The organism is Bradyrhizobium sp. USDA 4516 (assembly GCF_054055915.1).
The window spans coordinates 6384482-6442152 of record NZ_JBSRXT010000001.1 but is presented as its reverse complement, the minus strand read 5'-3'; the positions used below and the strand labels follow the sequence as shown (position 1 = coordinate 6442152).

The following is a 57671-nucleotide window of genomic DNA, read 5'->3' as shown; positions in this document are numbered from 1 at the left end:
CTTGTCGGAGCCGGTGCCATTTGCCGAGTACCAGAGCTCATGGGTCGTATTGTTGAAGAAGAACTTGTTCGTGCTTGCGCTTTCGTTCCAGGCGCTCGCGTTGTTCTCGGTCCCGCCGGTGACTGCCGATGACGTGAATTGACCAGCCGTAAGGGCGTTTGAAACGCCCGTCGGCAGGCTCAGACCGGCCACGTCGAGAAGGAGCGTATCACCGCTGTTGAAATCACTGATGATATCGTGGGCGCTGAGATTGAGAACAAACTTGTCGTCCCCACCATTGCCAGTGAGCGTCTCGTTGGTTGGTCCGGCGACAATGACATCATTGCCGGCCGTGCCCAGCAGGGTCGCGGTGCCATTGATGTTGATACTGATAGTGCTCGACGCAGTGTCGCCGTCACCGTCAATCGTCGACACGTTGAAGCTCAGATCCTCGGAGACGTTCGTGGTGGACGAAACTCCGACGCCAACCAGGTCGACCTTGCCGCTGCCTGTCACGTCCGTGAACTGGACAGTGTAGAGCTGCAGGCCGGCCGGCGCTGTGGGCGTCGACCATTCGGTGGCGACCGTGGTGTGGGTGGAAGGATCGAAATCACCGGAGACCGATGTGATCGAGGCGGCGTGCACTCCGTCCCAATAGGAGACGACGTAGTGAATGTCGTCGCCGGCTTTGTAACCGCTGAACGTGTAGTTCGCGACCGATTCGTGTGCTGGAGGATGGAACCCCGCGTTGCCGCCGGGGCTGGCGCTTGCGCCGTCCGTGAAGTCAAACAGCAGCTTTTCGTTGGGATCGAAGTTGTTGTTGCCGACGCCCCAACCATTGGTCGATCCGTTCACGCTGCCTTGAGCACCGCCGGAGGCCGTGCCCGAAATAACCGCCAGCTGATCGGTGCTCGAGGAAAGAATCTGCTCTTGCGAGGGTCCCGAGCCGAAGGCGGATGAACTGCCGACATTCTGGATCGTTGTCTCCGTGAATGGCTGAAGCAATGTGAACAGGTAGTGACCGGTTGTGTCATCCAGAGTCAGCGTGAAGATATTATTCGCTGCCGATGGGGCCGCACCGATATAGGCCGTCAAATTCTGTCCAAATGCGTCGATGGAATAGTGCACGGCCTGGCCATTGAACGTCAGGCCGGCCGGCGCCGTGTTTCCAGTCAAGGTGAAGTCATATGCGCCAAAACCATCGGCGCCGGAGAACACGGGTAGGTTACCTAGCACGGACATTCCCGCGTAATCGGCAATGATTCCATGCTCGATCGTGCCGAAACTCGGGCCGTCGTCGAGGAAGCTGATATGAGTGCTGATGTCGGCGGTGGCCGTCACATGATCGCCATCGGCGTCCGTCAACGTGACCGTCGCGCCGATCTTGCCGGCCGTCATCGTCAGCAGATCGTTCGGACTGGCGGTGCTGTTGTGGTGGAGCGAGAGATAGTCCGCCACATAGAGCTGACCGGTGATCGGATCGATGGCGATCGCGAACGCCGTTTGGCCCGTCAGGCTGGGGTTGGCGGCATCGTTGCCCACAGTACCGATGATCCGGCCGCTGGCATCCAGCGACAGCGCGATCCCTGTGCCATCCGTCAATGTCAGGCCTGACGCAGCGCTGAGGACGCTCAACGCATAGGTCGTAGACCCCGCGCCGTCAGAGCCGAAGCTGCCCCCGGCCACCGTCAGGATGCTGCTCGCGCCCGTCGAGGCAAAGCTGAGCGCACCGTTGTCAAGTGACGCTCCCGGCACATCGGTGTCGACGCCCTTGTTCGCAACCGTGCTGAACAGCGCGGCGACAGTGCTGGCGGCACCGTTGAACGTGATCGCGGTGGAGCCCAGCACGTCGCTCGCGCCGCCGGTGGTCTGCACGCCGGGCGTCTCGTCCACGCCGATCGTAGCTGCGCTGACCGTCGCTGTCGGCGCCGTCGGGCCGCTGTCCTGGATCGTGAACACGCCGGTGCCGAGGTCGAGCGGCGTCAACACGCTGTCGCCGTCGGCATCGACGATGGTCTGCACCACCTGCAGCAGGTTGGCGCTCGAGAGCGTCAGCGTCGCGGCATCGTCCGGATTGTTCGGATCGGAGTGCCAGATGTTGTTGACCTGGGTGAAGGTCACGATTCCGGTTGCGGGATCAATGGCGATCGTAAAGTAGGTCGTGCCGTTCGCCGAACCGGTGATCGTGTTGCCGGACTGGTTGAGCACGATTTGTGCGCCCTGTCCGATACCATCGCCGTCGCCGGCAGTCTTGTCGGTCGCATCGAGCGCATAGAGGCCGGAGGCCACGTTCGAGCCCGTCAGCTTCAGCGTGTAGGTCGTCGAACCAGCACCGTCGCTGCCATAGCTACCGCCGGTGAAGTTGTCGGAGAAGTTCGCCGTCACGGAAACAACCCCGTTCGGCGCCGTGCCGCCCGCGGTGTCGGTGCCAACAGGACGCGTCTCGTCGAGCACGAGCGTGTCGGTCGGGCCGGTCACCGTGCCGGCGGTCGGACCGCTGTCCTGGATCGTGAACACGCCGGTGCCGAGGTTCAGCGACGTCGAAACGCTGTCGCCGTCCGCATCGGTGATGGTCTGCACCACCTGCAGCAGATTGGCAGCCGACAGCGTCAGCGTCGCCGCATCGTCCGGGTTGGTCGGATCGGAGTGCCAGATATTGTTAAGCTGAGCAAAGGTCACGATGCCGGTCGAAGGATCGATCGTGATCGTGAAGTAGTTGGTGCCGCCAACCGAGCCGGTGATGGTGTTGCCGACCTGGTTCAGCAGAATCTGCGCACCCTGTCCGATACCATCGCCGTCGCCGGCGGTCTTGTCGGTCGGATCGAGCGCATAGAGGCCGGAGGCCACGTTCGCACCGGTGAGCTTCAGCGTATACGTCGTGCTGCCAGCACCGTCGCTGCCGTAGCCGCCGCCGGTGAAGTTGTTGGAGAAATCCGCCGTCACGGTGTCGAGCCCGGTCGGCGCTGTGCCGCCCGCGGTGTCACTGCCGACAGGACGCGTCTCGTCCAGCACGAGCGTATCGGTCGGACCGGTCACCGTACCTGCCGTCGGGCCGCTGTCCTGGATCGTGAACACGCCGGTGCCGAGGTTGAGCGGTGTCGTCACGCTGTCGCCGTCCGCATCCGTGATGGTCTGCACCACCTGCAGCAACTCAGGGCGCGTCAGCGTCAGCGTCGCCGCATCGTCCGGGTTGTTCGGATCGGAGTGCCAGATGTTGTTGACCTGCGTGAACGTCACGATCCCGGTCGTCTCATTGATCGTGATCGTGAAGTAGGTCGTGCCGTTCGCCGAGCCGGTGATGGTGTCACCGACCTGGTTGAGCACGATCTGCGTACCCTGTCCGATGCCGTCACCGTCACCGGCGGTCTTGTCAGTCGGATCGAGCGCATAGAGGCCGGAGGCCACGTTCAAGCCCGTCAGCTTCAGCGTGTAGGTCGTCGACCCAGCACCATCGCTGCCGTAGCTGCCGGCGGTGAAGTTATTGGAGAAGTCCGCCGTCACGGTGTCGAGCCCGGTCGGCGCCGTGCCGCCGGCGGTATCCGTTCCTGTGGGACGCGTCTCGTCCAGCACGAGGGTGTCGGTCGGGCCAGTCACCGTGCCGGCGGTCGGACCGCTGTCCTGGATCGTGAACACGCCGGTGCCGACGTTGATCGGCGTCGTCACGCTGTCGCCGTCCGCATCGGTGATGGTCTGCACCACCTGAAGCAGGTTCGCGGCCGACAGGGTCAGCGTCGCGGCATCGTCCGGATTGGTCGGATCGGAGTGCCAGATATTGTTGACCTGGGTAAACGTCACGATCCCGGTCGTCTCGTTGATGGTGATCGTGAAGTAGGTCGTGCCGTTTGCCGAGCCGGTGATGGTGTCACCGACCTGGTTGAGCACGATCTGCGTACCTTGGCCGAAATGGGTTGGGTCGGTGTCGGTCGGATCCAGCGCGTAGAGGCCGGAGGCGACGTTGGCGCCGGTCAGCTTCAGCGTGTAGGTCGTGTTGCCCGGGCCGTCGCTGCCATAGCTGCCGGGCGTAAAGTTGTTGGAGAAGTCCGCCGTCACGGTGTCGAGCCCGGTCGGCGCCGTGCCGCCGGCAGTATCCGTTCCGGTGGGACGGGTCTCGTCCAGCACCAAGGTGTCGGTCGGGCCGGTCACCGTGCCCGCGGTCGGACCGCTGTCCTGGATCGTGAACACACCGGTGCCGACGTCGAGCGGCGTCGTCACGCTGTCGCCGTCCGCATCGGTGATGGTCTGCACCACCTGCAGCAGATTGGCCGCCGACAGCGTCAGCGTCGCAGAATCGTCCGGATTGGTCGGATCGGAGTGCCAGATATTGTTGACCTGGGTGAACGTCACGATCCCGGTCGTCTCGTTGATCGTGATCGTGAAGTAGGTCGTGCCGTTCGCCGAGCCGGTGATGGTGTCACCGACCTGGTTGAGCACGATCTGCGTACCCTGCCCGAAATGGGTCGGGTCGGTGTCGGTCGGATCGAGCGCATAGAGGCCGGAGGCCACGTTCACGCCGGTCAGCTTCAGCGTGTAGGACGTGTTGCCCGCACCATCGCTGCCGTAGTTGCCGCCGGTGAAGTTGTTGGAGAAGTCCGCCGTCACGGTATCGAGCCCGGTCGGCGCCGTGCCGCCTGCGGTGTCGCTGCCAACAGGACGGGTCTCGTCCAGCACCAAAGTGTCGGTCGGACCTGTCACCGTGCCCGCCGTCGGGCCGCTATCCTGGATCGTGAACACGCCGGTGCCGACGTCGAGCGGCGTTGTCACGCTGTCGCCGTCCGCATCGGTGATGGTCTGCACCACCTGCAGCAGGTTCGCGGCCGACAGGGTCAGCGTCGCGGCATCGTCCGGATTGGTCGGATCGGAATGCCAGATGTTGTTGAGCTGGGTGAAGGTGACGATACCGGTCGAGGGGTCGATCGTGATCGTGAAGTAATTGGTTCCACCAACCGAGCCGGTGATCGTGTTGCCGACCTGGTTCAGCAGAATCTGCGCGCCCTGCCCGATGCCATCGCCGTCGGCGGTGGTCGTGTCGGTCGCTTCGAGCGCAAAGAGGCCGGACGCCACGTTGGCGCCGGTAAGCTTCAGCGTGTAGGTCGTGTTGCCCGCACCGTCGCTGCCATAGCTGCCGGCTGAGAAGTTGTTCGAGAAGTCTGCCGTCACGGTGTCGAGGCCGGTCGGCGTCGTGCCGCCCGCCGTATCCGTGCCGACGGGACGGGTCTCGTCCAGAACCAACGTATCCGCCGCCGCGATCACTGTGCCCGCGGTCGGACCGCTATCCTGGATTGTGAACACACCGGAGCCGAGGTTGAGCGACGTCGTCACGCTGTCGCCGTCGGCATCGGTGATGGTCTGCACCAATTGCAGGATTTCCGGACGCGACAGCGTCAGCGTCGCGGCGTCATCCGGGTTGGTCGGATCGGAGTGCCAGATATTGTTGAGCTGGGTGAAGGTCACGATCCCGGTCGAGGGATCGATCGCGATCGTGAAGTAATCGGTGCCGCCGGCCGAGCCGGTGATCGTGTTGCCGACCTGGTTCAGCAGAATCTGCGCACCCTGCCCGAAATGGGTCGGGTCGGTGTCGGTCGGATCGAGCGCATAGAGGCCGGACGCCACGTTGGCGCCGGTGAGCTTCAGCGTGTAGGCCGAATTGCCCGGACCATCGCTGCCATAGCTGCCGCCGGCGAAGCCGTTCGAGAAATCCGCCGTGACGCTGGCAAGGCCGGTCGGCGCCGTGCCGCCCGCGGTGTCGGTGCCGACAGGCCGCGTCTCGTCGAGCACGAGCGTGTCCGTTGCGCCAGACAGCGCGCTCGCCGTCGGGCCGCTGTCCTGGATCGTGAACACACCGGTGCCGAGATCGAGCGGCGTCGACACGTGGTCGCCGTCCGCATCGGTGATGGTCTGCACCACCTGCAGCAGGTTGGCCGCCGAGAGCGTCAGCGTCGCGGCATCGTCCGGGTTGGTCGGATCAGAATGCCAGATGTTGTTGAGCTGGGTGAACGTGACGATGCCGGTCGTCTCGTCGATCGTGATCGTGAAGTAGTTGGTGCCGCCAGCCGAGCCGGTGATGGTGTCACCGACCTGGTTCAGCAGAATCTGCGCACCCTGCCCGAAATGGGTCGGATCGGTGTCGGTCGGATCCAGCGCATAAAGGCCGGAGGCGACGTTGGCGCCGGTCAGCTTCAGCGTGTAGGCGGTGTTGCCCGCACCGTCGCTGCCATAATTGCCGCCGGTGAAGTTGTTGGAGAAGTCCGCCGTCACGGTATCGAGGCCGGTCGGCGCCGTGCCGCCTGCGGTGTCGCTGCCAACGGGACGGGTCTCGTCCAGCACAAGGGTGTCGGTCGGACCTGTCACCGTGCCCGCCGTCGGGCCGCTGTCCTGGATCGTGAACACACCGGTGCCGACGTCGAGCGGCGTCGACACGCTGTCGCCGTCCGCATCGGTGATGGTCTGCACCACCTGCAGCAGGTTCGCGGCCGACAGGGTCAGCGTCGCGGCGTCATCCGGGTTGGTCGAATCGGCGTGCCAGATGTTGTTGAGCTGGGTGAACGTCACGATCCCGGTCGTCTCGTCGATCGTGATCGTGAAGTAGGTGGTGCCGCCTACCGAACCGGTGATCGTGTCACCGGATTGGTTCAGCACGATCTGCGCACCTTGGCCGAAGTGGGTCGGGTCGGTGTCGGTCGGATCCAGCGCATAGAGACCGGAGGCCACATTCACGCCGGTTAGCTTCAGCGTGTAGGCCGTGTTGCCCGCGCCGTCGCTGCCGTAGCTGCCGGCCGAGAAGTTGTTGGAGAAGTCCGCCGTGACGGTGTCGAGGCCGGTCGGCGTGGCGCCGCCCGCAGTGTCGGTGCCGACAGGACGGGTTTCGTCCAGAACCAACGTATCCGCCGCCGCGATCACCGTACCGGCGCTCGGGCCGCTGTCCTGGATCGTGAACACGCCGGTGCCGACATCGAGCGGCGTCGTCACGCTGTCGCCGTCGGCATCGACGATGGTCTGCACCACCTGCAGCAGATTGGCGCCAGACAGCGTCAGCGTCGCGGCGTCATCCGGGTTGGTCGGATCGGAGTGCCAGATGTTGTTGAGTTGGGTGAACGTCACGATCCCGGTCGAGGGATCGATCGTGATCGTGAAGTAATTGGTGCCGCCAGCCGAGCCGGTGATCGTGTTGCCGACCTGGTTCAGCAGAATCTGCGCACCCTGCCCGATGCCGTCGCCGTCGGCGGTGGTCGTATCGGTCGCATCAAGTGCGTAGAGACCGGACGCCACATTCGCGCCGGCGAGGTTCAGCGTGTAGGTCGTGTGGCCCGGGCCGTCGCTGCCATAGCTGCCGGGCGTGAAGTTGTTGGAGAAGTCTGCGGTCACGGAATCGAGGCCGGTCGGCATCGTGCCGCCCGCGGTGTCCGTGCCAACCGGACGGGTCTCGTCCAGCACCAGGGTATCGGTCGCGCCGGTCACCGTGCCGGCGGTCGGGCCGCTGTCCTGGATCGTGAACACACGGGTGCCGACATCGAGCGGCGTCGACACGCTGTCGCCGTCCGCGTCGGTGATGGTCTGCACCACCTGCAGCAGGCTCGGGCTCGACAGCGTCAGCGTTGCCGGATCGTCCGGATTCTTCGGGTCAGAATGCCAGATATTGTTCGACTGCGTGAAGGTGACGATCCCGGTCGACGGATCAATCGTGATGGTGAAATACGTCGTCCCGCCGGCCGAGCCGGTGATCGTGTTGCCGGACTGGTTGAGGACGATCTGCGCACCCTGTCCGATGCCGTCGCCGTCTGCAGTGGTCGTGTCGGTCGGATCCAGCGCGTAGAGACCCGAGGCCACGTTCGAGCCGGTGAGCTTCAGCGCGTAGGCCGTATGGCCGGGTCCGTCGCTGCCGTAGCTGCCGGACGTGAAGTCGTGGGAGAAGTCCGCCGTCACGCTGGCAAGCCCGCTCGGCGCAAAGCCGCCCGGCGTGTCGCTGCCGACCGGGCGCGACTCGTCCAGCACCAGCGTTTCCGCCGGCCCTTCCTTCTCGATCACCGTGCCGGCCGTCGGACCGCTGTCCTGAATTGTGAACACGCCGCCACCGAGGTTGATCGGCGTTGCCACGCTGTCGCCGTCCACGTCAGTGATGGTCTGCACCACCTGCAGCAGGCTGGCGCTGGAGAGGGTCAACGTCGCCGCGTCATCCGGGTTGGTCGGATCGGCATGCCAGATGTTGTTGACCTGGGTGAAGGTCACGATCCCGGTCGTCTCGTTGATCGTGATTGTGAAGTAGGTCGTGCCGTTCGCCGAGCCGGTGATGGTGTCACCGGACTGGTTCAGCACGATCTGCGCACCCTGCCCGAAATGGGCCGGGTTGGTGTCGGTCGGATCCAGCGCATAGAGGCCCGAGGCCACGTTCGTGCCGGTGAGATGCAGCGTGTAGGCAGTGCTGCCGGCGCCGTCGGCGCCGTAGCTGCCGCCGGTGAAGTTGTTGGAGAAGTCAGCCGTCACGCTGGCGAGGCCGGTCGGCGTCGTGCCGCCCGCGGTGTCGCTGCCGACAGGACGCGTTTCGTCCAGCACCAGCGTGTCGGTCGCGCCGGTCACCGTGCCCGCCGCCGGACCATCGTCAAGGATCGTCAGATGCGAGCCGACATCGACGCTCGCACTTGCCGACTGATTGTTGTTGTCAGTCACGGTGGCGGTCAGCGTGATCAGACCCGATGCCAGCGTGATCCCTTCATTGAAGTTGCCCGGTGTTGCCTCATGAACCGCGCGCAGATCGGTCAGCGTCACATGACCCGCGGCGTCAACCGAGACCGTGAGGACCAGATCGCCACTGATCGCCGTGCGCCCTTCCACGACGCCGGCCGCGTTGACCGTCAGCAGAACGTGCTGACCGGTCGCCGAATCGATCAGACCGGAATCCTCGTTCGGGGTCGTGACCGACAGCGCATAGGTCAGCGACTGCTGGCCGCCCGGTACCGTGACGTTGAACGACACCTGCACAGACGCGACCGTTGCCCCTGCGGGTCCGAGCCCCGAACCGGCGACACCATGGTTGGTGGCCGCGGTCAGGAAGCTCTCGTCGACAATCAGCGCCGACAGGGGGTTGCCGGAAATGGTCGGAGGCGGAGCAATGCCCAGCACGAAGCCGGTCGGCGGCACAGGGGTCACGAGGTTCGGCAACTCTTCCTGCGGCGCCAACACGTTGGTCGGCACAGGAGCTAACGGATCAATCGCGAACGGACTGAAATTCGCGCCGCTCGCCTGGGCGTTGCCGTTCGAGTTGCCGCCATTGTCGGCCGCCGGCAACACGGAGGCGTCCGTGCTGATCGGAAAAAGGGTCGCGAACTCCTGGACCGAGACCTCGCGCCCCGGCGCCATCTCGATCGTGACATTCTTCAGTCCATCCGCACGGGAGTCGAAGAACGGCTCAACCGTGACGGTCGACTGGTTGTCGAACAGGATGATCAGCTTTTCGCCGACGTGAACCAGCGTGATCTTTTCATTGGCGATCGACGAAAAGTCGACCTTCACCTTCTGGTCGTATCCAAGATTGACGACCACCGCCTGATCGGTCAGCGGCTTGGTCAGCTTGTAAATTCGTACGGGAGCCGAATTGGTGGAATTGCCGGTGCCGGTTGCCTGAGCGACCTGAAACGAACCCTGCATTATCAACTCCGCAAAATGCGATTAGAGGAAAAGTTGTAGAAAAATTTAGTTTTAGGCTATTGTTAACCCTCCCCGCGGTCAAGAAATGTATTTGGTTAATCAATGCTTTCCGTGGAAGTGTGGTAAAGATCGGACAGGTCGAAGCTGAAAGAACAACGGCTTAGCCGGATTAACTTGGCCAAAGGCAGTATTTCCCCGGCCCCGTTCGTCCTTCCCGGCGATTTGGAGCAGCAGTCGATGCGGGTGATTCTTCAGGCGTGTGCCGCTGTCCTGATTTGGGGATGTTTCGGCGCGGCGGCCGCGCAAGCCCCCGCACAACCTGTCCCCCAGGAGACCACGGTCGAGCGCCAGGTTCGCGCCCTGGCCAACCGGGACACCCAGATTGGCCTCTATCTCAACGTGTTACCTGATTGCACGTCGGGCCCGCTGCCGACCATCCGCCTAGTCGCCGCGCCGGCTGCCGGAAAGGTTGTGGTGAAGTCGGCGAAGGCGAAGGCCACCAATTACAAGGCCTGCCTGGCGCTCGAGGTGCCGGCCTATGTCGCCTTCTACAAGGCGCCGCCGGAATTTCTCGGCGATGACGCGCTGACCATCGAGGTCAAGTACCAGGGCGGTCGAACCGAAATTCAGAAGATCACCGTCAAGGTGAGTGCACCAGGCGGGCAGCAGAAGATCTGATGGGTGTTGCCGGCGATCTGAGGCCCGCGCGCCGACCAATCGCCTTACAGCGGCTCGCCCTCGGCTTCGTCCAGCTGCAACGACACCTCGCTCGGTGCGGAGGCCGGCTGCCTGAGCGAAGCTCTATCCTCGTGGCAATCGCTGATTCGGCGGGCAACCACCCGGTCGGTCCGCGGCGCCTGACCAACATTGGTCTTGTTGACCTCGGTATAGGCCTCGTCGCTGAGAACCGTGATGACGGTGCTGACCGGCCCGAGATAGTCGCAGCGGTTGGAGAAGACGTATTTGTTGTTGATCTTCTCCGGCCGCGAAGAGTGGCAATTTCCAACGGACGGAGATGAGAAGGTCGCCTTCATCGCCTGGGTTGGATCGACACAGCGCGTCATTTCGCGCTCGAGCAGCGTTTGCCGGACGTTCGAGGACGTGGCGATTTCCAGCGTCCGCACGAAGCGCCACATTCCCTTTCGGAAGGTCGGCCCGCTGAATCCCTCCTCCGCCATGGCGCTCGGGGAGGCGAGCACGAACACGGAAAGCGCGGTCACGACGCCAAGCGCGGATGCGAAGATCTTCGACGGGGCGAAGCCCTCACGCGATGTCATTTATTGAATCCCTAACCGGCCGATTGACGCGGATCGCGTGACTTCGCTTGAAGCACGTCCAACCTCACATCATTCAGGAGCATTTCGTGTTAAGACCCCGTAAATGCTTGGCCTTTCCTCGAAGCTCTCACGAGCTCTTGCGTCAAACACGGTGAATGCCCGGTTGCTTCAAGGCCGGGGCAGCTTCGGCGCGAAAGGAAGCGCAGCGTCTGCGTCGTCGGGGACAAATGGACGCCTCGTCCGCCGCCACTGCCGTTTGATTGCCAGCTAGTGCTGCAAAGCCGCCGCAGCGGACTTGTCAGTCTTGGCCTCAGACTTGGCCTCAATCTTGGCCGCGCTACCGTCGTCGCAGTCGCCGATCCTTGTCGCGACGACCGTGTCGGTCCGGGGATGCTCTCCGGTGCTGATCTCGTTCAGCTCGGTATAGGCCTCGTCGCTGCGCACGGTGATGACGGTGCTGACCGTCCCCATGTAATCGCAGCGGTGTCCGAAGGTGTATTGATTACCGACCTTCTCCGGCTTGTCCGAGACGCAGCTTCCGATCGATCCCGAGGCAAAGGTCGCCTTCATGGCGTGGGTCGGGTCGACGCAGCGCGTCGTCTCCGCGTTGACCACCCGATACTTGAAGTTCTTGTTGGCCGTCCTGACCACATCGAGCGTTCGCACGAAGCGCCACAGACCTTTGCGGAAGCTCGGGCCAGAAAAGGCTTGATCGCCCTGAGCCGGCTGCGCCGCCGCTGCCCGGCCGTTCGCCGGTTGAGGAGCCTGAGTCTGTGCATGAGCTGCCAGCGCAGGCAATGAGACAATCATCAGGGTCAGTAGCGAACGTGCAATGCCACCACGGAAGTCCATTCCCACCCCCGATGTCCGTCCGAATGCGTTCGTGATGCGATCCGGTCAGCGCATTGAAGCAATCTCCGGAACACGACTCAATACATCACACCACTTGCAGGGCGAATTGTGGCCAGTAAAGGCGCATTAACGCTACCGGGCAGCTTGCAGCCGAATTCAGACTTACTGCAGCAAACTTGCAACACCTGACACGCCATTCGCGATGGCGCCGGCCGATCTCCCCCGCACCGCATTGGGCAGAGAGGTTTGACCTCAGAGGTTTTTTTTGCTCATTTAGCGCGAGATATTTTCTTCAATTACTTAGCCTATCGCTGGACGAGGGGGCACTGATGCGTATTCGGTTTGGCTACACGGTCGCAGGCATTTTGGCGTTGGGTGCAACGTTGTTCGGCAACTCCGGGCCGGCGGCGGCAGCGGACCTTGGCCTGGTCACAAAAGCACCGGTCGGCACCTGCACCGAGATCGTCTTCACCTGCGAGAACGGCCATCAATATCCGCTGTGCCCGCGCGCTGTGTCGGTCGAGGGCGAAGTGGTCACGGCCTCCCTGCTCACCGGCCGTGGCGGCATCCATGTGCGGCACGTTCCGATGGGCGTCGGCTATCGCTATGCGGGCCGCGGCGTCTGGCTGGACGGCTTCCGGGAAAACGCGCTGCTCAACTTCGGCAAGCGCCACCAGGTGGCGTGCACCATCGCGCATTCATGAGTGCGCGCTCTGCGTCGCTGCAACGGGCGCGACGCAGAGCACCTCAAGCAGCCGAACTCTCCTCACCCCTTGGTGCGGAGCACGGCGCGCGACGAGCGCGAGAACATATACGCCTTCGGATTGACGTAGACCGGGCAGTAGTCCTGCCACTGGTACAGCTGCCAATTCCATTTCCAGCAGCCCGATACGATCTGGGGCTCTTGCACGTAGTCCAGCCGGTACGGCGGATCGCCAAACGGATAGTAGTCGCCGCATCGCGCCGCCGTCGAAGACAGAACGACGATTGAAGCGGCCGCGGCAATGATCACGGAAAATGACTTGTTCATAACGCCCCTCGATCGAATGACGTGACCGCACGAGAGTGCCAAATCCGCCGGTCGTTATCAAGGTGCCGGCCGCCTGCCCGAGACGCCAACCGGCCGCCTACACCGCGCGATTCTGCGTCGGCGCGCGGCCGCCGCCGTCGGCGACCAGCACCGCGCCGGTCACGAAGGACGCCTCGTCGGAGGCCAGAAACAGGCAGCACGCGGCGATCTCGGCGGACTCGGCCATCCGTCCCAGGGCAATGCGTCGTTCGACGCCGCGAATCTCGGCATTGACCGTGGTGCCGTTCTGGTCCGCGAGCAGCTGCATTTCATGGGCGCTCATCGGCGTGCGCACCCAGCCCGGCGCCACCGCATTGGCGCGGATGCCGTCGGCGCCGTGCGCATAGGCCAGCGAGCGCGTATAGGCGACGACGGCCGCCTTGCTGGCGGCGTAGCTTGCGCTGTCCGGGCTGGCATTGAACGCGGCAACCGAGGCGACGTTCACGATCGCGCCGCCGCGCTGCCGGAGCAGCGGCAGCGATGCCCGGCAGACCCGCATGGTCCCCGTGAGGTTGACATCGAGCGTCCTGACCCAGACCTCGTCGGAGACGCTGGCGGGCTGATCCGGCACGATCAGACCTGCGGCGTTGACCACGATGTCGAGCCACGCCCCGCAGGCGGCGACGGCGTTGGCGATGTCGTCCGGACGCGTGACGTCGCCATGGACCGCCTGCCCTCCGCACTCCGCCGCGGCGGTCTGGAGCTCTGCCTCACCGAGCCCGAACAGCACGACGCGCGCGCCGCTCAACGCCAGCAGCGCCGCCGTCGCCCGGCCGATCCCCGTGGCTGCGCCGGTCACCAGCGCCGTCTTTCCGTCGAGCCGCGGCATCAGAGCATGATCCGGAAAAGTGGAAACCGATTTTCCGAGAAGATCATGCTCATCTAGACTCCCCACTGCCGCTCGACGGCGAATCCGGTCTCCGGCAGCGTCGAGCCGCCGTCGACGACGATGGTCTGCCCGGTGACGTATTTGGCCTCGGTGGAGGCGAGATAGAGCATCGCGCAGGCGATGTCGTCGGCGCTACCCATGTGCCCCATCGGAATGAAGCGCTCGAGCTTCGCCTTGTTCTCCGGCGCGCTCATGGTGCCGCGGCCCGGCTTTTCGATGAAGCCGGCCTCGACGCCGTTGACCGTGATGCCGTCGCGCGCGAGCTCAAAGGCGGCGCCGCGGATGAATGCGTTGACGCCGGCCTTCGCCGCCGAGTAATGCGCGCCGCCGCCCATCGCGACGCGCGCGGAGACCGAGGATGTCACGAGGATGCGCCCGAACCTGACGGCACGCATGTGCGGAATTGCGGCCTGCGCGAGCCAGATGCTGGCGTTGAGGTTAAGCGCCAGCGTGTCCTCAAGTTTGGCTTCGTCAAGCTCTTCAAGCGATGACCACGGACAGCCGCCGGCATTGTGCACGACGATATCGAGCCGGCCATATTGAGCAGCGACGCGATCGACCATCGCGCGCAAGCTACTGCGGTCCAGCCGGTCGAACGGGACGCAATAGGCCGCCCGTCCATCGGCCGTCAATTCGCGCGCCAACGCCTCGGCCACATCAAGCGTCCGGTTGGCGATCACCACGGTCGCGCCGGCCTCCGCGAGCCGTCTCACGATGGCGGCGCCGATCCCCCTGCCCCCGCCGGTGACGATGGCGATGCGGCCGTCAAGATTGAACGGAGGCACCTGCATCAGATCGCTCCTGCGCCGCGCAGCAAGTCGATGAACCGCGCCAACACCGCCGTGTGTGTGTCGACGTCGCGCGCGGACGTCGCCGGACACATCAGCAGCATGGTGTGGAACGGGGTCACCAGAATGCCCTCGTTGATGTAGAACGCATGCAGCAGGGTCTCGAGATCGGGTTGCCGGCCGGCAATGACGTCGGCGCCGCTGCATGGCGGCTGCGGCATGAACATGATCTCGGCGCGCGCGCCGATCTGCGTGACGTGCCAGGGCAGACCGGCCGCCGCGATCAGCCGGCGCGCTTCCTGCGCAAGCCAGGTCGCGGTTCCGATCATCCGCTCGTAATTCGCAGAGGTCAGCACCTTCTCCAGCACCGCGCGCATGGTCGCGACCGTCAGCGCGTTGCCGGCAAGCGTGCCGCCGAATCCAAGATGCGCCGACTGCCGCTCGCGCGGATTGACGTGGGGAACGAGTTTCCAGAGCCGCTCGGCGATCTCCTGGCTGAGACCGAATACGCCGGCAGGGATGCCGCCCGCGATCGCCTTGCCCGCGACGAAGATGTCGGGCTCGAGTCCATGGCTCTTCGTGTAGCCACCCGGCCCGCAGGACAGCGTGTGGGTCTCGTCGATAATGAGGACGGTGCCGGCGCGGCGCGTCAGCTCCCGCAACGCTTGGTGAAAACCAGGATCGACCGGGATCATGCCGAAATTTGTCATCAGCGGCTCGGTCAGCACGCAGGCGACGTCGCCATGGGCAAGTGCCGCCTCGAGGCCCGCGACATCGTTGAATTCGACGACCCTGCTCACCGCATCATGATCGATGCCGTTGGGATGGATCATGTTGCGCAGGCCGACCCGGCCGTCGCGGATCTCGACATGCGCCTCCTCCACGCCGCCATGATAGCAGCCGGAGAACACCAGCACCTTGCGCCGGCCGGTGATCATGCGCGAGATACGGATCGCCGCGCGGTTGGCGTCGGTCGCCGACGTCGTCAGCGTCCAGTATTTCGGACCGAAGCGGCGCGACAGTTCGGCACCGACCCAGATACTGTCTTCCGTCGGCAGCATCATGGTCGCGCCACGCTTGAGCTGAGCGAGCGCCGCCTCGGTCACCGCCTCGGGCGCGTGCCCACACATGCCGCCGGTGTCGCCAAGGCAGAAATCGATGTAGTCGCGTCCGTCGATATCCCTGATATGCGCGCCCTGCGCCTCCTCGGCATAGACAGGGAAGCCGCCGGCCCAGCGCCGCATCCAGTGCGACGGGCCGCCATAAAGATAATGCTGCCTTCCCTCCTGCCAGGCCGCGGCCGAGCGCGGGTGCAGCGCGCGAAAGCGCTCCTGCTCGGCATCGAGCAATCGGTTCAGAACGCCGGCGCGTTCGGCAGCCAAAGATGTCATAGCGCGATCCAGGCGGTCTTGAGGTCGGTATAGGCGTCGAGGGCGTGCAGCGACTTGTCGCGTCCGAAGCCGGATTGCTTGAAGCCGCCGAGCGGCACCGTGATGTCGGCGCCGCCATAGGCGTTGACGTGCACGACGCCGGCCTTGATGGCGCGCACCATACGATGCGCCGTCGACAGACTTGCGGTCCACACCGCCGACGCAAGTCCATAGGGGGTCGCATTGGCGAGCGCTGTGGCATCTTCCTCGCCCTCGAACCGCGTCACTGCCAGCACCGGGCCGAACACCTCATCGCGCCAGACCTGCATCGACGGCGTCACGTCGGTGAGGATCGCGGGCGCCATGAAATTGCCGCCGCTCTCGACGCGGATCTGCTCGCCGCCGATCAGCCGCGTCGCGCCCTGCGCTTCCGCGCCGGCAACGGCATCCAGGTTCTTGCGCAACTGCGGCTTGCTCGCGATGGCGCCGATATCCGAGGTCAGTTCGAGGGGATCGCCGACGCGGAGCTTCGCGGTGGCGTCGCGCAGTTCGGCCATGAAGCGATCATAGATCGAGGATTGCACCAAGAGCCGCGATCCGGCCACGCAGACCTGGCCGGAGTTTCGGAAGATCCCGCTCGCAGACACCTTGGCCGCATGCTTGATGTCGGGCACATCGGCGAACACGATGTTGGGCGACTTGCCGCCAAGCTCGGGATGGACGCGTTTCAGGTTGGATCGCGCCGAGCATTCCAGGAGACGCCGGCCCACCGCACCCGAGCCGGTGAAGGCAAGCACATCGACATCCATGTGCAGCGCGAGCGCTTCGCCGGCCGTTGCGCCGCGGCCGGTGACGACGTTGAGCACGCCGTCCGGCAACCCCGCCTCGGTCGCGAGTTCGGCAAGCCGCAACAGCGTCAGCGACGCCAGCTCCGGCGGCTTGACCACGACCGAATTTCCGGCGGCGAGCGCCGGGCCGATCTTCCACGCTCCGATCATCAGCGGGAAATTCCACGGCACGATCACGCCGACGACACCAAGCGGCTCGCGATGCACGAGCCCGAGCACATCGCCTGAGGTCGGCGCGATCTCGCCATAGACCTTGTCGATCGCCTCGGCGTAGTACCGGATGGTGCCGGCGGCCGAGAGCGGCTCGGCCTTGTAGGCCATGCTGATCTCGGTGCCGTTGTCGCGCACGCCGAGCACCGCAATCTCGAGCGCGTGCCGCTCGATGAGATCGGCGAACCGCAGCAACACCTTCTTGCGCTGCGCCGGCGCCGCACGCGACCAGCTGCCCTGCTCGAAGGCCTGCCGCGCATGTCTGACCGCGGCGTCGACATCGGCCACGTCGCCGTCAGCTATGCTGGTCAATACCTTGCCGTCGATCGGCGACACGACATCAAGCCGCGCCTCGCTGATCGCCGGCGCCGGCCGGCCGCCGATGAAGAGCTGCTGAGCCGGAATGACGGCCACGCGTAGTCGATCGATCTGGGCTTGCTGCATGCGAGACAATTATGACGATGACGAAGGCGGCTTCCGAGCGAGACCGCTGGCACCGCGCAATCCTCGCCAAATCAAGGCTTTGGCAGCAATCAACCGATAGGTGGATGTCACGGCAAGGCGCGCCCCCATAGCGTGATCGCACGATGGCCGAGCGCTCCGCCTGCGTTATCCAAACCGGTTGTCACCATCCCTTACGCCTGCCGGCGAGCCGAAGGTCATGCCTGAGATGACGCAGCCCCGCATTCTCCTGATCGGAACGGGAGACACCAAGGCCGACGAACTGCTGTTCATGAGCGAGTGCATCGCGCGCGCCGGTGGCCGAACCGTCATGATGGACATCAGCGTGCTCGGCGATCCGCCGTACCAGGCGGCACATGACAAGCACGCGGTGGCGGCCGCCGCACAGACCACGATCGAGGCGATCGCATCGAGCGGCGACGAGAATTCCGCGATGTCACTGATGGCGGTCGGCGCCGCCAATCTGGCGCGCGCGCTCGCGGAGCGCGATGCCATCGACGGCGTGATCGCGATCGGCGGCACGATGGGCACCGACCTTGCGCTCGACGTCGCGCAGGCGCTGCCGCTCGGCCTGCCGAAGCTGATCGTCTCAACCGTCGCCTTCTCGCATCTGATCCCGCCCGAGCGCGTCGCCGCCGATCTGATGATGATCCTATGGGCCGGCGGTCTCTACGGCCTCAACGGCACCTGCACCGCCGTGCTGTCGCAAGCCTGCGGCGCGATCGTCGGCGCCGCCAGAAGCGCAATCAGGCCGCGCAAAGACCGGCCGGTCGTTGCGATCACCTCGCTCGGCAAGAGCTGCCTACGCTATATGGTCGAGCTCAAGCCGCAGCTCGAGCGGCGCGGCTACGAGGTGGTCGTCTTCCACACCACCGGCATGGGCGGCCGCGCGATGGAATCGATCGCCGCGCAAGGCGGCTTTGCCGCGGTGCTGGACCTCAGCCTGCAGGAGGTCGCCAACCAGCTCACCGGCTCGGTGGTCAATTCCGGCGCTGACAGGCTTGAGAATGCAGGCAGAGCCGGCATTCCACAGATCGTCGCGCCGGGGGCGATCGACATGGTCGACTTCCCGGCATGGCTTGGGGTTCCGAGCGAGCTGTCGGATCGTCCATTCCACGCGCATAACCGGCTGCTTGCGTCGGCAACGTCGGGATCCACCGATCGCCAACGGATCGCCCGCGCGATTGCCGGGAAACTGTCCCAGGCCAACGCTCCCGTTGCCTTCGTGCTGCCCGCCGGCGGCATCCAGCAATGGGATCGCGAAGGCGAAGCGTTGCACGATCCTGACGCTCTCGCCGCCTTCGTCGACGCCATGCGATCGGCGATCAAGGCGCCGGTCGAGCTGCACGAGATCACCGATCACATCAACAGCGCCGCATTCAACGAAACGGTGCTCGGCGTCTTCGACCGATGGGTCGCTGCCGGCATTGTCCCTCGCGGCCGCACCACGGTTGCCGCATGAGGAGGCCGCTTGCCCAGGCGCTGGTGCTCGACTTCGGCGGGGTAATCTCGAAGACATTGTTCGAGACCCACGACCTGACCGAGCGCACGCTCGGACTCGCCCCCTGCACACTGAAATGGCTCGGACCGTTCGCGCCCGACAGCGATCCGCTCTGGACGAGCATGCAGCTCGGCGAGATTTCGGAACGCGACTACTGGCTGACCCGCAGCCGCGAGGTCGGGCGCTTGGTCGGCGAGGACTGGCGCGACATGGAGACCTTCGTGAAACGCGCGCGCGGCGCCGATCCCGACACCGTGATCCGCCCTGAGGCAGCGCGCGCGATCACCCTCGCCGCCGATGCCGGGTTCCGGCTCGCCATCCTCTCGAACGAGCTCGACCTGTTCTACGGCACCGATTTCTGCAGCCGCCTCTCCATCCTCAAGCGCTTCGATACCATCGTCGATGCCACGCATACCGGCATCCTGAAGCCCGACCCCCGCGCCTATCAAAGCGTGCTGGACGAACTGGCGCTGGAGGCAGACAATTGCGTCTTCGTCGACGACCAGCGCCGCAACATCGCAGGCGCCGCCGCATGCAACATGCGCACGGTGCTGTTCGATGTGCGCAATCCTGCCGCGTCCTACAGCGAGGCGCTGCGGCATTTCGGGCTGCAGTTCGACTAAAGCGCTTTCGAGCGAAGCGGGTACCGGTTCGCGTGAAGAAAACGCGTCAAGACCAGAATCTGGAGCTCGGTCCCGATTCCATCGGAACGAAAAAGGCTCCAACCGGACAGGGAACGATCATGCGCGACAGAAACTTCCTGGTTGAGAACAACGCCAAGCCGATCTGGCACCCGATGGCTCATCCCGCCGAGATGCGGGCGCAGCCGCCGCGGATCGTGATGAAGGGCGAAGGCGTCGAAGTCACCGATATCGACGGCAAGACCGTGATCGATGCGGTCGGTGGATTGTGGAATGTCAATCTCGGCTACAGCTGCGATCCGATCAAGCAGGCGATCGCGGACCAGCTCAGCGCGCTGCCGTATTATTCGGGCTTCCGCGGCACCTCATCCGGCCCCTCGATCGAGCTCGCCTACGAGCTCACCGAATGGTTCAAGCCGGAAGGCATGGTGCGCGCTTTCTTCACCTCGGGCGGATCGGACTCGGTCGAGACCGCGCTACGGCTCGCGCGGCAATACTGGAAGATCAAGGGCCAGGCCGACCGCACCAAGTTCCTGGCGCTGAAGAAGGGCTACCACGGCACCCATTTCGGCGGCGCCTCCGTCAACGGCAACGCCAATTTCCGCCGCAACTACGAGCCGATGCTGCCCGGCGTGTTCCATATCCCCGCGCCGTCGACCTATCGCAATCCCTTCAACGAGACCGATCCCGCAAAACTCGCGCAGCTGTGCGCGGCGACGATGGAAGAGGAGATCGCGTTCCAGGGCGCCGACACCATCGCGGCCGTCATCATGGAGCCGGTGCTCGGGGCCGGCGGCGTGATCGTGCCGCCGGACAGCTTCATGAAGCTGGCCCGTGAGATCTGCAACCGTCACGGCATCCTGATGATCGCGGACGAGGTCGTCACCGGTTTCGGGCGCACCGGCGCATGGTCGGGTTCGCGGCTCTGGGGCGTGAAACCCGACATGATGACGATGGCCAAGGCGATCACCTCGGGCTATTTCCCACTCGGCGCGACGCTGATCGGCGAGCAGGTTGCGGAAGCTTTCGAGGCCGACACGACCACGTTCGGCTCGATCGGCCACGGCTACACCTATTCCGGCCATCCGGTCGGCTGCGCCGCGGGCCTTGCGGCGCTCGCCGAGACCCGCCGCCTCAAGCTGGACGAGAATGCCGCCGCACGCGGCGAGGACCTTGCGCGGGCACTTGCCGCGCTCAAGGCGAAGCACACGCTGGTCGGCGACGTCAGAGGCAAGGGTTTGATGGCCGCACTCGAGCTGGTCGCCGATCGCGACAGCAAGAAGGCCGCCGACAAGAAGACGATGGCGAAGGTCGCCGATGCGGCCTACGAGGCCGGGGTGATGCTGCGCGTCTCCGGCAACAACCTGATCCTGTCCCCGCCCCTGATCCTGACGTCGGCCGACGTTCGGCGGATCGCCGAAGGAATCGACGCCGGCCTCTCAGCGGCCGGTTGACAGCACGCTGACGCAAGCCATGGCGCGCTCGAACAGCGCGCCATCCGCCTTGTCGCGGTCGAGGCAATCGGCCAGCGACGCGGCCGACATACTCTGGTCGGTGCAGAAGATGCGCATGAAATCGGCCGCCAGCGCGACCTTGCGCGGCGCGGATTGGCGCTCCCAGTCGCGGCTGCTCAGATAGAGCAAGGACGCATCGTCAATGCTGATTTCAGCCGCTGCGCCAGCAGCGGCCGGCCCTGTCGCGAGCAAAGCCAGCAGCGCGCCGGCCACCGCTCCGATGCAACGCGCGCGGCCGCTCATTTCGTCTCCCTGGCATTCACCATCGGCGGCACGTCGAGCGCGGGATTGCGATCGAAGAAGTTGAACGGACGCAGCCGGAAGCCATGCCACAGGCCGGGCATAACCGGCCAATCCTCGGCGCGCGGCACGTGGCGGAAGCCGACCGTGTACCACAGCACGAGGTCGCGGTCCTCGATCGGCCGCTTCGCCGCCGTCCATTTCGGCAGGCCGTCGACCTCGGGGTTTCCGTTCGGATACATGCCCGCGGCGTAGCGCTCGTCCTTGGCGTAGGCCGAGGTCCATAGCGTGTAGGCGCTGAAACCCGCGCGCAGCTGGATCGGATCGTCCTTGGCGAGCAGCGAGACGTCGGAGTGACCGGGCATCAGCTGATAGCTCGTGCGATAGCCGCGGCTGTTGGTCTTGCCTGTGCTCTCGATCCTGAACTGTGCCGCGTTCAGCGGCATGGTGATCGGCCCTTCGGTCGCAACCGGCCTGGTGTCGACCTGCCAGAGGCTCTTGCGCTGACCCTGCTCCAGCCGGCGGACATTGAAGCGATCCTCGACCAGCCGGTTCGAGGTGCCGTCGACGTCCATGTCGATCCGGAACGTCATGTAGTGATCGTGATTGACCGCGAGCAGCCGTTCGTCGACCAGCGTCCCAAAGGCGGTATCTTGCGCCGCCGTCGGGTCGCTCAGTGTCTTGCTCGCGACGCCCTTGGTCGCATCGATGCCGTAGGCGCCGAGCCGCACATCGATATTGCCGGCACGGTCGAACACGTAGTCCACCAGATAGTCGTAATTGCCGACCACCGGCGCCATCCGCACCACCAGCTCGTTGTTCGGCCGCACCTCGGCGGTGTTGTTGATCAGCTCGCTGTGGCGCCAGATCGGATCGCCGGTCGGGCGCTCGAAGATGCAGACCGCGCCCTTGGAAACGACCGGCGCACCCTTGGTATCCGAGATCGTCAGGTCGAGATAATGCGCGCCTTCGGGACAATCCGCGCCGCGCTGCAATTCGCTGGAGAGCACGCCAAAGCCATACTCACCGATGTCCATATAGGCGCGGAACGACCAGGTCGGCGCCGGATCCATATAGGGCACGAACATCTCGCTCGCCGAAATCTGGTAGGCGATGTCGCGAAGCGTGCCGTGGTCGTCGTAGCGGATCAGCGACAGCACGGCGCCGACACGCGGCTCGAGACGGACATGGAACGACCAGTTGTCCCAGTGGACCTGGCCGCCCTCCACCTTCACGTTGCTGCCTTCAGGCGCGGTGATTTCGATCGGCTTCGGTGGCTTGCGATATGTTCCGGAGTCGGCATAGGCGTGCGAGGGCGTCTGCGGCGGTGGCGGCACCACGCCGAGATCGGTCACCGACAGCACCGTTTTGCTCTTGAGATCGACCTGAGCGAACAGGTTCTCGATCGGCTTGCCCCAGAGATTGTTGGCGGCGCCCGTGGTGTCGACACAGGGAACGTTGAGCAGGCGGCGGCCTTTCAGGACCGGGTCGCTCACCGGACCGACCGTCAGCGGCAGACACATGACGTTGCGGAAATCGGTGATGCCGCGCTTGGCCATCGCGGCGATCCAGCGCGGGTCCTGCTTCGGCAGGTCGCCGGCGGAGATCAGCTCATCGATGGTCAGCGCAGCCTCGTGATCCCTGACTTCCTGCCAGCCGAGCAGGCTGCGCGCGGCGAGATCGACATGGGCCTCGTAGAGATGCGCGCCGCTCAGCAGCGTCGCGCTGGCCCGGCGCGTGAAGGGCTGTCCGGGCTTCCACGCCCGCACCTCGTCCTTGGGATCCTCCTCGACCGACATCGAGACGACCCGCGCCGAATCGTCGAGCTTGCCGGCGCCGCGCAGGATATCGGAGACCGAGCGGATTTCGTCGGTGGTGAGCCCGTCCATCGGGTGCGTTGCGGCCGCTTGCGGCCATATCCGCCGCTCGGCCTGCGCCGGCAGCGGCGCCGCCAATGTCGCGACCATCAGACCGGCCACTGCCCACACGCCATGCCGGGATATCAGAGCCATTCCGCCCTCCACTCAAAGCCAGAACTGTCAGAATACAAGCAACGGTGGCGACGTGAAGGCCCGCTTCTTCATCCGGTAACCTGTTCCGACGCCGCCGGCAGGATCGCGGCGGCGGCCGGGCGTGGCGCGGCGCGGTGTACATCGAGCAGCCGCACGCCGAAGCGATCGCGCAAGGCCGGCCAGAGGCCGCGCGGCGCCACGATCATCACCACGACGGCGATGATGCCGAGCCCGACCAGATACCAGCCGCCGGACAGGTCGAGTGGGCCGGTCATCAGCTCGCGCAGGCCGAAGAAGATGATGACGCCGAGGATAGGGCCTTCCAGGGTTCCGATACCGCCGATGATCACGATGAACATCATGTAGACGGACCAGTTGACGTCGAAGGCCGCCAGCGGCGCGATGAACAGATTGCCCATGAAGCTGAGCGCGCCGGCTAGCCCGCATCCCGCCGCAGAGAGCACGAAGGCGACGAAACGATTGTGCCGGACGTCGACGCCGACGCTCATCGCGGCAAGATCATTGTCGCGCACGCTCATCAGCCCGAGCCCGAAGCTCGACGTCATCATCCTGTACAGCGCAGCGATGGTGACGAGCGTCAGGCCGCCGGCGAGCCAGAACATCGTCGGCTCGAACCAGTCGAAATCGATCAGCTTGCTGGTCGCGAGCGGCACGCCCGACGTGCCGCCGACGGCCTGCGACTTCATCGTAAACGCGCCGATGATCTCGGCGAACACCCACATCGCGATCGAGAAATAGGCGTCGCGAAGCCGAAACAGCGGAAAGGCGATGATCGCTGCAACGGCGCCCGCCACCAGCGGCGCGACCGGCAGCACCCAGATCGGCGTAACCTCGAGCCAGCCCGAGGTCAGGAACAGCGCATAAGCGCCGAAGGCGATGAAGACCTGGTGGCCAAGCGAGACCAGCCCGGCATAACCCGCCAGCAGGTTCCACATCTGCGCCATCGTCAGCAAGAGTAGGCACTCAGTCGCGAGCCGCAGGAATCCCTCGTTCAGCACGAAGGGCGCGCCGGCAATCACCGCGACGAGCACGATGGCAGAGGCCGCAAGAATGGTACGTGTCGGCATCGGCATCACACCCTGCTCGACACGAGACCCGACGGGCGGATCAGCAGCATGATGAAGAACAGGAGGTGCGCATAGAGCAGCCCGGCATTCGGATCGATTTTCAGCCCGATCAATTGCGCCATGCCGAGCGCGATGCCGCCGAGCAGCGCGCCCCAGAACGAGCCGAGCCCGCCGAGCACCACGACCTCGAACGCGATCAGAAGCCGCTCGGCGCCCGAGAACGGCGTGAAGCTCGAACGCACCGCCAGCAGCACGCCGCCGATCGCGCCGAGCGCGAGCGACAGGCCCATGACATAGTTATAGACCCGGTCCGGCTTGACGCCGGACAGCCGGACGATATCGCGGCGGTCGGCGGTGGCGCGCACGATCCGGCCGAACTCGGTATGACGCAACACGAGCTGCAGCGCCATGAACAGCAGCGCGGCCAGCACCAGTGTCAGCAGCGGCATGATGCCGATATTGAGGCCCGCGATCTCGAGGCTGGCGCGCGAGAGCTCGCCGACCTGGAGGCTGCGCACGTCGGCGCCGAACACCTCGACCATCACGTTGCGCAGAATGACAGAAACGCCGAAGGTCAGCAGCAGCGGCGATAGCGGATCGGGCGAGGTCACCACCCGGTTGACGATGGCGGCCTGGTAGAGCCATCCGACCGCAAAGGACAGCGCGATCACTGGGATCAGCATCAAGAGGGGCGAGACCTGCGGAAACAGGTTGGCCAGCAGCACGGCGCAGAACGCGCTCAGCACCATGAACTCGCCATGGGCGATATTGACGACGCGCATCACGCCGAACACCAGCGCGAGCCCGATGCCGAGCAGCCCATAGAGCCCGCCGAGCAGAGCCCCGTTGATCAATGTCTCAACCCAGATCATGTCGTGCCAATCCTGGCTAGTTACCGAAATAGGCGTGCGTTAGCTGCTCCGGCTGCAACCCTTGCGCCGGGCCGGTCAGCGACACCCGCCCCTTCAACAGGCAATAGATCCGCTCCGAGGTCGCGAGCGCACGCTTGACGTCCTGCTCGACCAGCACGACCGCGGTGCCCTCGCGGCGGATGTCGGCAAAGGAGCGGTAGATCTGCTCGACCACGACCGGCGCGAGCCCGAGCGAGATCTCGTCGCACAGCAGGAGCCGCGGGTTCGACATCAGCGCGCGGCCGATCGCCGCCATTTGCTGCTGGCCGCCGGAGAGCTGGCCGGGAAACATCCGCCGCCGCTCCTCGAGGATCGGGAACAGGTCGAACACCCGCCGCAAGGTCCAGCTGCCTTTGCGCCGGTTGACGCTGCCCATCAAGAGGTTCTCCTCGATCGTCAGCGAGTCGAACAGCAGGCGGCCCTCGGGCACCATGATGAGGCCGAGCCGCGACACATCTTCGGCCGGCATCTGCGAGATATCGATGCCGTCGAACTGCACGGCCCCGCGCCGCTCCTCGTTGAGACCGACCAGCGCCTTCAGGAACGTCGACTTGCCGGCGCCGTTGGCGCCGACCAGCGCCACCGCCTCGCCGTCCGCGACGGTGAAGTTCATGTCGAACACGGCTTGCAGGTCGCCGTAGAAGATTTGCAGGCCGTTCACATTAAGCAACGCCATCGGCCTTCAATCCCATGTAGATCTCGCGCACCACGGCGCTGTCCATGACCTCGGCCGGCGGTCCCTCCAGCACCTTGCGGCCGAAGTCGAGCACCAGGATGCGATCCGACACCGCGCGCAGCGCGTGCGGAATGTGCTCGATCCAGATCGTGGCATGGTCGGCCTTCACCGACTGGATGATGGCAACGAGGCGCTCGACCTCGGGCTCCGTGAGACCGGCCGCGATCTCGTCGAGCAGGATCAGTTTCGGCTTCGAGGCCAGCGCCTTGGCGAATTCCAGCCGCTTGCGGTCGATCAGCGGCAATGCGCCGGCGAGCTTGTCCGCCTTGGCGTCGAGCCCGGTGCGCTGCAGCACCTCCATGGTCCAGCTCGATGCCGCCTCGCCGGTGAGGCCGGCGCCGTAGGATGCCGCGACCAGCGCGTTCTCATAGACCGACAGATGCGGGAACGGCTGCGGAATCTGGAACGCTCGCCCGAGCCCCATCCGCGCCCGGCGGTGCGGGGGCAGGCCTGATATCTCCCTGTCGTCGAGCATGATCGAGCCGCCGTCGGCGGTGAGCAGGCCGACGATCAGGTTGAGCAGCGAGCTCTTGCCGGCGCCGTTCGGGCCGATCACGCCGAGGCACTCGCCGCGCGCCAGCGCGAAGCTGACATTGTCGGCGACCACGATCTCGCCAAAGCGCTTCGACAGCCCGCTGACGCGCAGAAGCCGTGCCATCTCAGGCCAGCTTGGAGAGCAGCTGGAGATCGGCCTGCTTCGGGATGAACGGTGCCGTTCCGTTGTGCACGATCAGGAGCTCGTATTTCGACTTGCCGCCCTTGGCCTTGCGCCATTGCCCGCCCGACAGCGAGGTCACCGCGACGTTCTTGATCGGGCTGTCCTTGAACTTGACCCGGCCGACCACGGTCTCCATGTCGAGGCCGGCGATCGCATCGCGCAATGAGTTCTTGTCCTTGGGATCGCTGTTCTGCAACGCCGCGAGCCCGACCTCCCACAGCGCATGGGCGTAGCCGATCGGCTGGGTCCACTGCTTGCCTGTCGTCTTCTCCCACTCCGCGGCGAGTTCGCCAGCGCTCTGCCCGGTCAGCGAGGACTTGAACGGATAGGCCGGCGTCCACCACACCTCGGTCGACATGCCGTCGCCGCGATCGCCGAGCGCATTAACCGCGGCCGGGAACAGGAAGGCCGCCGCCACCGTGCAGATCTGCGGCTTGAAACCGGCCTGCGCCGCCTGATTCCACAGCGTCACCCAGTGATTGCTGAAGGTGAAGCCGGAGACGATGTCGACGCCGTTGTTCTTGAACAGCGCGATCTGGTTGGTGAAGTCGTCGGTCGCGATCTGGAATTTGCCGGCCGAGAATTCCTGATAGCCGGCCGCCGAGATGCCCGCCGGCAGGCCGAGCTTCGGATCGGAGAACGCCTGGCCCGGCGGGTTGTCGATGTAAAGCGTGCCGACCTTCTTGTTGGTGTCGACCGACTGCCACATACCCAAGAAATTTTTGGCGACGTCGTCGGCGCCCCAGAAGAAATGGTAGCTGTACGGAAACCCCTTGTCCGGCGTCGACTTGCGCGGGAACATCCAGCCCTGCCACGGCACCATGGTCGAGATGGTGGGAATGCCGCGGGCGTCGGCGAGTTCCTGCACCGGCGGCTGGGCGTCGCCGTCCTCGATCAGGATCAGGTCGCACTTCTCACGCAGCACCAGCTCGCTCGCGATCACCGACGAGCGGTTCGGATCGGATTGATTGTCCTTGAACACCAGCTCGACCTGATAGGTCTTGCCGCCGATCTTCAGACCATCCTTCAGCCGCGCCTTGATGCGCTCATGGATCCAGGGATCGGGCTCGGCGAACTGCGCGCGGACGCCGGAGAGGCAGCCGACCCAGCCGATCTTGATGGTGTTGCCGGTGGCCCGCGCGACATTGACCAGCGGCACGTTCATCGCCGATGCGAGGCCGGTGGCACCGGCCGCTTTCAAGAGCGTGCGCCGATTGAGCCGACCGGATGCCGTATTGTTCTTTGTCTCAGTCATGTCCCTCTCCCTCCACAACCAATGAAAATGCCTGAACGCGGCTCACGCAGCCGATCGCTGGATCGCCGCACGGCTCACCGCGGCGAATTTGCACAAGGTGTTTTCGATGATCTGGCGCGGGATGCCGCGCACGATGAAGACGAGCCGCGAGCGCCGGTCCGCCGACGGCCAGCCGGCAAGCGCGATCGGCGGATGGAACACGTGCTGCACGCCATGCACCACCATGGGCGCATCGGGCTGCTCGGCGACATGCACGATCGCCTTGAAGCGCAGCAGGTCCTCGCCTCTAAGCGCCGCGACATAATCGAGCCAGCGCGCGAACGCCTCCCGCTGGATCGGCTCGTCGATGATCAGGCTGTAGGACGATACGCCGGTGTCGTGCGCGTGGTGACTGTGGTGGCTGCACGCCTCGCCGTCGCAATGGTGATCCCCGTGATGGTGCGGCGTGTTCGCCGCCTGCCCTGCCAGATCGAACCAGCGCACCACATCAGCGGAGCGCGCCGCCGGATCGAACAGCCCGGCATCGAGGACTTTTGCCGGATCGACGATCCCGTTCCGCACGTGTGAGCGCGTTGCGACCGGATTGATCGCCGCAAGCTGCGCATCGAGCCGCGCCAGTGCATCATCGGCGGCAAGGTCGGTCTTGGTCACGAGCAGCCGGTCGGCGACGGCGATCTGCCTGACGGCTTCGCTGTGCGCCGCAAGAGTGTGCGTACCATTAACCGCATCGACGGTCGCGACCACGCCGTCGATCCGGTAGCGGCCGACGATATCGGACGCCGTCATCAGCGTGTGCAGCACGGGCACGGGATCGGCGAGCCCGGTGGTCTCGACCAGCACCCGGTGGAATGGCGGGATCGTGCCGTCAGCGCGGCGCGATGCGAGGTCGGCCAGCGTCTCGATCAGGTCCTCGCGCACCGAGCAGCAGATGCAGCCATTGTCGAGCAGCGCCAGGCGGTCCTCGCTGCTCTCGACCAAAAGGTGGTCCAACGCCACCTCGCCGAACTCGTTGATGATGGCGACGACGCCATTGAGCTCTGGCTGGCGCAGCAAATGGTTCAGCACCGTGGTCTTGCCGCTGCCGAGGAAACCGGTCAGCACCGTGACCGCGATCTGATCCACCGTTGCCATCACGCGCCCCGCTCGTAGACCTTGCGGCCCTCGAAGAAGGTCATCTCGACCCGCGTATCGGCCAATTGATCCGGCGGGATGTCGAAGATCATCTGGTCGAGCACGATCAAATCGGCCGATTTGCCGACCTCGATCGAGCCGATCGACTGGCCGAGCCCGGCCGCGCGCGCGGCGTCGATTGTGTAGATGTCGATCACGGTTTTGAGGTCGAGCGCCTGCTCCGCCCACAGCGACTTGCCGGGAAAATCTCCGGTCGGATTCTGCCGCGTCACCATGCCCTCGATGCCCTGCCAGGGATCGGGGATCGGGATCACCGGCCAGTCCGAGCCGCCGGCCATCAGTGCGCCGGCTTCCTTCAAATCCCTGTTCGGCCAGAAGCGCTGCGCGCGCTCCTCGCCCATCGCGGCCTTGTGCGCCTCGAGGAAGATGGTCGGATACCAGATGATCGGCGACAGGTCGGCGGCGACGCCGAGCTCGGCGAAGCGCTTGACATCGTCGGGCGCGATATAGCTCGCATGCGCGATCTGATGGATCAGATGGGTCGGGCCGTTGAAGCTGCGCACGACATCGATGGCGTCGAGCGCCTGCGTCACCGCGGCGTCGCCCGCGCAATGGATCTTCGCGGCAAGGCCGAGCTTCTCGCAGCGCCCGAGCCAACGGATCAGGTCCGGCACGGTCAGCATGGTGGAGCCGCGGAAGCAGCAGCCGCGCACCGGGTCGGCCACATACGGCTCGTGGAAGGCCGCGGTCTTGGCGCCCGGCACGCCGTCGAGGAACACCTTGACATAATCGGGCTTCACATGCGCACCGCGGTAATCCTCGCGCAGCGCGAACAGCTCCTCGCCAGCCTTGCCGAACATGAAGCCCGGCTCGACCACCGGCATCGCGCACACCGCCCAGGCGGTCAGCTCGCCGCGGTCGTCGAGCCCCTTCAGCGCCGCCATGATCGGCTGCATGCTGGCAGCGTCGATGAAGGCGGTGACGCCATAGGCGTTCAGCACCGAGATCGAGCGCGCCACCGCCGCGCGGTCCATCTCGGCCGTGTAGTGGCCGGAGGCCGCGAGCGCCCGCTCGACCAGGCCGGAGGCGGCCTCGATCATGATGCCGGTCAGCGTTCCGGTCTTGAGGTCGCGGCCGATTTCGCCGTCGGTCGGATCAGCCGTGTCGGCCGCAACGCCGGCCAGCCGCAGCGCCGCCGAGCTCGCCCAGCGATTATGATAGGTGTCGTCGCGCAATACGACGGGATGCCCGAGGCAGGCAGCGTCCAGCAGCGCGCAGGACTCCGCGGTGTTCATCTCGTTCAGGAGATTATTGCCGAACTGCCCGCCGACGATCCAGGCGCCCGGCGCAGCCGCTGACGCGGCCTTGTGCAGGGTTTCGGCGATCCTTGGAATGCTGTCGGCGTTGGAGAAGCGCAGCTCGTAAAGATCGGCCTGTCCACCCATCATGATGTGATTGTGGATGTCGACGATCCCCGGCATCGCCATGCGGCCGCCGAGATCGACGGTCGCCGTTTCCTCGCCGATGAGCGCCGCGACGTCGCGTTCCTCGCCCACGGCGATGAACCGGCCGGCCTTGACGGCTGCGCAGCTTGCCCAGGGCTGCCCGCGGTTCGACGTGTAGATCCGGCCGTTGCGGAAGACCGTGTCGGCGAATGTCCTGTTCATACAGATCAAACTTCTCGATTGGGAAAGCCTGGAGCGATCAGCCTCTCACCGTGCGGTTCACAAGGCTGAACCGCGCACGACGCCGGCATGATGGCCAAACGTTCGGCATGTCGGCATTTGGAACAATCCACCGTCCGGTGGATGCTCCGCCGCTTCCCCGCGAGCGCAGGGCTATTGCGTATTGCCTGCCTCCGCAGGGGCGCACTGCCAAAACATCGAAAACAACCCCATGCACAGTAGCCGGCGGCGTGCCGGCACTCGACATGGCGACTTGACATGTCGGGCAAATCAGCGTTACTATTCTATTATTCCGAAACCGCGCGACGCGCCTCAGAACCCTAGCGCCAGTCCGTCCTTGCGGTGGTCCGAAGCGCCGAACAGGACGCCGCGGGCGTGGTCGATGCGGATCACCTGACAGCCGCCGATCGGCTCCTCGGAGAAGCGGGCATCGTGGCCGCGGGCGCGAAGGTCGTCGCGTATCCCGAGAGAAATGGTCGTCTCCAGCGACAGCGCGCCGTCGAAGGCAAAGGAGCGCGGCGCCTCGGCCGCGGCCTGGATGTTCATCTTCATGTCGAAGATGTTCGACAGCAGATTGGCGTGGCCCGCGGCCTGGTAGTGCCCGCCCATCACGCCGAACGACATCACGGTCTTGCCGTCCTTGCGCAGAAGGCCCGGAATGATCGTATGCATCGGCCGCTTGCGCGGCCCGAGCGAATTGGGATGTCCCGGTTTGGCGCGAAAGCTCCAGCCGCGGTTGTGCAGCAGGATGCCCGATTTCGGCGCGTAGATGCCGCTGCCGAACGGATAGAACAGCGAGTTGATCAGCGAGACGGCGTTGAGATCGCGGTCGACCACCGTGACATAGACGGTGTCGCGATGCTCGATATCGTCCCAGGTCGCGGGCGCGGATGCGCGGCGCATGTCGATTTTTCCACGGATTCTCTCGATATAGTCGTCGGCAAGGAATGCGGCCGGATCGACCTTGCTGGTGGCGGGATCGCAAAAGAAGGCGTCGCGCGCGCGGTAGGCCGCCTTGGTGGCTTCAGCCAGCAGATGGATGCGATCGGCCTCTCCGAGCTTGCCGACATCGAAGCCTGCAAGCGTCCGCAGGATCATCAGTGCGGCCAGGCCCTGCCCGTTCGGCGGGCACTCGACCACGTCGTGGTCGTGGTAGCGCGCCGAGATCGGGTGCACATAGTCGGAGGCTTGGGCGGCGAAATCGTCGGTGCTGTGGGCGCCGCCCAGGGCACGCAAGATAGCCACCATCTCGTCGGCAGCCTCGCCCGTGTAGAACGCGTTGCGTCCGTGCTGCGCGATCCGGCGAAGGGTGCGGCCGAGCGCGGGTTGCGTACGGATGTCGCCGACCTCAGGCGCCTTGCCGCCGGGCAGGAACTGCGCCGCCGCATTGCCGTCGATCTCGATCCGGGCCCGGAAGCGGCGCCAGTCCTCCGCGACGCGGGGCGTCACGCAAAAGCCCCGCTCGGCAGCCGCGATCGCCGGTCGGAAGATCTCCTCCAGCGACCTGCTGCCATGATCGGCGACCAGCCGGCACCACGCATCGATCGCGCCGGGCACGGTGACGGCCTCGGGCGCGGTCGGCGGAATGTCGCGCGCGCCGCTCGCGGCAAATTTCTCGGCATCGGTTGCGGCAGGCGTGCGGCCCGAGCCGTTCAGCGCGATCGGCTCGCCGGCGTCAGGCGAATACAGCGCGAAGCAGTCGCCGCCGATCCCGGTCATCTGCGGCTCGACGACGCCCTGCACCGCGACCGCCGCCACCGCGGCATCGACGGCATTGCCGCCGGCCTTCAGCATCTCGACCGCGGCCAGCGTCGCCTGCGGGTGCGAGGTCGCGGCCATGCCACGCTCCGCAACCGCCACCGAACGGCCGACGGCCATGAAATCGCGCATGTCGTTTCCTTCAATGTTGTGAGCGGCCGCCGCTCGCCAACATTGTCGAAAACGACACCGGTCCTCGCGGAGGACTCTCGTTTGGCCACCGGGCAGGCAGCAATCCACCCAACGGTGGATCGGTGAATACGGACGAGGGTTGTCACGCCTCTCGGACGCGGCGAATTGATCCGGCGGCAACCGGGCAAAACCTGTCAAACCTGCGCGTGAGGAATTCTTTCGGCCTATCTGAATAGTTGCGTGCTCGGCGGCAATTCTGTGGTGGGTAACTGGTTGCCAAGCCCGGAGCGCGATGGCACGCTGCCACGATCAATTTAGCTCATGTCGATTGCCAATGCCGATGTCATCTCTCAGAGAGCTTCATGGCGCCAGGCGAAGTCGGTTCGGTTGGGGGGCTGGTTGGTTACGCATTGCCTCGTCTCTGGTCTCACTGTCATGCTGCGCCGTCGTTCACGACGTGCGTGCGGCGTCGCCCAATGAGGAGTCGAGCCGACCCGTGACGGCATCCGAACCGTCGGCTCAATCCGATGCCGACGGAGGTGTCTTGCCGGATGCGGACCGAGCGTCGCCCGAGGCTCCGTCGACGACGCCAGGCGAGAAGCAACCTGAGCAGGTATCCACGGCCAACGTTGCCGGCTCGTTCAAGGTCGCCCCGGACAATATTGATACAGTTCTGGTCCTGGACGAATGCTTTGTTGCCGAGGCGTGCATCGACCGGTTCCTTGGCGCGCTCTACACGCGAGCGCCGAAGACCGACTGGATCGTCGTGTACGAACAAAAGGACGTGATCATCAAACGGAAGCGCAAGCTGATCACGGTCACGCGCAGCATCCCGAAGCGGGTCGAAAATGACTTCGGATGGAAGGACCCCAGGGCGGCAGAAAGAGCCCGCATGCCTCTGATGGATTACGTGATCGGAGGGATGGATCGAGCCTTCAAGCAAAAGCTGTTCTATATGCTCCACGCAGCGGAGCAGGCCGGACTGGCACCCGGGATCACAAGCGGATTTCGCGACGACTACCGCCAATCGATTGCAAGCGGGCTGAAGGCCGCAAATGACAAGTCCTATCACGGCGGCAGCTCGCGTGGAGGCTATGGTCACGGGCTCGCCGCAGACGTCGTCAGCATGAATGGCGGGAGCAAGGAGGAGCGTGCAACCGAGACCAAGCGATTATGGAAATGGATCGACGAGCACGAAAAGCAGTTCGGAGTCGGACGTCCATACTTGAATGGAGACCCAGCGCATCTCGCACCGGTCGATGGTCGGGAGTATGCTGCTCATCGTACGGTATCAAGGCACACAAAGCTGGCCGGCAAGCGACATACCCGAATCGCAGCATCTTCCAGACATGGCGTGACGACGCGCGCAAAGTCAAAGGCAGCGTCGAGGGCCGCGACGACGAAACTCAGCTCGCGCCTCTGATTGGCCTACCCCTCCTGCGCTTCGTGCGCTCCGGAGCGCCCCAGCTCAGGGGGTGAGCTGGGGCTGACGGCGGCTTCGGAGGCCGTAGCGGCCAGCCTCCGTCCATGACGTTACGCCTCTCCGCGGACTCTCATCTACCAGGAACCGCGATTGCTGCGCCGCGCTACTACTTCTGCGCTGTGGAGCTTGCTTGCCGCTGAATCTGTTACTCGGGGCTAGTCCAGAATGGCAATTGCCGCGTGCGCTTGTCGATCTATCATGTCCCCAGTCGTGCGGATTGGCCGACATTTTGCCCACACCCGACCATGCACCTCGCGCGATCAGGGATCGCCGCTTCGGCCCACGGAGCGACGGTCCCGCCCAATTCCGGAAACGACAGATCAGTTCGACGGGCAACTCAGCAAATCCTGTCAAACCTTCACGCGAAGAATATTTCGCTTTGTCAGAAGCGCCACTCGATCACCCGCATGCGCATGCGCGGGTGATGACACCGAAGAAGGGTGCGCAGTAGCGGTGCGTTGTCTCGCGCGAGAAGCATCCTCATCGTCGTCCTGGCGAAGGCCGGGACCCATAACCACTGAAGATGATTGTTGTGCGACGCTGGGGCCACGGCTTTCCTCACCAACCCAGTCCTGTGGTTATGGGTCCCGGCCTTCGCCGGGATGACACGTGGAGGGAGCTGTGTGCTGGCATATTCTTCGGTGTCATCGCCCGGCTCGACCTGGCGATTCAGTGTGCCGCGGCCTCTCGATTCAAGCACAGGCATCTCTGGAATACTGGATCCCCCGCATGCGCGCATTCGCGGGTGATGACACCGCGCCGTTTGACATCTTGAATTGCGATTCATCCTCATCGTCGTCCCTGCGAAAGCACTAGCGTGTCTACACGGTTTTGGGGCGCGACAGATTGACTCGGTGCAGCAAGAAGTGGCGTCTCTGCAGCATGTTGTATGATTCTCTCACTGGCGCTTTGATTCGAAGGAGCGCCAGCGATGCAGCCGGATTTGTCTTTGGGTGAGTTCGGGGACGTTCGTCTCGACAAAAGGGGGCGACGCTTCTCCGGGCTATGCTTTGCACGCGCAGCGTCTGCTTGCGCCAGATGGCCCGGGGCGATTGGGCTGCCAATATGGCGTTCTGGCGGTTTGTGAACAACCCCCAAGTCACGATCGATAAATTGATTGAGGGCTGGAGCACGCAGACGCGGACTGCGGTCAGCGGGCGTCATGTGCTGGCGATCCAGGATACGAGCGAGGTCAAGTTCCAGACCCAGGCGGGACGGCGGCGCGGGCTGGGCAAAGTCGGCAAGGGCAATGCTCGCGGCGTGCTGTTGCATGCGATGATGGCGGTGGATGCCGACAGCGGGGTCTGTCTTGGCCTTACTGGCGGCAACGTTTGGACGCGCAAAGGCAAGGTAAAAATCCCGCATGAGCGGCGCGCCTTGGCCGACAAGGAGTCGGCGCGCTGGGTGACGGCCGCCGAGCAAGGCCGCGACGTCCTGGCAGATGCCCGCATGATCACCGTCGTCAACGACCGCGAGGGGGATTTCTTTGCTCACTGGGCGCTGACGCCAGCCGAGAATGTCCATCTTCTGTCGCGTGCCATGCACGACCATGCGCTGGTCGATGGCGACACACTTTATCAGGCGGTCGAGCGGAGCCGCTTCTGCGACAACGCGGTGATCGATCTGCCGCAGCGAATGGATCGGCGCGGCCGGCAGGCCCATCTCTCGATGCGCTTCGGAACCGTCGTGCTCAAGCGGCCGCAGAGGCCCGGCGTCACCGACTTGGCGGAGGGCATCAAACTCAGCTTCGTAGAAGTGGTCGAGTTGCATCCGCCGAGAGGTGCGGAGCCCATTCGCTGGCTGCTCCTGACCACTCATCCGGTCGCCACCGTTAAAGACGCCTGGCAGATCGTCTCCTGGTACCGCCAGCGCTGGATCATTGAGCAACTCTTTCGCTCGCTGAAGAGCCAGGGTTTGCGCATCGAGGATAGTCAGATCGAGAGCGCCGAAGGCCTGATCAAGCTCGTGGCGGTCGCCACCAGAGCGGCATGTATCGTCATTCAACTCGTTCAGGCCCGCAACAGTGGCGAAGAATTGCCGGCTGAATTTGTCTTCACCGCAGAAGAGATCGAGACGCTCAGGGCCATCAACAAAACCATGAAAGGTCGCACCGAGCTTCAGAAAAACCACCATCGCCCCAACACTCTTGCTTGGGCGGCATGGATCATCGCAAAAACTCGGCGGATGGACCGGCTACGCCTCCCACCGTCCACCTGGACCAATCACCTTCCACACCGGAATGGCCCGCTTCCAAATCCTCGCAAATGGCCCGACAAACGTGTAGATGCACTAGTGCGAAAGCAGGGACCCATAACCACCGATGTTTATCGTTTCACGACGCTGGAGTGACGAATCCCGTTCACAACATCCGCCGCGGCGTATGAGTCCCTGCTTTCGCAGGGACGACGTGCCGGAAGAGCCGCGGACTCTAATCGACAGCCCGCGCCTCAATGCGGCCGCGACATCATCGCCACGACAGCGGAGCGGGTCTCGACGCCGAGCTTTTCGAAGATATGGATCAGGTGCGTCTTCACCGTCGCGAGGCCGATGTTCAGACACTCGCCGATCTCGCGGTTGGTTCGGCCGCAGCACAACAGCTCGACGACTTCCATCTCGCGCGAGGTCAGGCCAAAGCGCGCCGGCTCGTCGGCATTCGACGACAGGCGACTGGTCAGGTTGAACTCGAGATAGTCGTGGATCTTCTCCGCAATGTGCATGCTGCCGTCGGGGATCGCGCAGCCCGGCGCCCACAGCACGCTCATTCCGGCGACGATGCGGTCGTTGCGGCGGAAGAAGAACTCGATCATGTCGGCGACGCCGCATTGGCCGGCGAAGGCGCGGTAGGTCGCCGCCTCCTGGGTCGCGCATTGGTCGAGCGCTGTGCTCAGCCGCGCAATCGGCCGGTTGCTCGCCGAGCGCGGATGCAACGGATCGAGCCGGTTCATGCCGGCAAGATACTGGTCGTGGAAACTCGGCGGCACGTTGCTAGAGAGCACGAAGCGGTTAAGGGTCAAATTGCCGTCGACCTCGTAGAACGCGGTCGCCGACCCCTCGAGAATGCCGCGCGCGAACTGAATGGCCTGCGTGGTTGCCGGATCCGGTCGGCCCAGAAGCGCGATCATGACCTACCTCCCGATGTTTCCCGATGGCGAACGTCTGCGCGTCGCGTAACGGTCACGCTGGGGCACGCGCGAGCCATAGTCAAGCAAATTGCGGGCCAAACGCACGAAGCGCACATCCGGGGAAACGGTTACGCCGAAGTAACCCAACGGCCCCCTCCACCATCCGGTTGATTGCGAGCGACACGAGCCATGCGGAACTTTCGCGCATCATCCGATGTCATTGCTGGATCAAGAATGAATTCGCGTCGCATCATGGCCGCCTTCCCGTCGGCGGCCGACGAACAGGTCACGCTCGCCAACTGGCGCCAACATCCCTTCAACGAGTGGGCATTCCGCAATGTCCGCGAATTGCTGCCCACCGCGAACATCGCGCGCGCCGCAGCGCCGGCGCCACTGTCCTTTGCGCCGCGCTATCTCGACGACCTCAGCTTCGCCAGCCCGCGCGGCGAGACGGTCGGCGTCGGCGAGGCGCTGCGCGCCAGCCACACCGACGGCATCGTGGTGTCGCATCGCGGACAGGTCGCGTTCGAATGGTATGCCCATGGCCTGACGCCCGATACCCCGCACCTGATCTTCTCCGTCAGCAAGTCGGTCGCCGGAACGCTCGGCGGCATCCTCGCCGATCAGGGCAAGCTCGACCCCGACGCGCCGGTGATGCGCTACATCCCGGAGATGGAGGGCTCGGTCTATGGCGGCAGCTGCACGGTGCGGCATCTGCTCGACATGAGCGTCGGCATCCGCTTCGACGAGGATTACATGGCGCGCGACGGCGACGTCATCAACTACCGGCGCTCGACCGGCTGGGAGCTGCCCGATCCGGCGATTCCGCCGAGCAATCTGCGCGACTATCTGCGCACGCTGCGGCCGAACGGCGCACCGCATGGAGAGACCTTCCACTACGTCTCGACCAACACCGACGTGCTCGGCTGGGTCTATGAGCGCGCCTGCGGCATGTCCTACGCAAAGATCCTCTCCCACTATCTGTGGCAGCCGATGGGCGCCGAGCACGACGCTTACATCACGGTCGATTCACGCGGTGCCGGCCGCGTCGCCGGCGGCATCTGCGCGACACTGCGGGATCTCACCCGGTTCGGCGAGATGATGCGCAATCACGGCATCAGCAACGGACGACAGGTCGTCCCCGGCTGGTGGATCGACGACATCAGGCAGAACGGCAATGCCGAGGCCTGGTCGCGCGGCGACCTGACGAAAGTGTTTCCAAACGGCAACTACCGCAACAAGTGGTACACGCTCGATCGACGCGAAACGCCGTTTGCCGCGGTCGGCATCCATGGCCAGTGGATCTACATCGATCCGGCCAATGAGACCGTGATCGCACGCGTCTCCTCGCAGCCGCTGCCGATGGATCTCGATCTCGATCACATGTGGATGCGCGGCTATCGCGCGATCGCGGCCAGGCTTGCCGGCAAGAGCTGACCGATTGCGACAGGGGGACACCATGGGACCACCGATCAACCGCCGCCGTCTGTTGCAGATCAGTGCGGGAGCAAGCCTCGGCATTGCGATGCCGCGCATCGCGCGGGCCAATTCGAAGACGATCACGGCCGTCATGCACGCGCCGCTGCGCGTCACCGATCCGATCATGACGACGGCGTGGACCGCGCGCAACCACGGCTACATGATCTACGACACTCTGTTCTCGACCAATTCGAAATTCGAGATCAAGCCGCAGATGGTCGAGGCCTGGGAGGTCTCCGCCGACGGCCTGACCTACACCTTCCGCCTGCGGCCCGGCCTCAAATTCCATGACCGCAGCGCGGTGACGTCGGCCGACGTCATCCCCTCGCTGCAGCGCTGGGCCAAGCGCGACACGATGGGCCAGAAACTGTTCGAATTCATTGCCGAACTGAAGGCGGTCGACGAGCGCAGCTTCCGCATGGTGCTGAAGGAGCCCTGCGGCTTCGTGCTGGCGGCGCTCGGCAAGCCGACCGCCAACGTGCCCTTCATCGTGCCGGCGCGGATTGCCGCGACGCCCGCCGACCAGGCCATATCAGATCATCTCGGCTCCGGACCATTCCGCTTCGTGACGGCGGAATTCCAGCCCGGCGTCAAGGCCGCCTATGAGAAAAACCCGGACTACGTTTCCCGCGACGAGCCGTCCGACGGCACCGGCGGCGGAAAGGTCGTCAAGATCGGCCGCTACGAATGGATCAGCGTGCCGGATTTCCAGATCGCGACCAACGCGCTTGTCAACGACGAGATCGACTATTTCGAGGTGCCGCCGCACGACCATCATCCGATGCTTGCGCGCGCCTCCAATGTCGAGCTGACCGATTACAACACGCTTGGCTTCTCCGGCATGTGCCGGATGAACTGGCTGGTGCCGCCGTTCGACCGGCCGGAGATCCGCCAGGCCGTGCTGCACGCGGTGAACCAGAAGGACTGGCTCGACACCCAGATCGGCAATCCCGATTACTACAAGATCACGCCGGCAATCTTCGTCGCCGGCACGCCGTTCGAAAGCGCGGTCGGATGGTCGACCAAGGCGGACACCGCGAAAGCCAGGGAGTTGCTCAAGCAGGGCGGCTACAAGGGCGAGCAGATCACGATCCTGCACGCGACCGACGCCCCGATCATCACCGCGCTCGGCACGGTCACCGCCGAGGCGCTGCGTTCGATCGGCATGAACGTCAGCCTGCTGGCGATGGATTGGGGTTCGGTGGTGGCACGCCGCGCCAAACAGTCGATGCCGGCCGAGGGCGGCTGGTCGCTCTACCATTCGACCTGGGCCAGCGCCGACCTCGTCAATCCGATCGGCAACGCCTGCGTCAACGGCAAGGGCAAGAACGGCGGCTTCTTCGGCTGGGTCGAGGATACCGAGCTCGAGCGGCTGCGCGACAGCTTTGCCCGAACCGCGGCGCCGCCGGACCAGAAGGCGCTGGCCGACAAGATCCAGGCACGCGCCTACGAGGTGGTCACCCACGTCCCGACCGGGCAGTACAATCAACCGGCCGCGACGCGCAAGGCGCTGAAGGACATCGTCCGCGCGCCGGTGCCGCTGTTCTGGAATGTCGACAAGACGGGTTGAGGCCTCTATTCGATCGGCGGCCGCCGCGTGTGCCAATCCGTCGCCGACTGGAACGCGGCGCCGGCGCGGACCAGCACGTCCTCGGACAGATGCGGGCCGACCAGTTGCATACTGAGCGGCATCTGGTCCGAGGCCATGCCCATCGGCAGCGTGATGGTCGGGCTGCCCGAGAAATCGAACACCGCCGTGAAGCGCAGAATGCTCAGGAGGACATTGGGGTCGGCACCGTATTCGCTCATCTTGGTGAGCGTCGGGATCGGCACCGGCATCGTCGGGATCAGCAGCAGGTCGATATCCTCGAACATCGCGACGAGGCTGCCGCTGAACTTCTGCCGTTCATGATGGATGGCCGCGATGTCGACGCCGCTCGTCGCCCGGCCCTGCTCGATCAGCTGCGCGAGGTCGGGTCCGTATTCCGACTTGCGCGACGGGTAGGTGTCCAGATGCGCCTCAGCCGTCTCCACCGAACACATCGCAATCCACTGGCTGACGAGCTTCTGGTAGGGCGGGAAATGCACCTCGCGGATGTCGGCGCCGAGATCGGCGAGTGTGCGCTCGGCTTGCACCAGCGCGGCGACGACCTGCCGATCGATGCCCTCCTGGGTGTACCTGCGGTCAACACCGATCCTGAGGCCCCTGATGCCGTCGCCCGCTCCAGCCAGATAATTCGGCACCGGAGCCCGCAAGGCGGTCGGGTCGTTGATATCAGCGCCCGCGATGACGCCGAGCATCGCCGCGGCATCCGCAGCGCTGCGGCACATCGGCCCGACGTGATCGAGCGAGTCGGCCAGCGGGAAGACGCCGTAGCGGCTGACCCGCCCCCAGGTCGGCTTGATCCCGGTCAACCCGCAGGTCGCCGACGGAAAGCGGATCGAGCCGCCGGTGTCGCTGCCGATCGAGCCGTAGCAGAGCCCCGCCGCGGTCGCGACGCCCGATCCGGTCGATGAGGAGCCGACCCAGTAGTTCACATTCCACGGGTTGAGCGGGGCCCGGATTGCAGGATGGTGGCTGGTATAGGCCCCCTCCGTCATCTTCAGCTTGCCGAGCGTCACCGCGCCGGCGACTTCGAGCCGATCCACGATCGTGGCATTGAAGGACGGCACGAACTTGGCGTGGATCGTCGTGCCACCCGCGGTCGGCGCAAACGAGGTGTAACAGAGGTCCTTCAGCCCGATCGGAACGCCATGCAGCGGGCCGCGCCAGACACCCTTGGCGATCTCCGCATCGTACTGCTTGGCCTGGTCCATCGCCCGCTCCGCAAGGACCAGCGCATAGCCGTGAAACTGTCCGTCCAGCTTCGCAATCCGGCCCAGCATCGCCTCGGTGATCTCCGAGGGCTTCGCCTCCTTGCGGCGAATGAGCTCGGAGATTTCGGTGATGGATTTGTAGTGCAATGAATCCGCTGACATCTGACGCCCTGCTGTTATCGGAATATGCCTGTCCGGACCGCCGCCGCGGGCGGCGATCTCGCGACTCTGCTGACGGCGCGCCCCGCCTAGAACTGGACGCCGCGCGTCAACGCGCCGTCCACCACGAGGTTGGTCCCCGTGATGAAGCTCGCCGCTTTGCTGGCCAGGAACACGGCGGCGTTCGCCATCTCCTGCGGCGTGCCCATGCGGCCGGTCGGGTTGAGCGCCAGTGCTGTCTTGTACAGTTCGGGATTGCCGTCCTTGATCATGTTCCAGACGCCGCCCTCGAAATAGGTGTTGCCCGGCGACACCGAATTGGCCCGGATGCCCTTGGCCGCGAGCTGGTAGGCAAGGCCCTGCGTGTAGTGGATGATCGCCGCCTTGAACGTACCGTAGGGACCGCTGGCAAAATCGACCTCGCGTCCCGACACGCTCGAGATGGTGACGATCGCGGCGGCGCCGCTCTTCTCCAGATACGGCATCGCCGCGTTGACGAGGCGCACCGTCCCCATCATGTCGGTGGAGAATTCCTTCTCCCAGCTCTCCTCGTCCTGCCCGATCGACAGCGCGCTGACATTGGCGACCACGACATCGATGCCGCCGAGCTTGGACGCCATGTCGGCGACCCAGGCCTTCAGGGCCGGCCCGTTAGAGACGTCGACGGCACTACCGAACGCCGAAACGCCCTTGGCCTTGAGCGCTGTGACCGCAGCGTCGACGTCGCCCTGGTTGCGCGCACAGATGCCGACATTGGCGCCCTCGGCGGCGAACGTGTCGGCGATCGCCCTGCCGATGCCCTTGGTGCTGCCGGTAACGAGAACCTTTGCTCCCTTGAGTCCGAGATCCATGTCCATTCCCTCCATTATTATCAATTATGCAACGCACTGATCTTCACCGCATCGCGCGGTCGATCACAGCAACAGCTGCACGCGAACGTTGTCCGCGTTGACCTCCTCACCGGCCAGCGATCGCGTGATCTTGCCCTTCTCCATGATGTAGCAGCGCTGCGCAATCTCCAGGATGGTGTCGAGGTTCTGCTCCACGAACACGATCGTGGTCCCGAGCTCCGCTCGGAACGATTTCAGCGCCTCGCAAATATGCTGCACGATCGACGGCTGGATGCCCTCCGACGGCTCGTCGAGGATCATCAGCGCCGGATTGCCGATCAGCGCGCGGCCGATCGCAAGCTGCTGCTGCTCGCCGCCCGACATGGTGCCCGCGATCTGGCGCCGGCGCTCCCTCAGGCGTGGAAAATACTCGTAGACGAGCTCGGGCAGCTTCTTGCCTTCGGGCCCGCCGATCAACTCGCCGACCTGCAAATTCTCCTCGACGCTCATTTGTGGAAACACGTCGCGGCCCTGCGGGATGTAGCCGAAGCCGGCGCGCGCCCGCGCATCGGCCTCGAGCTGCGTGACATCCTGATCCATGAAGCTGATGGTGCCGCGCCAGGTCTGCAGCAGGCCGATCAGGCACCGCATCAGGGTCGACTTGCCGACGCCGTTGCGGCCGATCACGCCGACGATCTCGCCGCGCGAAACCGACATGCTGACGCCTTGCAGGATCGGCGTCGCGCCGTAGCCCGCCCAAAGCCCCGACACCTCCAGAATGCGATCAGTGGGCATGAGTCTTACCCAGATAGATTTCCGCGACCTTCTCGTCTTCCAAAATCGCCTCCAAGCTGCCGCGCGCGAAGATCTTGCCAAGATGCAGAACGGTAACGCGCTGGGCGACCTGACGCACAAACGCCATGTCGTGCTCGACGACCAGGACGGTCATGCCCTCGGCATTGAACGACTTGATCAGCTCGCCGGTCTTGAAAGTCTCTTCCGGCGACATGCCGGCGGTCGGCTCGTCCAGCAGCAGCAGCTGCGGCTGCAGCGCCAGCGCCATCCCGATCTCCAGCCATTGCTGCTGGCCGTGCGACAGCGCACCGGCGAGCTTGCCGCTATCGTCAGCCAGATTGAGCAATGCGAGCAGCCGCTCCTCTTCAGCACGGCATTCCGCGCCCGAAATGCGTTCCTGCAGCGCGATCTGGATGTTCTGCCGCACCGGCAGCTCCTTGAACACGCTCGGCGCCTGCATCTTGATGCTCATGCCGCGCTGCACCCGCGCGTAGGGCCGCTCGGCGGTGATATCGATCGAGTCGAAGAAGATGCTGCCCGTGGTCGGCGGATAGAGCCCGACGATCAATTTGAACAGCGTGCTCTTCCCGGCCCCGTTGGGCCCGATCAGGCAATGGACCTCGCCGGCATTGACCGTCAGGTCGACGTCGGAGACGGCGGTCAATCCACCGAAACGCTTGGAGACACCTTTCACATCGACCAGCGCCATGATTCAGGTCTCATCGGATTGCAGGCGGGCGGTGTCGGCCAGCGCGGGGGCTTCGTCGCGGCGCCGACGCCTGGTCCACCAATCGACGACGAGCTTGCCAATGCCGAGCACGAAGCCCTGCGGCGCCAGCATCACGGTGGCGAGCAGCAGAACGCCCATCAGCACCAGCGCCGCTTGCTGGCTGTAGACCGTGATGGTCTGAAAGCCGAACAGCAGCAGGAACGATCCGACCAGGGTCGCGGTCAGATCGTTGCGTCCGGAGAACGCCACCCACACGATCGGCATCGCCGCCGCCGGCAGGCCGATGCTGGATGGCGTGATGAACTGCCCCCACGACGTGTACAGTGCGCCGCTCAACCCTGCGAGGCCGCTGCCGATCACGAAGGTCAGAAGCTGATACTTGCGGACGTCATAGCCGAGCATCTCGGCGCGCTGCGGATTTTCCCGCGTCGCCACGATCACGTTGCCTACGCTCGAGTTCACCAGCATGCGCAGCGCGATGTAGACGATCACGATCAGCGCGATCATGACGTAATAGAGCGCCGAGCCCTCGATGTCGAAGTCGCCGACCGTGAGCGGGTCCATTCCCTTCATGCCGTTGAAGCCGTTCAGCCGAGCCGGACCGATATGCCATTCGGGCCCCGCGGTCTGCCCGAGGAAGAAGGCAAGCACTAGCGTCGCCGACAACGTCACGATGCCGAAGAAAATCCCGCTGATGCCGCCCCAGATCATGAAGTAACCGAGGATCCCGGCCGCGATCATCGCGATGACCACGGAGAGAACCAGCGCGGCGATCGTGGTCGTTCCCCCGCCCATATTGATGGCGAGCACGCCATAGCCGTAGCCGGCGATGCCGAAGAAGAAGGTCTGGCCGAACGACAGCATGCCGCCGTATCCCCACATCAGGCAGAGGCCGAGCGCCATGAAGATCCAGATCAGGAAGTAGGCGAAATTGCCGACATCATAGGAATCGGCGAACAGCGGATAGATCAGCGCCCCGGCCAGCACGGCGAGGAAGCAGGACCAGAAGATCTTCCCGCGTCCGAGCGTCTGCGGGCCCTCGAGCAGCTTCAACATCAGAAATTCCCGTCTAGCGCCCACGACGAACCAGCACGCTGGATAGTCCCTCGGGCAGCACACGTATGATCAGGATGACAGCAAACAGCATGCCGATCTGGCCGATGATCTGCCCGTAGCTGGCATTCAATGCCATTCGGATCATCGCCAGGAACACCGCGGCCGGCGCGGTTCCGAGCAGGACATTGGCGCCGCCGATCACCACGGTGACGAAGCTCTCGACCACAAAGGTCGCGCCCATGGTCGGGATCAGCGTCATGGTCGGCGCGTAGAGCGCGCCGCAGAGCCCCGCGAGCGCGGTGCCGATGCCGAAGCTGATGGAATAGATCCGCCCGGTGCGCGCGCCGAGCGCCTTGGCCATCGCCGCGTTCTGCATCGTGGCGCGCGCGATCACGCCAAAGCGCGTCTTCATGAAGATGATGTAGAGGCCCGCAAGGACCGCTACCGCACAGGCAAACAGCACCAGCCGGTAGGTCGAAAACGTGTAGCCCCCGATCGCGAAGCTTCCTTCCGGCGTGCCAATACCGCGCACCGCGGAGCCGACGATCAGCAGCATCGACTGCGTCACGATCAGACTGAGGCCCCAGGTCGCGAGCAGCGAGTCGAGCGGTCGCTTGTAGAAGCGCCGCACGACGAGGTACTCGACGATCATGCCGATGATCCCCGCCGTCAGCGCGGCCAGGATCTGCGCGATCGGAAGCGGCACGCCGAGATTCACGAGCCCCACGGTGACGTAGGCGCCGCACATGATGAACTCGCCATGCGCCATGTTGATGACGCCCATCATGCCGAACACGATGGCCAGGCCCGCCGCCGACAGGATGAGGAACGCGAAGACATCGGCGAACTGATAGAATACCGAGAAGAGTTCAGCCGACATTCCGGTCTCCCTGATCGCGGCGCCGCATCATTGCGGCGCCGGCTCGCCTCAAAGCCGCGGTGCAAACACGAGCAAGATTCGTGCCTGCGCGCATCACGACTTGCTGGGAAGATGACTCGGCGTGTACTGATCCTTGTCGTTCTTCTTGGTGAGGTCGCAGCCGATCTCGCCAAGCCAGTAAGGCTGGATGGTGCCGTAGTCCTTCTCCACCGTCACCTCATGCTTGGGCCCGACCGAGATCAGGCGCATGCGGTGCGACGTATGCTGGCTCTTCGGGTCGATGCAGACCTTGCCCTCGGGAGCCTCGATGCAGGCATCCCCCGTTGCGATCACCTTGCGCATGTCCTCGAGCTTGGTCGACTTGGCCTTCTCGACCAGCGCCTTGTACATGTAGAGCGCGTTATAGGCGTTGTAGCCCATGTCGTTGATGTAAAGCTCATCGGGGAATTTTGCGTGCCAGCGCTTCTTGAAGTCATTGGCTTCGGGGGTATCGATCTCCTCGAACCAGTTCGCGGTCGCATGCATGTTGTTGAGCGCCGGCGGCTTGAACCGCTTATGCTCGAAGCCGAGCATGATCTTGATCGAAGAGCCCATCGGCAGGTTGAGGTTGGCCGCGGCTGCCTGTTCGAAGAACGAGTCCTGCGCCGCGCCGACATTGATCGTCAGCAGCCAGTCCGGCTTCGCCTTCTGGATGTTCTGGATCGTCTGCGCGAACTGCGACACGCCGAGCGGGATGAATTCCTCGCCCACGACCTCGCCGCCGAGGTCCTTCATGATCTTGCGGTTCCACTCCGCGGAGATCTGGCCGAAATTGTAGTCGGCTGCGATGACATAGACCTTCTTGCCGAACTTCTGGACCATCCAGGGGATCAGGGTCGAGAACTGCTGCTCCGGCACCGCGCCCATGCTGATCATGCTGGCGTCGCAGACACCGCCTTCATACTGGTTCGTATAGAAGTACGGCGTGGTGGTGCGATCGACGATCGGACGCAGCGCCTCGCGCGATGCCGAGGTGATGCCGCCGATCAGCACGTCGACCTTGTCGCGATTGAGCAGCCGTCGGCCGAACTCCTGATAGCGGGCATTGTCACCCTGGGGATCGAGATGGATCAACTCGATCTGCCGGCCGAGAATGCCGCCGCTCTTGTTGATCTCCTCGACCGCCAGCTGCGAGCCGTGCAGCTTCGGCATGCCCATGAAGGCGAGATCGCCGGAGACGTCCTCCAGCAAGCCGACCTTCAGCGGCGGCTCCGCCGCCTGGGCGGCACCTATTGCCGCGGTCCCGAGCATTGCACCAAGCAAAGCCATTCCGACTATACGCCCCGAATACATCGCGATGTCCTCTGTCGTTGAAGGATGTTTGAAGTCACGCCTTGAGGTAATTCTTCAGGATCGACGCCCCCATCGTGTATTTGGGATCGACCATGTTGCCGAGCCGCATGCGGCCGGCCTGGCTGAGCAGCATGTAGGCGTCGATCTCGTCGAAGCCGTAATCGGCGCTCATCCAGCGCACGAGCTCGCGATAGGCGATGCGCGCCGCGTCCTCGAGCGGGCGCGCGCTGCCGATCGTCATGATGAAGTCGCGCGTCTCGAGCCGCGGCCAGGCGAAGCTCCAGTTCTTGATCAGATCGATCTGCAGCGTCACCGTCGCGCGCTGCTCCAGCGCGACGCCCGAGAGTTCGCCGTCGCCCTGCGTGGCGTGGCAGTCGCCGACATAGAGCAGCCCGCCTTCGGCATGCACCGGCAGATAGATAATCGCGCCCGGTGCAACGTCGGGCAGGTCCATGTTGCCGCCGTGATAATCGGGCTGCAGCGAGGAAATCGCCTCGATCTCGGGCGAGACGCCGATCGTGCCGATGAACGGCTCATAGGGCAGCGTGATCTTGTCGTTCCAGCGCACGCCGTTGCGGTCGACATGCAACTTCCTGACGCGTTCCGGCAGCGGCGGGTTGAGCAGCGCCGTGGATGCGGTCCCGACCAGGCCGCCGAACTCCGGAATGATGCAGGTCGTTCCGGCCGGCTGCGCGCCGCGGGTCTCGACGTCGCGGATATAGACGGCGAGGCAATCACCCTTCTTGGCGCCCTTGACCGCGATCGGCCCGCATTGCGGGTTCAGATAGGGGAAGTTCAGCTTCGCCGTAGGACTGTCGCTTTCGCTGGTGAGCACGCCGCCGAAGGCGTCTTCGGTTTCGACAACGACGACCCCACCCGGGTCGATCGACAGGGTCGGCTTGGCATAGGGCCCATAGACGTAATGGAAGCCACCCTGCTGCTCGATCGTCAGGCTATGGGTCGTACCGATCGCGCCCTTGGCAAGGGCGCGCTTGGCCATGATGGAACTCTTCAACCAATCTTCGGTCATGCGGTCGGCTCCTCAATTCAGATCGCGGGATGGCGCTTGTGCCAGTCGGTGACGCGCTGGAAGGCATCGCCCGCGCGAACGAGGCTTGCTTCGTCGAAGTGGCGGCCGACGAACTGGAAGGCGATCGGCCCGCCGTTCGGCGCGAAGCCGCCGGGAAGCGTCACGGTCGGGCTGCCGGTCATGTCGAACGGACAGGTGAAGCGCAGCAGCCCGGTAATCAGCGACGGATCCTCACCCAGCGCCGCCATCTTGGCCAATGTCGGCGCAGCGAACGCCTGGGCCGGAACGGCGATCAGATCGACCGTCTCGAACAACAGCCGCACCGCGCCGCGGAACGCTTCGCGCCGCAGCACGATCTTCTGGTAATTCATGCCGGATTGCGCCCGGCCGAGATCGAGCAGGCCGGCGAGCGCCGGACCATATTCGTCCTTGCGTGCGGGATAGGTCTCTTCGTGCGCGACCGCCACTTCGATGCCGCACAAGGGGAACCAGTCCTCGATGACGGCCTTGGGATCAGGAAACGTGATGTCCTTGATCTTCGCGCCCAAATCGGCAGCAACGCGCAGCCCTTCGCTGAGCACCTTGCCGGCAGCCTCGTCGGTCCCCTCGCTGGTCCAGCGGCGATCGACCCCGATCGTCACGCCGCGCAAATCGCCGGACAGGCCGGCGAGATAGTTCGGCACAGGCAGCGGCACGGAGGTGGTGTCCTTGGGATCCTGGCCCGCGATCACGGCGAGGATGGCGCCGCAATCGGCCGCGCTGCGCGCCATCGGGCCGATGTGATCGAGTGTTGCCGCGAGTTCGAACGCGCCATAACGGCTGACGCGTCCCCAGGTCGGCTTCAGCCCGGTGATGCCGTTGGCGGCCGATGGAAAACGGATCGAGCCGCCGGTATCGGTGCCAAGCGAGCCGAAGCAAAGCCCCGCAGCGGTGGCGACGCCGGAACCGCTCGACGATGCGCCCGACCACAAATCCGCATTCCACGGATTCTTCGGCGGGTCGATCTTCGGGTGATGGTCGGCATAGGCGCCCTCGGTCTGCTGCAGCTTGCCGAGGATGACAGCGCCGGCATCCTTCAACCGCGCGACGACCGTGGCATCCTCGCTCGGCCGGAAGTCCCGGTGAATGGTCATGCCATGCGCGGCCGGAGCGCCCTTGGCCCAGCACAAATCCTTGACGGCGATCGGCACGCCGTGGAGCGGTCCCTTGATCTTGCCGGACGCGATGTCCTTCTCGGCTGCCGCCGCTTCGGCCAGCGCCGCCTCGCCCATCACATAGGCGTAGCTCTTGAGCTTGCCGTCGAGCTGCTCGATCCGCCCGAGCATCGCCTTGGTCACCTCGACCGGCGAGAGCTTTTTGGCCTGGATTTGCTGCCCGATCTCAATGAGCCCGAGATAGTGAAGATCCGTCGTCGGCATCGTTTCTCATCCCCGCACTTGACATGACGCAAGCGCAGGCACTGCCCATCACCGCGCATGCGCCTCCGGCTTGGCGGCACGGACGTGTCGCCAATTTGTTTAGCGGCAAAAGCAAAAAACCACCCGCCCCTCCGAAACGAAGGTGACGAATGGCCCAAATGCCGCGGCTATGAACTATCGCATGGGTCCGGAGTCGAACGGAGCACTCTGCGCGGCGATCGGGACGTCATCGGCCAGATCGACGCACGCAAGGTTCGACAGGAAGCCCTGTAGGAGAAAATTCTAAGGAGGTGTGCAGCGCGTTGTCAACGAGGCTGGCTGCACAAATTTCGCGAGGTGCATGCGCAGCAAATCGGCATGACCTCTTGCACCGACCTCTGCGAAGATGATTTCCTTGATGCGTTGCGCGGCCGAAAGTACTCAATGACCAAGCCCTCCATTCCAGTCGGCATCATCTGCTCGCAGCACGGGCCCTATCAGGCCATGGGACGCGAGATCCTGAAGAGCGCCATGATGGCGGTCGACGAAATCAACAATCAGGACGAATTCGACTTCGCGATATCGGCGCATGTCCGCGATCCCCGCGGAATCATTTCGGAGTACCACACGGTCTGCGACGACCTCATTCGCAACGTCGGCGTCGAGCATATCATCGGCTGCTACACCTCGGCCTCGCGCAAGCAGGTGCTGCCGATCGTCGAGCGTACCGACCGCCTGCTCTGGTATCCGGCGCGCTACGAGGGGTTCGAATGCTCCGACAATGTCATCTATGTAGGCGCCTCACCCAATCACAACGTACTGCCGCTGGTGCGTTACGTGCTCGATAATCTGTCGCGCGAGATCTTCTGTGTCGGCTCCAACTACGTCTGGACCTGGGAAACCAATCGCGTCACCCGCGAGCTGGTGACGGCGGCCAAAGGACGCATTCTCGCCGAACGCCTGCTCGAACTTGGTGAAAGCGCGGTCACGCACATCGTGGACGAGATCGTGCGGCGCCGGCCGCCGGTCGTCTTCAACACCTTGGTCGGCAGTTCGAGTTACGACTTCATCCGCGCCTTTCATGCGGCGACCGCCGCGGCTGGCCTCGAGATCCCGATGCTGAGCTGCAGCCTGTGCGAGCCCGAGCTCAAGATCGCGGGTCCCGCATCGGCCGGATGCATCACATCGTCGGCCTATTTCGAGAGCATTCGCCTGCCCGAGAACCGGGCCTTCGTGGCGCGCTGGAAGGCGCGCCACGGCGAGCACAGCAGCCCGTCCGTCGACGGGCAATCCGCCTATGTCGCGGTCTATCTGCTGGCCCGGGCGCTGCAGCGCGCGGGCACATCCGATATCGGCGAGGTGCGGCGCGCCGCGGCCGGCCATCGCTACAATTCGCCGCAAGGTCCGGTCTGGATCGACGGCAGCAACAACCACTGCGTCCTGACGCCGCGGCTGGCCGTCTCGAACGCCGAAGGACAGTTTGACATCTTCTGGGAAGCTGAAGCGCCGGTTAGACCGGATCCCTATCTGACGCAGCTCGACATCGCCGCCAGCCCGGCAAGGGATGGAACGTTGCCGAATGCGCCGCATTTGCGGGTTGTGAAATGAGCAAACCGTCTTCATTTTCGCTGCGGGGCCGCAAGGCGCTCGTCGCCATCAAGGATGAGCGCGATGCCTCGATCGTCAGGCGGCAGTTCGAGCGCCTCGGGATCGAGATCGTCATATGGGAGCCCGGTGCCAGTATCGACTGCCGTCCCGACGTGACGCTGATCGATGACGAGTTCCTGCCGCTCACCTCGCCGGCACAGCGGACGTCGCTTGGACGAAGCCCGGTCATCGCCCTGCTCGGCACCGAGACGCCAAGCCGTCTGAAGCTGGTGCTCGACCTCGATCCGGCGTCATTCCTGGTGAAGCCGCTGCGATCGGCCGGCATCTATGCCGCGCTCGTCCTGGCTTTCGAGCGAAGCGAGCGCACCAGCGAGCTCAAGCAGCAGGTGCTCAAGCTGGAGCAGCGGCTGCGATCCCGCCGCGTCGTGCTTGCCGCGGTCCTTCAGGTCATGCACAGCCATGCGCTGGCCGAGCCGGCGGCCTTTGCGCTGATCCGCCGCGCCGCCATGGAGCAGCGCAAGACGATCGAGGAACTCTCGGCGGAGATCACCGCAAAGGGCTCCCTGCCCCGGGCAACGGGCTAGAGCCGGTCGTCTATTTCTTCAGTTCCGCGTAGAGCTGCATCACCCGTTGCGGCAACACCTCGATGCGCGGCACCCGGAGCGCATAGCGCTCGCCGAAAATCCGATCGAGCTGGGGAAATCTGTGCTCACCGATGCCGAAGGCAAAGATATCGGTGCCGCGCCGCCGCAGCTGCTGCGCGGCCCGGCGGGCGTCCTCGACGAGATATTGCGCATCCGGCACGTCGACGTCGGACGGCTCGCCGTCGGTCAGAACCAGCAGCACTTTCCGGAACGCGCGTCGTTCCGCGAGGTAGCCCCCGGCATGGCGCAATGCCGCGCCCAGCCGGGTGGAATGGCTGCTACCAAGGCCGGCTAGACGCGCGCGAACCACGGCATCCATCGGCTCCGCAAAGCCCTTGATGCGCAGATAGCGCACGCGCTCGCGGCCGTCGGAGCTGAAACCATGCACCGCGATCGCATCATTGGCGGCCTCGACCGCCGCCGCCATGATCGCAGCCGCCTTGCGTTCGACGTCGAGGACCGTCCGGCCGCGGCGGTCACGGTCGGCGGTCGATTGCGACAGGTCCAAGAGCAGCAGGATGGCGAGATCGCGCGGTCCCGGCGCATCGCGCTGGTAGACCCTGGGCTCGCTGATATTGCCGGTGCGCCGCTCGATTGTCAGCGCGATCGCCGCGTCGATGTCGAGCGCGTCGCCGTCGCGCTGGCCCTTGTGTCTGATCCGGCGGCCGATCGACGCGTCGCGGGTCAACTCCGTGATCCAGCGCATCGCCTCGGCGTCCGTCGAGGAATCGAAGGGCTGCGCGGAAACGGCTGCATCGGCTTCCAGAATCGTGGTCCAGTCCGGCCGCTCGGTACGCGCCGCATAGTCCCATTCCGGGTAGGTCGCGACCGGAAACCCGTCCAGCAGCGTTACCGCGCTGGCCTTCGCGCGCAGCGTCTCGTCCGGCTTGGCGTTGTCGTCGGCCGGCTGACCACCCGCATCGTCGCGCCGCTCGATCCGGACGGAATCGACGGCAAGTTCGATCGTCTCGGCCGGACTGTCCCGCTGGTCGCCGAAATCCCACAGCGCCAGATTGTCGTCGCGATAGGCAGGTTCGACGACGTAGCTCTTGGCGTTGAACTGCAGCCGCATCTGCCCGATGTCGTTGCCGAGCAAACCACCGATCTCGCGGCTGATGGCGGGATCGGTCCAGCGGCCGGCGGCAGCGGCAAACAGCGTCCGCCCCTTGGTCACCCACGCATCCGGATCCTGATAATCGGGATCGATCAGCGCCCGCGCCAGCCGCATCATCAGTCCGGCTGCGGTTGCCTGGCCGGCTGGCGTCGCGCTGTGAAATGGCAGCCACAGCCGGCGCAGCCCCGGCATCCGGTGGAGCGCCAGCGCCTCGACCCGGGCATCCTCGATCAGCGAGACCAGCGCGATCTGCAGCGCCTTCAGTCGCCTCACCGGAAAGCGGGTGGTGGAATGCACCAGATGCGCGCCGGCATGCGCGACCGCCGCGAGATAGACGGCGTCGGCCGCCTCGCCCTCGAAGCCGGGAAAGGTCTGCGGAAGACCGACGAGGCCGGCGGCGAGTGAGGTCCGCCGCGGCACCGGCGTCGGTGCAACGGCAAGTTTGCGGAAACGCGGCTTTCTGTTCCACAACGCGATCGTGGTTGCAGCGAGGCGCTTCTCCAGCCGCGCGAAATCATCCCCGCTCCGACCGGCTGCGAACAGCTGCGCCGAAAGCTGATCGTCGAGCGCGAAATAGGCGCGGCGGCGCGATGCGCGACTGCCACTGGCGCGCAAGCCAGCGGAGACCCACGCCGCAAACTCCTCGCCGCCGGCATGCGTCAGAAACTGCCCCAGCCGGCCGATCGCGAGCCCCGCCGACTCCGGCCCGGTGGCTGCGAGTTCGTCGAGCGCGGCGAGAACCGCGGTGAGTTCTCCTGCACCCGCAAGCCGGGGCAGCACCTTGGACAATTCGGCCAGCAAGGCATGGGCGACGCGGCTTCCGGCACCGCAGCCGATGTCCCTGACCGCGCGGCCGATCGCGATCAGATCATCGGCCGATCGCTGCGCCGGCCATTGCTCCGATAGACGCAGAAAACCCTGCACCACGGCTTGACCGAGATTGGCCTCGAACAGGGCGTGCACGGCCTCGTCCCAGACCGCCAGGTGATCGAACCAACCAGTTCGCTGCAGAGCGGTACGCGCTGTCTGCACCGCCGCAGCTACATCGTCATGGCCGCGCAAGAGTGCCGCAAGCCGACGTCCGGACCGGAAGCTATCGAGCGAACTGATTTGCGCGACCGCCACCTGCAATCTTCCACTTACCCACAGGCCGAGATCACGTCGCGCAACGTGTTCCTGGTGTCCGCATCATCGGTCAGGGGAACGACGATCGTGGTCTCGCAGGCCTTTTCGAGGCTGATGCCGCATCCGATCAGTCGGCCGGCATTGACCAGCATCCGGGTCGAGGCACCTTCGTCGAGCCCCTGGCCTTTCAGGTTGCGGCTGTGCTGGGCGATCTTCACCAGGAGATCGGCGAGGTTCGGCTCGATACCGGCTTCGCGCGACACCACCTCGGTTTCGGCCGGCCGATCAGGATAGCCGAAATCCAGCGCCGCGAAGCGCTGCTTGGTGGATTCCTTGAGGTCCTTGATCGCGCTCTGGTAGCCCGGATTGTAGGAAATCACGAGCTGGAAGTCGGAATGGGCGTGGATCAATTCACCGCGCTTTTCCAGCGGCAGCACACGACGATCGTCGGTCAAGGGATGGATCACGACCGTCGTGTCCTGGCGCGCCTCGACGATCTCGTCGAGGTAACAGATCGCGCCAAGGCGCACCGCTGTGGTGAGCGGCCCGTCGCTCCACACCGTGCCCTCTGCGTCGAGCAGCCAGCGCCCCACCAGATCCGCCGCCGTCATGTCCTCGTGGCAGGCCACCGTGATCAGCGGGCGGCCGAGCCGCCACGCCATATATTCAATGAAGCGGGTCTTGCCGCAGCCGGTGGGCCCTTTCAGCATCACCGGCATGCGGTTGGCATAGGCCGCACCGAACAGTTCGACCTCATCCTTGAGCGGCCGGTAATACGGCTCTTCCCGGATGCGGTATTGATCAAGCAGCAAAGCGGGATTGGACAAGCTCACGCCTCCCATGATCGCGCAGGCAGCCGTTCGCAACCGGTCGATATCACGATGCGAGCAGCTCCTTGAGCTTGCTGTCGATGAAGGCGACATCGACCGGATTGGTCCCCGGCCCGCCGGCGAAGTGGCCCCAGATCGACGGTACCGGCACGAGCTTGGCGTTCGGCATGTTCTCGACCTCGAACGCGCTGTCCTCCGGCGGGAAATAGAGATCGGTCTGCCCCGGCATGACATAGGCCTTGGCCTTGATCGCCCGCAGCGCGGCCTTGAAGTCGCCGTTGTAGATTTCGTTGTCGCTGATGTCGCCGTGCTGCCAGGTCCACAGCATGGTCAGCAGGTTGTTGGGATCCTTGGGCAGGAAGAAGCCTTCCCAGAACGCCACCAGGAAATCCTCCAGCGACGAATAGCCCAGCGTCTTGATGTCGAGTTGCTCGCGATAGAAGGCCTGTGAAAAGCCCCAGCCGGCATAGACACGCGCGGCGGCGCGCAGGCCGCGGGCCGGCTTGTCGGTGTACCAGCCCTCCTTCCACGCAGCATCCGCGGTGAGTGCCGCCTTGACGCCTTCGAGAAACACGAAGTTGTGCCGCGAGCATTTGGCTGAGCCGCAGAACGGCGCCAGGAGATCCATCATATCGGGATAGAGCGCGCCCCAATGGAACGTCTGCAGCGCGCCCATCGACCAGCCGACCACCAGACGGATGTGCTTGATGCCGAATTTCTCGGTCACCAGCCGGTGCTGGGCGCGCACATTGTCATAGGCCGTCACCTGCGGAAAACGCGGTCCATTATACGGTTCCGGCGTGTTGCTCGGCGACGACGACAGCCCGTTGCCGAGCATGTTCGGGATGATGATGAAGTACTTTGCCGGGTCGAGCGCCCTGCCCGGTCCGATCAGCCATTCATTGTCGTAGTGCTGGCCGGAGTACCAGGTCGGATAGACGATGACGTTGTCCTTGGCTGCGTTGAGCTGGCCATAGGTCTTGTAGGCGAGCTTGCAGTCGCGAATGGTCGCGCCGCGCTGCAAGGTCAAATTGCCGAGATCATGGATCTGATAGTCGACGCTCATTGATGTACCCTTCTTGCTTGATCGAGCTGATCGCTTACGCCGGACGCGCCACCTTTTCAGTCGGAGACTCCACCCGTGCGATCGCACCGTACACGATGCCTGCGACCACCGCGGCGGAGATCGCAGTGGACAGTCCCGGCATCAGGTTTTCAACCGCAAAGGCAAACAGCGACCCGATGCCCCAGGCGATGAACGGCTTCGCACGCCAGTCGACGTCCGCACGCGCCTCGGCCCGTAGCAGATACTGATCGACCAGAATGATCGCACCGATCGGCGGCACGAGGATGCCGAGCAGCGACAGCCACTGTATGAAGAACGCCCAGACATTGCCGGCAGCAACCAGGATGCCGAGCGCGCCGAGCACCACCGCCATCAGCCGCATATTGGTCCCGAGGATGCGCGACCAGCCGGTGGCCGCGTTGTACAGGCAATGCGAGCAGACCGAGCCGAGATTGGCATAGAGGAAGATGAATGCGAGGATGCTGAGCCAGGTGAGCTGCTTGCCGTTCATGTAGCCGAACATGTTGTCGACACCGAACGGGTTGGCGTTCGGCACGGCGAGCGCCGCCGTCATCACGCCGCCGACCAGCATCGCGACCAGATTGGCGAACGGAAACGCGCTGAACGTGGCAAACAGCGAGGACCGCGTGCTCGGCGCCCAGCGATTGAAGTCCGCCGTCACCGTGCCTGCGTCGATGAACAGCGCGAGCACCACGGTAAGCCCGACGCCCATCGACATGCTGGCGACGCCATTGTTGCCGGCATAGCCGAAGATCGCCGCTGACGTCGTGGTCGAGGCGGCATCGGCCGCGACCCAAAGGCCGAGCACGACAAACAGCGGCACCGACGCCAGCCCGATCCAGTGCAGTCCCTTCACGCCGACGAAGGTGATCCCGATATAGAGCACGCCGGCAACGATGGTCATCGCCACATAGTTGAGGCCGTAGGTCGAGGAGATCAATGCGCCGGTGATGCCGGTCTGCACCGCATACCAGCCGAGCAGCAGGGTCGACAGCAGACCCGATGCCAGCACATAGCCCTTCTTTCCGAACACGATGCTCGCGATCAGCGCGAAGTTCATGCCTCGCCTCGTGCCGATCAGGCCGAGCGCGCCGACATAGGCGAACATGATCAGATTGCCGGCGATCATCGCCACCAGCGCATTCTTGAACCCCATGCCCAGCACCAACAGCGATCCGGTCATCGCGCCGGTGATGATCATCGGAAAGCCCAGCCACACCATCGTGACCGAGAAGGCGCTGCGCCGGGCGCTCATCGGCACCGGCTCGTGCTCGAATTCATGGCCGAGAAGGTCGTCGATCTGCCCTTCGGTCTGCTGAACCAGCCCGCTATTCGATTGACCGCTCATGATGTCCCCCTGTTTCCTCCGCGAGGAAATGTCCGCCGTTGCATCGAACCACGCCGGCGCGAAACATCGCGCCGGCGCCGATCATCGCTGTCACTCAACG

The 57671-nt window shown here is 64.6% G+C and carries 44 protein-coding genes (2 of these 44 running past the window's edge); 11 read left to right on the top strand and 33 right to left on the bottom strand.

The window, feature by feature from the left end; all coding sequences use genetic code 11:
- Window positions 1-9618 carry the 5' portion of a DUF5801 repeats-in-toxin domain-containing protein gene (locus ACVI1L_RS29260; protein WP_456784472.1) on the bottom strand. 60 nt of this gene lie to the left of the window's left edge, so only the first 9618 of its 9678 coding nucleotides appear in the window; the start codon lies at window positions 9616-9618; the stop codon falls past the left edge of the window.
- Between the two features lie 174 nt (window positions 9619-9792).
- Between ACVI1L_RS29260 and ACVI1L_RS29255 the strand changes: the two genes are divergently transcribed.
- Window positions 9793-10296, top strand: a complete 504-nt coding sequence (locus ACVI1L_RS29255) for a hypothetical protein (RefSeq protein ID WP_229158651.1) — start codon at window positions 9793-9795, stop codon at window positions 10294-10296.
- Window positions 10297-10340: 44 nt separating this feature from the next.
- Here the strand turns inward: ACVI1L_RS29255 and ACVI1L_RS29250 are convergent, their stop codons facing one another.
- Both ACVI1L_RS29250 and ACVI1L_RS29245 read right to left on the bottom strand, forming a co-directional pair.
- Window positions 10341-10895 (bottom strand): DUF3617 domain-containing protein, encoded by a 555-nt coding sequence (locus ACVI1L_RS29250; RefSeq protein ID WP_229190224.1) that lies wholly within the window; start codon window positions 10893-10895, stop codon window positions 10341-10343.
- A gap of 267 nt (window positions 10896-11162) precedes the next feature.
- Window positions 11163-11747 carry a DUF3617 family protein gene (locus tag ACVI1L_RS29245; RefSeq protein ID WP_253609351.1) on the bottom strand — a complete coding sequence of 195 codons (585 nt, stop codon included), beginning with the start codon at window positions 11745-11747 and terminating at the stop codon, window positions 11163-11165.
- Between the two features lie 329 nt (window positions 11748-12076).
- On the opposite strand from ACVI1L_RS29245, the gene ACVI1L_RS29240 reads away from it, so the two are divergent.
- Window positions 12077-12451, top strand: a complete 375-nt coding sequence (locus tag ACVI1L_RS29240) for a hypothetical protein (protein WP_016845748.1) — start codon at window positions 12077-12079, stop codon at window positions 12449-12451.
- Window positions 12452-12513: 62 nt separating this feature from the next.
- Here ACVI1L_RS29240 and ACVI1L_RS29235 read toward each other — a convergent pair whose 3' ends face one another.
- The 5 genes from ACVI1L_RS29235 to ACVI1L_RS29215 all read right to left on the bottom strand — a co-directional run bounded on the left by ACVI1L_RS29235 (window position 12514) and on the right by ACVI1L_RS29215 (window position 17365).
- Window positions 12514-12777: a hypothetical protein gene (locus tag ACVI1L_RS29235; protein WP_018270873.1), complete on the bottom strand. Its 264-nt coding sequence runs from the start codon at window positions 12775-12777 to the stop codon at window positions 12514-12516.
- Between the two features lie 97 nt (window positions 12778-12874).
- On the bottom strand, window positions 12875-13645 hold the full coding sequence (locus ACVI1L_RS29230; protein ID WP_456784471.1) for an SDR family NAD(P)-dependent oxidoreductase: 771 nt from the start codon (window positions 13643-13645) through the stop codon (window positions 12875-12877).
- A 53-nt stretch (window positions 13646-13698) separates the two neighbouring features.
- Window positions 13699-14496, bottom strand: coding sequence for an SDR family oxidoreductase (locus ACVI1L_RS29225; protein ID WP_168858924.1), 798 nt, complete (start codon window positions 14494-14496; stop codon window positions 13699-13701).
- The gene (locus ACVI1L_RS29220; protein WP_456784470.1) at window positions 14496-15884 is read right to left on the bottom strand and encodes a transaminase; all 1389 of its coding nucleotides are present in this window, start codon (window positions 15882-15884) and stop codon (window positions 14496-14498) included. The genes ACVI1L_RS29225 and ACVI1L_RS29220 overlap by 1 nt, the downstream gene beginning before the upstream one ends.
- Complete coding sequence (locus tag ACVI1L_RS29215; protein WP_456784469.1) at window positions 15881-17365, bottom strand: aldehyde dehydrogenase; 1485 nt, start codon at window positions 17363-17365, stop codon at window positions 15881-15883. The genes ACVI1L_RS29220 and ACVI1L_RS29215 overlap by 4 nt, the downstream gene beginning before the upstream one ends.
- Before the next feature lie 217 nt (window positions 17366-17582).
- Between ACVI1L_RS29215 and ACVI1L_RS29210 the strand changes: the two genes are divergently transcribed.
- The 3 genes from ACVI1L_RS29210 (at window position 17583) to ACVI1L_RS29200 (ending at window position 20979) form a co-directional block, all read left to right on the top strand.
- Window positions 17583-18845 carry a Tm-1-like ATP-binding domain-containing protein gene (locus ACVI1L_RS29210; RefSeq protein WP_253587265.1) on the top strand — a complete coding sequence of 421 codons (1263 nt, stop codon included), beginning with the start codon at window positions 17583-17585 and terminating at the stop codon, window positions 18843-18845.
- Complete coding sequence (locus ACVI1L_RS29205) at window positions 18842-19507, top strand: HAD family hydrolase (protein WP_456784468.1); 666 nt, start codon at window positions 18842-18844, stop codon at window positions 19505-19507. The genes ACVI1L_RS29210 and ACVI1L_RS29205 overlap by 4 nt, the downstream gene beginning before the upstream one ends.
- 119 nt (window positions 19508-19626) lie before the next feature.
- Complete coding sequence (locus tag ACVI1L_RS29200; protein ID WP_456784467.1) at window positions 19627-20979, top strand: aminotransferase class III-fold pyridoxal phosphate-dependent enzyme; 1353 nt, start codon at window positions 19627-19629, stop codon at window positions 20977-20979.
- On the opposite strand, the gene ACVI1L_RS29195 is transcribed toward ACVI1L_RS29200, so the two are convergent.
- The 10 genes from ACVI1L_RS29195 to ACVI1L_RS29150 all read right to left on the bottom strand — a co-directional run bounded on the left by ACVI1L_RS29195 (window position 20965) and on the right by ACVI1L_RS29150 (window position 32705).
- Entirely contained in the window at window positions 20965-21282 is a 318-nt protein-coding gene (locus ACVI1L_RS29195) for a hypothetical protein (protein WP_141339924.1), read from the bottom strand. The two genes, ACVI1L_RS29200 and ACVI1L_RS29195, sit on opposite strands and share 15 nt — an antisense overlap.
- On the bottom strand, window positions 21279-23291 hold the full coding sequence (locus ACVI1L_RS29190; RefSeq protein WP_456784466.1) for a copper amine oxidase: 2013 nt from the start codon (window positions 23289-23291) through the stop codon (window positions 21279-21281). The genes ACVI1L_RS29195 and ACVI1L_RS29190 overlap by 4 nt, the downstream gene beginning before the upstream one ends.
- A gap of 68 nt (window positions 23292-23359) precedes the next feature.
- Complete coding sequence (locus ACVI1L_RS29185; RefSeq protein WP_456784465.1) at window positions 23360-24379, bottom strand: branched-chain amino acid ABC transporter permease; 1020 nt, start codon at window positions 24377-24379, stop codon at window positions 23360-23362.
- A gap of 5 nt (window positions 24380-24384) precedes the next feature.
- Window positions 24385-25251, bottom strand: a complete 867-nt coding sequence (locus tag ACVI1L_RS29180) for a branched-chain amino acid ABC transporter permease (protein WP_057017060.1) — start codon at window positions 25249-25251, stop codon at window positions 24385-24387.
- 16 nt (window positions 25252-25267) lie between these two features.
- Window positions 25268-25966, bottom strand: a complete 699-nt coding sequence (locus ACVI1L_RS29175) for an ABC transporter ATP-binding protein (RefSeq protein WP_076826162.1) — start codon at window positions 25964-25966, stop codon at window positions 25268-25270.
- Window positions 25953-26684 (bottom strand): ABC transporter ATP-binding protein, encoded by a 732-nt coding sequence (locus ACVI1L_RS29170; RefSeq protein ID WP_057017058.1) that lies wholly within the window; start codon window positions 26682-26684, stop codon window positions 25953-25955. The genes ACVI1L_RS29175 and ACVI1L_RS29170 overlap by 14 nt, the downstream gene beginning before the upstream one ends.
- Before the next feature lies 1 nt (window position 26685).
- Complete coding sequence (locus ACVI1L_RS29165; protein ID WP_456784464.1) at window positions 26686-27999, bottom strand: ABC transporter substrate-binding protein; 1314 nt, start codon at window positions 27997-27999, stop codon at window positions 26686-26688.
- Window positions 28000-28041: 42 nt separating this feature from the next.
- On the bottom strand, window positions 28042-29130 hold the full coding sequence (locus tag ACVI1L_RS29160; RefSeq protein WP_456784463.1) for a CobW family GTP-binding protein: 1089 nt from the start codon (window positions 29128-29130) through the stop codon (window positions 28042-28044).
- Entirely contained in the window at window positions 29130-30797 is a 1668-nt protein-coding gene (locus tag ACVI1L_RS29155; protein ID WP_456784462.1) for an amidohydrolase, read from the bottom strand. The genes ACVI1L_RS29160 and ACVI1L_RS29155 overlap by 1 nt, the downstream gene beginning before the upstream one ends.
- A gap of 330 nt (window positions 30798-31127) precedes the next feature.
- Window positions 31128-32705: a gamma-glutamyltransferase family protein gene (locus ACVI1L_RS29150; RefSeq protein ID WP_141339917.1), complete on the bottom strand. Its 1578-nt coding sequence runs from the start codon at window positions 32703-32705 to the stop codon at window positions 31128-31130.
- 496 nt (window positions 32706-33201) lie between these two features.
- Here ACVI1L_RS29150 and ACVI1L_RS29145 point away from each other — a divergent pair, with 496 nt between their 5' ends.
- Together ACVI1L_RS29145 and ACVI1L_RS29140 are read left to right on the top strand one after the other, a co-directional pair.
- Window positions 33202-34128 carry a D-alanyl-D-alanine carboxypeptidase family protein gene (locus ACVI1L_RS29145; protein ID WP_456784461.1) on the top strand — a complete coding sequence of 309 codons (927 nt, stop codon included), beginning with the start codon at window positions 33202-33204 and terminating at the stop codon, window positions 34126-34128.
- Window positions 34129-35226: 1098 nt separating this feature from the next.
- Entirely contained in the window at window positions 35227-36537 is a 1311-nt protein-coding gene (locus ACVI1L_RS29140) for an IS4 family transposase (protein WP_456785623.1), read from the top strand.
- A 98-nt stretch (window positions 36538-36635) separates the two neighbouring features.
- Here the strand turns inward: ACVI1L_RS29140 and ACVI1L_RS29135 are convergent, their stop codons facing one another.
- A complete protein-coding gene (locus tag ACVI1L_RS29135) occupies window positions 36636-37310 on the bottom strand; it encodes a helix-turn-helix transcriptional regulator (protein WP_028345120.1) in 675 nt (224 codons plus the stop codon).
- A 234-nt stretch (window positions 37311-37544) separates the two neighbouring features.
- Here ACVI1L_RS29135 and ACVI1L_RS29130 point away from each other — a divergent pair, with 234 nt between their 5' ends.
- Window positions 37545-38747 carry a serine hydrolase domain-containing protein gene (locus ACVI1L_RS29130; protein ID WP_456784460.1) on the top strand — a complete coding sequence of 401 codons (1203 nt, stop codon included), beginning with the start codon at window positions 37545-37547 and terminating at the stop codon, window positions 38745-38747.
- A 22-nt stretch (window positions 38748-38769) separates the two neighbouring features.
- Entirely contained in the window at window positions 38770-40359 is a 1590-nt protein-coding gene (locus ACVI1L_RS29125; RefSeq protein WP_456784459.1) for an ABC transporter substrate-binding protein, read from the top strand.
- A gap of 5 nt (window positions 40360-40364) precedes the next feature.
- On the opposite strand, the gene ACVI1L_RS29120 is transcribed toward ACVI1L_RS29125, so the two are convergent.
- The 9 genes from ACVI1L_RS29120 to ACVI1L_RS29080 form a co-directional block, all read right to left on the bottom strand.
- Window positions 40365-41768, bottom strand: coding sequence for an amidase (locus ACVI1L_RS29120; RefSeq protein ID WP_456784458.1), 1404 nt, complete (start codon window positions 41766-41768; stop codon window positions 40365-40367).
- An 86-nt stretch (window positions 41769-41854) separates the two neighbouring features.
- Window positions 41855-42616 carry an SDR family NAD(P)-dependent oxidoreductase gene (locus tag ACVI1L_RS29115; protein ID WP_225647396.1) on the bottom strand — a complete coding sequence of 254 codons (762 nt, stop codon included), beginning with the start codon at window positions 42614-42616 and terminating at the stop codon, window positions 41855-41857.
- Between the two features lie 63 nt (window positions 42617-42679).
- A complete protein-coding gene (locus ACVI1L_RS29110) occupies window positions 42680-43390 on the bottom strand; it encodes an ABC transporter ATP-binding protein (protein ID WP_456784457.1) in 711 nt (236 codons plus the stop codon).
- Window positions 43380-44099, bottom strand: a complete 720-nt coding sequence (locus ACVI1L_RS29105; protein WP_018270850.1) for an ATP-binding cassette domain-containing protein — start codon at window positions 44097-44099, stop codon at window positions 43380-43382. Before ACVI1L_RS29105 ends, ACVI1L_RS29110 begins: the two co-directional genes overlap by 11 nt.
- 3 nt (window positions 44100-44102) lie before the next feature.
- Complete coding sequence (locus ACVI1L_RS29100) at window positions 44103-45176, bottom strand: branched-chain amino acid ABC transporter permease (RefSeq protein ID WP_057015931.1); 1074 nt, start codon at window positions 45174-45176, stop codon at window positions 44103-44105.
- A 13-nt stretch (window positions 45177-45189) separates the two neighbouring features.
- A complete protein-coding gene (locus ACVI1L_RS29095; protein WP_016845722.1) occupies window positions 45190-46056 on the bottom strand; it encodes an ABC transporter permease subunit in 867 nt (288 codons plus the stop codon).
- A gap of 93 nt (window positions 46057-46149) precedes the next feature.
- Complete coding sequence (locus ACVI1L_RS29090; protein ID WP_141339913.1) at window positions 46150-47364, bottom strand: urea ABC transporter substrate-binding protein; 1215 nt, start codon at window positions 47362-47364, stop codon at window positions 46150-46152.
- Window positions 47365-47422: 58 nt separating this feature from the next.
- A complete protein-coding gene (locus ACVI1L_RS29085; RefSeq protein WP_092080049.1) occupies window positions 47423-48418 on the bottom strand; it encodes an acetamidase/formamidase family protein in 996 nt (331 codons plus the stop codon).
- A 17-nt stretch (window positions 48419-48435) separates the two neighbouring features.
- Window positions 48436-49836 (bottom strand): amidase, encoded by a 1401-nt coding sequence (locus ACVI1L_RS29080; RefSeq protein ID WP_253609377.1) that lies wholly within the window; start codon window positions 49834-49836, stop codon window positions 48436-48438.
- A gap of 423 nt (window positions 49837-50259) precedes the next feature.
- On the opposite strand from ACVI1L_RS29080, the gene ACVI1L_RS29075 reads away from it, so the two are divergent.
- Together ACVI1L_RS29075 and ACVI1L_RS29070 are read left to right on the top strand one after the other, a co-directional pair.
- Complete coding sequence (locus ACVI1L_RS29075) at window positions 50260-51423, top strand: transporter substrate-binding domain-containing protein (RefSeq protein ID WP_057015928.1); 1164 nt, start codon at window positions 50260-50262, stop codon at window positions 51421-51423.
- Window positions 51420-52007 carry an ANTAR domain-containing response regulator gene (locus tag ACVI1L_RS29070; RefSeq protein WP_057015927.1) on the top strand — a complete coding sequence of 196 codons (588 nt, stop codon included), beginning with the start codon at window positions 51420-51422 and terminating at the stop codon, window positions 52005-52007. Before ACVI1L_RS29075 ends, ACVI1L_RS29070 begins: the two co-directional genes overlap by 4 nt.
- A 10-nt stretch (window positions 52008-52017) precedes the next feature.
- On the opposite strand, the gene ACVI1L_RS29065 is transcribed toward ACVI1L_RS29070, so the two are convergent.
- From ACVI1L_RS29065 to ACVI1L_RS29045, 5 genes are all read right to left on the bottom strand, one after another.
- Entirely contained in the window at window positions 52018-54306 is a 2289-nt protein-coding gene (locus tag ACVI1L_RS29065; RefSeq protein ID WP_456784456.1) for a VWA domain-containing protein, read from the bottom strand.
- Between the two features lie 14 nt (window positions 54307-54320).
- The gene (locus ACVI1L_RS29060) at window positions 54321-55148 is read right to left on the bottom strand and encodes a CbbQ/NirQ/NorQ/GpvN family protein (protein WP_051002629.1); all 828 of its coding nucleotides are present in this window, start codon (window positions 55146-55148) and stop codon (window positions 54321-54323) included.
- 34 nt (window positions 55149-55182) lie between these two features.
- A complete protein-coding gene (locus ACVI1L_RS29055) occupies window positions 55183-56202 on the bottom strand; it encodes an alpha/beta fold hydrolase (RefSeq protein ID WP_168857075.1) in 1020 nt (339 codons plus the stop codon).
- 34 nt (window positions 56203-56236) lie between these two features.
- Window positions 56237-57571, bottom strand: coding sequence for a purine-cytosine permease family protein (locus ACVI1L_RS29050; protein ID WP_456784455.1), 1335 nt, complete (start codon window positions 57569-57571; stop codon window positions 56237-56239).
- 94 nt (window positions 57572-57665) lie between these two features.
- A protein-coding gene (locus tag ACVI1L_RS29045) for an aliphatic amidase (RefSeq protein ID WP_028331418.1) crosses the window boundary here: on the bottom strand, window positions 57666-57671 show its end. Its footprint extends 1032 nt past the window's final position; only the last 6 of its 1038 coding nucleotides appear in the window; its start codon lies off the right edge, out of view; it ends in the stop codon at window positions 57666-57668.

Excerpts from the sequence above, each read along its gene's own strand:
- ACVI1L_RS29210 (WP_253587265.1), top strand. The coding sequence starts at position 17,583 with ATGCCTGAGATGACGCAGCCCCGCATTCTCCTGATCGGAACGGGAGAC.
- ACVI1L_RS29200 (WP_456784467.1), top strand. The coding sequence starts at position 19,627 with ATGCGCGACAGAAACTTCCTGGTTGAGAACAACGCCAAGCCGATCTGG.
- ACVI1L_RS29240 (WP_016845748.1), top strand. The coding sequence starts at position 12,077 with ATGCGTATTCGGTTTGGCTACACGGTCGCAGGCATTTTGGCGTTGGGT.
- ACVI1L_RS29150 (WP_141339917.1), bottom strand. The coding sequence starts at position 32,705 with ATGCGCGATTTCATGGCCGTCGGCCGTTCGGTGGCGGTTGCGGAGCGT.
- ACVI1L_RS29125 (WP_456784459.1), top strand. The coding sequence starts at position 38,770 with ATGGGACCACCGATCAACCGCCGCCGTCTGTTGCAGATCAGTGCGGGA.
- ACVI1L_RS29205 (WP_456784468.1), top strand. The coding sequence starts at position 18,842 with ATGAGGAGGCCGCTTGCCCAGGCGCTGGTGCTCGACTTCGGCGGGGTA.
- ACVI1L_RS29080 (WP_253609377.1), bottom strand. The coding sequence starts at position 49,836 with ATGCCGACGACGGATCTTCACTATCTCGGGCTCATTGAGATCGGGCAG.
- ACVI1L_RS29245 (WP_253609351.1), bottom strand. The coding sequence starts at position 11,747 with ATGGACTTCCGTGGTGGCATTGCACGTTCGCTACTGACCCTGATGATT.
- ACVI1L_RS29225 (WP_168858924.1), bottom strand. The coding sequence starts at position 14,496 with ATGCAGGTGCCTCCGTTCAATCTTGACGGCCGCATCGCCATCGTCACC.
- ACVI1L_RS29105 (WP_018270850.1), bottom strand. The coding sequence starts at position 44,099 with ATGGCGCTGGTCGATGTGAAAGGTGTCTCCAAGCGTTTCGGTGGATTG.
- ACVI1L_RS29070 (WP_057015927.1), top strand. The coding sequence starts at position 51,420 with ATGAGCAAACCGTCTTCATTTTCGCTGCGGGGCCGCAAGGCGCTCGTC.
- ACVI1L_RS29155 (WP_456784462.1), bottom strand. The coding sequence starts at position 30,797 with ATGAACAGGACATTCGCCGACACGGTCTTCCGCAACGGCCGGATCTAC.
- ACVI1L_RS29215 (WP_456784469.1), bottom strand. The coding sequence starts at position 17,365 with ATGCAGCAAGCCCAGATCGATCGACTACGCGTGGCCGTCATTCCGGCT.
- ACVI1L_RS29140 (WP_456785623.1), top strand. The coding sequence starts at position 35,227 with ATGGCCCGGGGCGATTGGGCTGCCAATATGGCGTTCTGGCGGTTTGTG.
- ACVI1L_RS29090 (WP_141339913.1), bottom strand. The coding sequence starts at position 47,364 with ATGGCTTTGCTTGGTGCAATGCTCGGGACCGCGGCAATAGGTGCCGCC.
- ACVI1L_RS29130 (WP_456784460.1), top strand. The coding sequence starts at position 37,545 with ATGAATTCGCGTCGCATCATGGCCGCCTTCCCGTCGGCGGCCGACGAA.
- ACVI1L_RS29235 (WP_018270873.1), bottom strand. The coding sequence starts at position 12,777 with ATGAACAAGTCATTTTCCGTGATCATTGCCGCGGCCGCTTCAATCGTC.
- ACVI1L_RS29120 (WP_456784458.1), bottom strand. The coding sequence starts at position 41,768 with ATGTCAGCGGATTCATTGCACTACAAATCCATCACCGAAATCTCCGAG.
- ACVI1L_RS29135 (WP_028345120.1), bottom strand. The coding sequence starts at position 37,310 with ATGATCGCGCTTCTGGGCCGACCGGATCCGGCAACCACGCAGGCCATT.
- ACVI1L_RS29095 (WP_016845722.1), bottom strand. The coding sequence starts at position 46,056 with ATGTCGGCTGAACTCTTCTCGGTATTCTATCAGTTCGCCGATGTCTTC.
- ACVI1L_RS29075 (WP_057015928.1), top strand. The coding sequence starts at position 50,260 with ATGACCAAGCCCTCCATTCCAGTCGGCATCATCTGCTCGCAGCACGGG.
- ACVI1L_RS29190 (WP_456784466.1), bottom strand. The coding sequence starts at position 23,291 with ATGGCTCTGATATCCCGGCATGGCGTGTGGGCAGTGGCCGGTCTGATG.
- ACVI1L_RS29100 (WP_057015931.1), bottom strand. The coding sequence starts at position 45,176 with ATGTTGAAGCTGCTCGAGGGCCCGCAGACGCTCGGACGCGGGAAGATC.
- ACVI1L_RS29180 (WP_057017060.1), bottom strand. The coding sequence starts at position 25,251 with ATGATCTGGGTTGAGACATTGATCAACGGGGCTCTGCTCGGCGGGCTC.
- ACVI1L_RS29160 (WP_456784463.1), bottom strand. The coding sequence starts at position 29,130 with ATGGCAACGGTGGATCAGATCGCGGTCACGGTGCTGACCGGTTTCCTC.
- ACVI1L_RS29230 (WP_456784471.1), bottom strand. The coding sequence starts at position 13,645 with ATGCCGCGGCTCGACGGAAAGACGGCGCTGGTGACCGGCGCAGCCACG.
- ACVI1L_RS29165 (WP_456784464.1), bottom strand. The coding sequence starts at position 27,999 with ATGACTGAGACAAAGAACAATACGGCATCCGGTCGGCTCAATCGGCGC.
- ACVI1L_RS29170 (WP_057017058.1), bottom strand. The coding sequence starts at position 26,684 with ATGGCACGGCTTCTGCGCGTCAGCGGGCTGTCGAAGCGCTTTGGCGAG.
- ACVI1L_RS29250 (WP_229190224.1), bottom strand. The coding sequence starts at position 10,895 with ATGACATCGCGTGAGGGCTTCGCCCCGTCGAAGATCTTCGCATCCGCG.
- ACVI1L_RS29060 (WP_051002629.1), bottom strand. The coding sequence starts at position 55,148 with ATGGGAGGCGTGAGCTTGTCCAATCCCGCTTTGCTGCTTGATCAATAC.
- ACVI1L_RS29050 (WP_456784455.1), bottom strand. The coding sequence starts at position 57,571 with ATGAGCGGTCAATCGAATAGCGGGCTGGTTCAGCAGACCGAAGGGCAG.
- ACVI1L_RS29185 (WP_456784465.1), bottom strand. The coding sequence starts at position 24,379 with ATGCCGACACGTACCATTCTTGCGGCCTCTGCCATCGTGCTCGTCGCG.
- ACVI1L_RS29175 (WP_076826162.1), bottom strand. The coding sequence starts at position 25,966 with ATGGCGTTGCTTAATGTGAACGGCCTGCAAATCTTCTACGGCGACCTG.
- ACVI1L_RS29195 (WP_141339924.1), bottom strand. The coding sequence starts at position 21,282 with ATGAGCGGCCGCGCGCGTTGCATCGGAGCGGTGGCCGGCGCGCTGCTG.
- ACVI1L_RS29220 (WP_456784470.1), bottom strand. The coding sequence starts at position 15,884 with ATGACATCTTTGGCTGCCGAACGCGCCGGCGTTCTGAACCGATTGCTC.
- ACVI1L_RS29110 (WP_456784457.1), bottom strand. The coding sequence starts at position 43,390 with ATGCCCACTGATCGCATTCTGGAGGTGTCGGGGCTTTGGGCGGGCTAC.
- ACVI1L_RS29115 (WP_225647396.1), bottom strand. The coding sequence starts at position 42,616 with ATGGATCTCGGACTCAAGGGAGCAAAGGTTCTCGTTACCGGCAGCACC.
- ACVI1L_RS29055 (WP_168857075.1), bottom strand. The coding sequence starts at position 56,202 with ATGAGCGTCGACTATCAGATCCATGATCTCGGCAATTTGACCTTGCAG.
- ACVI1L_RS29085 (WP_092080049.1), bottom strand. The coding sequence starts at position 48,418 with ATGACCGAAGATTGGTTGAAGAGTTCCATCATGGCCAAGCGCGCCCTT.